The sequence below is a fragment of the Acidimicrobiia bacterium genome, from assembly GCA_029210695.1.
Classification (GTDB): Bacteria; Actinomycetota; Acidimicrobiia; order Spongiisociales; family JAHEDJ01; genus JAHEDJ01.
In genome coordinates this window covers 1-52,233 of the sequence record JARGFH010000024.1, presented here as the reverse complement: position 1 = coordinate 52,233, position 52,233 = coordinate 1, and the positions used below count along the sequence as shown (strand labels likewise).

50 protein-coding genes, 8 tRNA genes, 1 other RNA gene and 1 pseudogene are annotated in these 52,233 nt (G+C 63.1%); 34 read left to right on the top strand and 26 right to left on the bottom strand.

What is annotated here, in order from left to right; translation table 11 throughout:
- Positions 1–57 precede the first annotated feature (57 nt).
- Both P1T08_09540 and P1T08_09535 read right to left on the bottom strand, forming a co-directional pair.
- Entirely contained in the window at positions 58–357 is a 300-nt protein-coding gene (locus tag P1T08_09540) for a hypothetical protein (protein MDF1596318.1), read from the bottom strand.
- A 203-nt stretch (positions 358–560) separates the two neighbouring features.
- On the bottom strand, positions 561–1,007 hold the full coding sequence (locus P1T08_09535; protein MDF1596317.1) for an SEC-C metal-binding domain-containing protein: 447 nt from the start codon (positions 1,005–1,007) through the stop codon (positions 561–563).
- A 125-nt stretch (positions 1,008–1,132) separates the two neighbouring features.
- Between P1T08_09535 and P1T08_09530 the strand changes: the two genes are divergently transcribed.
- Together P1T08_09530 and P1T08_09525 are read left to right on the top strand one after the other, a co-directional pair.
- Entirely contained in the window at positions 1,133–1,528 is a 396-nt protein-coding gene (locus P1T08_09530) for a tyrosine-type recombinase/integrase (GenBank protein MDF1596316.1), read from the top strand.
- The gene (locus P1T08_09525) at positions 1,489–1,893 is read left to right on the top strand and encodes a tyrosine-type recombinase/integrase (GenBank protein ID MDF1596315.1); all 405 of its coding nucleotides are present in this window, start codon (positions 1,489–1,491) and stop codon (positions 1,891–1,893) included. The genes P1T08_09530 and P1T08_09525 overlap by 40 nt, the downstream gene beginning before the upstream one ends.
- Positions 1,894–1,923: 30 nt before the next feature.
- Here the strand turns inward: P1T08_09525 and P1T08_09520 are convergent.
- Both P1T08_09520 and P1T08_09515 read right to left on the bottom strand, forming a co-directional pair.
- Positions 1,924–2,001, bottom strand: a tRNA-Ile gene (locus P1T08_09520).
- A 61-nt stretch (positions 2,002–2,062) separates the two neighbouring features.
- Positions 2,063–2,135: transfer RNA gene (locus P1T08_09515), tRNA-Ala, on the bottom strand.
- A gap of 111 nt (positions 2,136–2,246) precedes the next feature.
- Here P1T08_09515 and P1T08_09510 point away from each other — a divergent pair.
- Together P1T08_09510 and P1T08_09505 are read left to right on the top strand one after the other, a co-directional pair.
- On the top strand, positions 2,247–3,407 hold the full coding sequence (locus P1T08_09510) for a thiolase family protein (GenBank protein MDF1596314.1): 1,161 nt from the start codon (positions 2,247–2,249) through the stop codon (positions 3,405–3,407).
- A 58-nt stretch (positions 3,408–3,465) separates the two neighbouring features.
- The gene (locus tag P1T08_09505; GenBank protein ID MDF1596313.1) at positions 3,466–3,705 is read left to right on the top strand and encodes a hypothetical protein; all 240 of its coding nucleotides are present in this window, start codon (positions 3,466–3,468) and stop codon (positions 3,703–3,705) included.
- An 83-nt stretch (positions 3,706–3,788) separates the two neighbouring features.
- On the opposite strand, the gene P1T08_09500 is transcribed toward P1T08_09505, so the two are convergent.
- The gene (locus P1T08_09500; protein ID MDF1596312.1) at positions 3,789–4,025 is read right to left on the bottom strand and encodes a cell division protein CrgA; all 237 of its coding nucleotides are present in this window, start codon (positions 4,023–4,025) and stop codon (positions 3,789–3,791) included.
- Between the two features lie 57 nt (positions 4,026–4,082).
- On the opposite strand from P1T08_09500, the gene P1T08_09495 reads away from it, so the two are divergent.
- Positions 4,083–4,646, top strand: coding sequence for an aminodeoxychorismate/anthranilate synthase component II (locus tag P1T08_09495; GenBank protein ID MDF1596311.1), 564 nt, complete (start codon positions 4,083–4,085; stop codon positions 4,644–4,646).
- A gap of 90 nt (positions 4,647–4,736) precedes the next feature.
- On the opposite strand, the gene pknB is transcribed toward P1T08_09495, so the two are convergent.
- From pknB to P1T08_09465, 6 genes are read right to left on the bottom strand one after another with little or no spacing between them, the layout of a single operon-like run.
- Positions 4,737–6,662 carry a Stk1 family PASTA domain-containing Ser/Thr kinase gene (gene pknB, locus P1T08_09490; protein MDF1596310.1) on the bottom strand — a complete coding sequence of 642 codons (1,926 nt, stop codon included), beginning with the start codon at positions 6,660–6,662 and terminating at the stop codon, positions 4,737–4,739.
- 18 nt (positions 6,663–6,680) lie between these two features.
- A complete protein-coding gene (locus tag P1T08_09485; GenBank protein MDF1596309.1) occupies positions 6,681–8,144 on the bottom strand; it encodes a penicillin-binding transpeptidase domain-containing protein in 1,464 nt (487 codons plus the stop codon).
- Entirely contained in the window at positions 8,141–9,436 is a 1,296-nt protein-coding gene (locus P1T08_09480; GenBank protein ID MDF1596308.1) for an FtsW/RodA/SpoVE family cell cycle protein, read from the bottom strand. The genes P1T08_09485 and P1T08_09480 overlap by 4 nt, the downstream gene beginning before the upstream one ends.
- A complete protein-coding gene (locus P1T08_09475; GenBank protein MDF1596307.1) occupies positions 9,433–10,143 on the bottom strand; it encodes a protein phosphatase 2C domain-containing protein in 711 nt (236 codons plus the stop codon). Before P1T08_09475 ends, P1T08_09480 begins: the two co-directional genes overlap by 4 nt.
- Entirely contained in the window at positions 10,140–10,553 is a 414-nt protein-coding gene (locus tag P1T08_09470) for an FHA domain-containing protein (protein ID MDF1596306.1), read from the bottom strand. Before P1T08_09470 ends, P1T08_09475 begins: the two co-directional genes overlap by 4 nt.
- 7 nt (positions 10,554–10,560) lie before the next feature.
- Positions 10,561–11,208 (bottom strand): DUF3662 and FHA domain-containing protein, encoded by a 648-nt coding sequence (locus P1T08_09465; protein MDF1596305.1) that lies wholly within the window; start codon positions 11,206–11,208, stop codon positions 10,561–10,563.
- A gap of 77 nt (positions 11,209–11,285) precedes the next feature.
- Here P1T08_09465 and P1T08_09460 point away from each other — a divergent pair.
- The 4 genes from P1T08_09460 (at position 11,286) to P1T08_09445 (ending at position 14,530) form a co-directional block, all read left to right on the top strand.
- A tRNA-Leu gene (locus P1T08_09460) sits at positions 11,286–11,369 on the top strand.
- Between the two features lie 81 nt (positions 11,370–11,450).
- Positions 11,451–12,494, top strand: a complete 1,044-nt coding sequence (locus P1T08_09455) for a hypothetical protein (GenBank protein MDF1596304.1) — start codon at positions 11,451–11,453, stop codon at positions 12,492–12,494.
- Between the two features lie 45 nt (positions 12,495–12,539).
- A complete protein-coding gene (gene serS, locus P1T08_09450) occupies positions 12,540–13,796 on the top strand; it encodes a serine--tRNA ligase (protein MDF1596303.1) in 1,257 nt (418 codons plus the stop codon).
- Positions 13,793–14,530 (top strand): class I SAM-dependent methyltransferase, encoded by a 738-nt coding sequence (locus P1T08_09445; GenBank protein MDF1596302.1) that lies wholly within the window; start codon positions 13,793–13,795, stop codon positions 14,528–14,530. The genes serS and P1T08_09445 overlap by 4 nt, the downstream gene beginning before the upstream one ends.
- A gap of 25 nt (positions 14,531–14,555) precedes the next feature.
- Here P1T08_09445 and ffs read toward each other — a convergent pair.
- Both ffs and P1T08_09435 read right to left on the bottom strand, forming a co-directional pair.
- An RNA gene (gene ffs, locus P1T08_09440) (signal recognition particle sRNA large type) lies at positions 14,556–14,823 on the bottom strand.
- 175 nt (positions 14,824–14,998) lie between these two features.
- Positions 14,999–15,092: transfer RNA gene (locus P1T08_09435), tRNA-Ser, on the bottom strand.
- 25 nt (positions 15,093–15,117) lie between these two features.
- Between P1T08_09435 and P1T08_09430 the strand changes: the two genes are divergently transcribed.
- Positions 15,118–15,573 carry a nucleoside deaminase gene (locus P1T08_09430; GenBank protein ID MDF1596301.1) on the top strand — a complete coding sequence of 152 codons (456 nt, stop codon included), beginning with the start codon at positions 15,118–15,120 and terminating at the stop codon, positions 15,571–15,573.
- Positions 15,574–15,634: 61 nt separating this feature from the next.
- Here the strand turns inward: P1T08_09430 and P1T08_09425 are convergent, their stop codons facing one another.
- On the bottom strand, positions 15,635–16,846 hold the full coding sequence (locus tag P1T08_09425; protein ID MDF1596300.1) for an arginine deiminase: 1,212 nt from the start codon (positions 16,844–16,846) through the stop codon (positions 15,635–15,637).
- Between the two features lie 57 nt (positions 16,847–16,903).
- On the opposite strand from P1T08_09425, the gene P1T08_09420 reads away from it, so the two are divergent.
- The 3 genes from P1T08_09420 (at position 16,904) to P1T08_09410 (ending at position 18,617) form a co-directional block, all read left to right on the top strand.
- Positions 16,904–16,994 (top strand) — tRNA-Ser (locus P1T08_09420).
- A 78-nt stretch (positions 16,995–17,072) separates the two neighbouring features.
- Positions 17,073–17,162: transfer RNA gene (locus P1T08_09415), tRNA-Ser, on the top strand.
- Between the two features lie 471 nt (positions 17,163–17,633).
- Positions 17,634–18,617 (top strand): NAD(P)-dependent alcohol dehydrogenase, encoded by a 984-nt coding sequence (locus P1T08_09410; protein ID MDF1596299.1) that lies wholly within the window; start codon positions 17,634–17,636, stop codon positions 18,615–18,617.
- Positions 18,618–18,818: 201 nt separating this feature from the next.
- Here P1T08_09410 and P1T08_09405 read toward each other — a convergent pair whose 3' ends face one another.
- The 4 genes from P1T08_09405 to P1T08_09390 form a co-directional block, all read right to left on the bottom strand.
- Complete coding sequence (locus P1T08_09405) at positions 18,819–19,100, bottom strand: hypothetical protein (GenBank protein MDF1596298.1); 282 nt, start codon at positions 19,098–19,100, stop codon at positions 18,819–18,821.
- 6 nt (positions 19,101–19,106) lie between these two features.
- Positions 19,107–19,265, bottom strand: a complete 159-nt coding sequence (locus tag P1T08_09400; protein MDF1596297.1) for a hypothetical protein — start codon at positions 19,263–19,265, stop codon at positions 19,107–19,109.
- 177 nt (positions 19,266–19,442) lie between these two features.
- Positions 19,443–20,117 carry a DUF4386 domain-containing protein gene (locus P1T08_09395; GenBank protein ID MDF1596296.1) on the bottom strand — a complete coding sequence of 225 codons (675 nt, stop codon included), beginning with the start codon at positions 20,115–20,117 and terminating at the stop codon, positions 19,443–19,445.
- Between the two features lie 394 nt (positions 20,118–20,511).
- The gene (locus P1T08_09390; protein ID MDF1596295.1) at positions 20,512–21,369 is read right to left on the bottom strand and encodes an alpha/beta hydrolase; all 858 of its coding nucleotides are present in this window, start codon (positions 21,367–21,369) and stop codon (positions 20,512–20,514) included.
- Between the two features lie 213 nt (positions 21,370–21,582).
- On the opposite strand from P1T08_09390, the gene P1T08_09385 reads away from it, so the two are divergent.
- Positions 21,583–21,675: transfer RNA gene (locus P1T08_09385), tRNA-Ser, on the top strand.
- Between the two features lie 82 nt (positions 21,676–21,757).
- On the opposite strand, the gene P1T08_09380 is transcribed toward P1T08_09385, so the two are convergent.
- Both P1T08_09380 and P1T08_09375 read right to left on the bottom strand, forming a co-directional pair.
- A complete protein-coding gene (locus tag P1T08_09380; protein ID MDF1596294.1) occupies positions 21,758–23,419 on the bottom strand; it encodes a DUF885 domain-containing protein in 1,662 nt (553 codons plus the stop codon).
- Between the two features lie 16 nt (positions 23,420–23,435).
- Complete coding sequence (locus tag P1T08_09375; GenBank protein ID MDF1596293.1) at positions 23,436–25,106, bottom strand: DUF885 domain-containing protein; 1,671 nt, start codon at positions 25,104–25,106, stop codon at positions 23,436–23,438.
- 83 nt (positions 25,107–25,189) lie between these two features.
- Between P1T08_09375 and P1T08_09370 the strand changes: the two genes are divergently transcribed.
- Positions 25,190–25,267: transfer RNA gene (locus P1T08_09370), tRNA-Arg, on the top strand.
- 109 nt (positions 25,268–25,376) lie between these two features.
- Entirely contained in the window at positions 25,377–26,525 is a 1,149-nt protein-coding gene (locus tag P1T08_09365; GenBank protein MDF1596292.1) for a site-specific integrase, read from the top strand.
- A gap of 10 nt (positions 26,526–26,535) precedes the next feature.
- On the opposite strand, the gene P1T08_09360 is transcribed toward P1T08_09365, so the two are convergent.
- Together P1T08_09360 and P1T08_09355 are read right to left on the bottom strand one after the other, a co-directional pair.
- Entirely contained in the window at positions 26,536–26,820 is a 285-nt protein-coding gene (locus tag P1T08_09360) for a hypothetical protein (protein MDF1596291.1), read from the bottom strand.
- Positions 26,817–27,542 (bottom strand): helix-turn-helix transcriptional regulator, encoded by a 726-nt coding sequence (locus tag P1T08_09355; GenBank protein ID MDF1596290.1) that lies wholly within the window; start codon positions 27,540–27,542, stop codon positions 26,817–26,819. The genes P1T08_09360 and P1T08_09355 overlap by 4 nt, the downstream gene beginning before the upstream one ends.
- Before the next feature lie 128 nt (positions 27,543–27,670).
- On the opposite strand from P1T08_09355, the gene P1T08_09350 reads away from it, so the two are divergent.
- The 13 genes from P1T08_09350 to P1T08_09290 all read left to right on the top strand — a co-directional run bounded on the left by P1T08_09350 (position 27,671) and on the right by P1T08_09290 (position 44,261).
- Positions 27,671–28,009 (top strand): hypothetical protein, encoded by a 339-nt coding sequence (locus tag P1T08_09350; protein ID MDF1596289.1) that lies wholly within the window; start codon positions 27,671–27,673, stop codon positions 28,007–28,009.
- Positions 28,010–28,102: 93 nt separating this feature from the next.
- The gene (gene mobF, locus P1T08_09345) at positions 28,103–30,796 is read left to right on the top strand and encodes a MobF family relaxase (GenBank protein MDF1596288.1); all 2,694 of its coding nucleotides are present in this window, start codon (positions 28,103–28,105) and stop codon (positions 30,794–30,796) included.
- Between the two features lie 98 nt (positions 30,797–30,894).
- On the top strand, positions 30,895–32,673 hold the full coding sequence (locus tag P1T08_09340; GenBank protein ID MDF1596287.1) for a class I SAM-dependent DNA methyltransferase: 1,779 nt from the start codon (positions 30,895–30,897) through the stop codon (positions 32,671–32,673).
- Entirely contained in the window at positions 32,670–33,908 is a 1,239-nt protein-coding gene (locus P1T08_09335) for a restriction endonuclease subunit S (GenBank protein MDF1596286.1), read from the top strand. The genes P1T08_09340 and P1T08_09335 overlap by 4 nt, the downstream gene beginning before the upstream one ends.
- Positions 33,905–34,468 (top strand): plasmid pRiA4b ORF-3 family protein, encoded by a 564-nt coding sequence (locus tag P1T08_09330; GenBank protein ID MDF1596285.1) that lies wholly within the window; start codon positions 33,905–33,907, stop codon positions 34,466–34,468. Before P1T08_09335 ends, P1T08_09330 begins: the two co-directional genes overlap by 4 nt.
- Before the next feature lie 109 nt (positions 34,469–34,577).
- Positions 34,578–35,729 (top strand): Fic family protein, encoded by a 1,152-nt coding sequence (locus P1T08_09325; protein MDF1596284.1) that lies wholly within the window; start codon positions 34,578–34,580, stop codon positions 35,727–35,729.
- Entirely contained in the window at positions 35,726–39,250 is a 3,525-nt protein-coding gene (locus P1T08_09320) for a type I restriction endonuclease (protein MDF1596283.1), read from the top strand. The genes P1T08_09325 and P1T08_09320 overlap by 4 nt, the downstream gene beginning before the upstream one ends.
- A gap of 72 nt (positions 39,251–39,322) precedes the next feature.
- A complete protein-coding gene (locus tag P1T08_09315; protein ID MDF1596282.1) occupies positions 39,323–39,955 on the top strand; it encodes a DUF433 domain-containing protein in 633 nt (210 codons plus the stop codon).
- Positions 39,933–40,481, top strand: a complete 549-nt coding sequence (locus P1T08_09310) for a DUF5615 family PIN-like protein (GenBank protein MDF1596281.1) — start codon at positions 39,933–39,935, stop codon at positions 40,479–40,481. Before P1T08_09315 ends, P1T08_09310 begins: the two co-directional genes overlap by 23 nt.
- Positions 40,482–40,563: 82 nt before the next feature.
- The gene (locus tag P1T08_09305) at positions 40,564–41,181 is read left to right on the top strand and encodes a DUF488 domain-containing protein (protein ID MDF1596280.1); all 618 of its coding nucleotides are present in this window, start codon (positions 40,564–40,566) and stop codon (positions 41,179–41,181) included.
- Positions 41,178–41,672, top strand: a complete 495-nt coding sequence (locus P1T08_09300) for a DUF488 domain-containing protein (protein ID MDF1596279.1) — start codon at positions 41,178–41,180, stop codon at positions 41,670–41,672. The genes P1T08_09305 and P1T08_09300 overlap by 4 nt, the downstream gene beginning before the upstream one ends.
- Positions 41,669–42,265 (top strand): hypothetical protein, encoded by a 597-nt coding sequence (locus P1T08_09295; protein MDF1596278.1) that lies wholly within the window; start codon positions 41,669–41,671, stop codon positions 42,263–42,265. Before P1T08_09300 ends, P1T08_09295 begins: the two co-directional genes overlap by 4 nt.
- A gap of 721 nt (positions 42,266–42,986) precedes the next feature.
- A complete protein-coding gene (locus tag P1T08_09290) occupies positions 42,987–44,261 on the top strand; it encodes an MFS transporter (protein ID MDF1596277.1) in 1,275 nt (424 codons plus the stop codon).
- A gap of 45 nt (positions 44,262–44,306) precedes the next feature.
- Here the strand turns inward: P1T08_09290 and P1T08_09285 are convergent, their stop codons facing one another.
- From P1T08_09285 to P1T08_09270, 4 genes and pseudogenes are all read right to left on the bottom strand, one after another.
- A complete protein-coding gene (locus P1T08_09285) occupies positions 44,307–45,944 on the bottom strand; it encodes a ribonuclease J (protein ID MDF1596276.1) in 1,638 nt (545 codons plus the stop codon).
- Positions 45,941–47,248: pseudogene (locus P1T08_09280) on the bottom strand (DUF3524 domain-containing protein). Before P1T08_09280 ends, P1T08_09285 begins: the two are co-directional and overlap by 4 nt.
- A 170-nt stretch (positions 47,249–47,418) precedes the next feature.
- Positions 47,419–48,351, bottom strand: coding sequence for an ADP-ribosylglycohydrolase family protein (locus P1T08_09275; protein ID MDF1596275.1), 933 nt, complete (start codon positions 48,349–48,351; stop codon positions 47,419–47,421).
- Positions 48,348–48,560: a hypothetical protein gene (locus tag P1T08_09270; protein MDF1596274.1), complete on the bottom strand. Its 213-nt coding sequence runs from the start codon at positions 48,558–48,560 to the stop codon at positions 48,348–48,350. Before P1T08_09270 ends, P1T08_09275 begins: the two co-directional genes overlap by 4 nt.
- Before the next feature lie 114 nt (positions 48,561–48,674).
- Here P1T08_09270 and P1T08_09265 point away from each other — a divergent pair, with 114 nt between their 5' ends.
- From P1T08_09265 to P1T08_09245, 5 genes are all read left to right on the top strand, one after another.
- Positions 48,675–49,067, top strand: a complete 393-nt coding sequence (locus P1T08_09265) for a MerR family transcriptional regulator (protein ID MDF1596273.1) — start codon at positions 48,675–48,677, stop codon at positions 49,065–49,067.
- Positions 49,064–50,635: a peptide chain release factor 3 gene (locus tag P1T08_09260; GenBank protein MDF1596272.1), complete on the top strand. Its 1,572-nt coding sequence runs from the start codon at positions 49,064–49,066 to the stop codon at positions 50,633–50,635. Before P1T08_09265 ends, P1T08_09260 begins: the two co-directional genes overlap by 4 nt.
- A 222-nt stretch (positions 50,636–50,857) precedes the next feature.
- Positions 50,858–51,355, top strand: a complete 498-nt coding sequence (locus tag P1T08_09255; GenBank protein ID MDF1596271.1) for an SRPBCC family protein — start codon at positions 50,858–50,860, stop codon at positions 51,353–51,355.
- Entirely contained in the window at positions 51,355–51,546 is a 192-nt protein-coding gene (locus P1T08_09250) for a hypothetical protein (GenBank protein ID MDF1596270.1), read from the top strand. Before P1T08_09255 ends, P1T08_09250 begins: the two co-directional genes overlap by 1 nt.
- A gap of 7 nt (positions 51,547–51,553) precedes the next feature.
- Positions 51,554–51,892 carry a hypothetical protein gene (locus P1T08_09245; GenBank protein ID MDF1596269.1) on the top strand — a complete coding sequence of 113 codons (339 nt, stop codon included), beginning with the start codon at positions 51,554–51,556 and terminating at the stop codon, positions 51,890–51,892.
- Positions 51,893–52,233 lie beyond the last annotated feature (341 nt).

The window sequence follows — 52,233 nt, the reverse complement described above, 5'->3', positions numbered from 1 at the left end:
ACTACGCTCAACTAGCCACCACAGGGTAAGCAAGGAAACCAAACAAAACGGTCTCCATCAAACCCAGGGCGACTCAACCCCCAGCTCGCCGCCGTCTATTACGACCAGATGGTCAACAAGGGCGCCGCTCACACCAAAGCCTGCTGTGTGGTCGCGGCCAAACTCGCCGAACGTGGCTGGAGGGTGCTCCACCGTGGCACCGCCTACCAGCTCCGCGACATCGACGACACCCCGGTCACCCCTGAGCAGGCCAAGACCATCATCGCCGAGCGCTACACCGTTCCCGAGGACATCCGCCGCCGGCGCCGCTCCAAAAAGACCAAAGGGAGGGCCCCTCAACAAGCCCTCGACGGGCATGCATCACAACGCTCACAGCGCCAACCGAGGCGACCCTCCCTACCATCAAGCATCCCCGCCGCCCCATCGCACGTCAAACCCGACTTGACACCAATATCGACTTAGGGAATCAGATCACCTACCACCCAGCGCGTTATCGCGCACCCACCGGCGTCCGGGATCCGGCAATCCCGGACACATCCGTAACTCACTTTCGGTAGCCATCAGTTGCCGTGGCACCGCTTGTACTTGGAGCCCGATCCGCACGGGCAGGGGTCGTTCCGACCAACCTTCGAATGATCTGCCCGGTCCAGTGGGATGGTTCTGGCCCGTAGCAGTCGCTGTGATGCCCTCAGCGACCGCTCACGCTCGTCGAGACTGCGTTCCCGGGCGTCGAGGGCCTCCGACCTGGCCATGAGCTGGCGCTGCAGCTCTGGAGCGAAGACCGTCCCCTGATGCTGGTCGTTGTTCACGAGTTGGCCGAGTTCGTAGGTGATCAGGCCGGCGATGCCCTGTCCCATGGCAAGACCGAGCGCTTGGCAGTAGCGTCGCCAGGTCGACCAGACCGCCTCCGACAGCGGAACCTTCACCAACTGGACACCCCGACCATGATCCAACTCGGAGAGGACCCGACGATCAATCTTGGCCAGTACTCCCCGTTCCAGTGCCATCACTTCACCTCCCGAGTAGACGGGTATACCGGAGGCAACTTGTCAGTGGTTTACCTTCGGGTGGGATTGACAGGGTCTTGTACGCGAATGGGCATGTCCGCTGTCGATTCGTGTCTGGGGCAACGGTGCGCAAGTCATATCAACTGCTGGCCGCGGCGCTCGATGCTGCTGTGGAGTCCGGGCTCATCGGACGCTCGCCGTGTCGAGGTGTGAAGCTGCCAAAGCTCGAGACCACAGCTGAGATCCGATTCCTGGACGCTGCTGAGATCAACCTCCTGGCCGACGCTATCGACTCCCGGTACTCGGCCATGGTCCTCGCAGCTGCCTACACCGGGCTCCGCTTCAGCGAATTACGAGCGCTCCGGGTGGATCGAATCAATGCCCTCCGGCGCACCATCCGGGTGGCTGCCTCTCTCGTGGAAGCAGAGGCCAGTTCTACTTCGAGGAACCGAAATCGGAGGCCTCGCGCCGCACCGTCCGCGTGCCACCCTTCCTCGTCGACGTTCTGGCTGCGCATCTGACGATGTACGGCGACGGCTCGGACCTCGTTTTCTCGGCCCCAAGCGGCGGGCCGATTCGCCGGAACAACTTCCGCAGGCGGATCTGGCTGCCTGCGGTGGAGAAATCCGTCGGTCGTCCGTGCACATTCCACGATCTGCGGCATTCGCATGCTGCGCTCCTGATTGCCCAGGGCGAACATCCGAAAGACATCCAGGAGCGGCTCGGACACGCCTCGATCAAAACCACACTCGACACCTACGGTCATCTCTTCGAGGGCCTCGACGAGGCCGCTGCGGACCGTCTCGAAGCGACCTTTGCTGCCGCTGATGTGCACGCGATGTGCACGCGAGAGGATGCCCCGGTCATTGCCCTGTCGTCCGAATGAAGAGAAACCCCCTCTGACGAGGGGGTTTGTTGGTGGGCCCACCTGGACTTGAACCAGGGGCCTCATCCTTATCAGGGATGCGCTCTAACCAGGCTGAGCTATGGGCCCATGAGGGATTGGATGTTACCAGCTGCCATATACGGCACACCCGGGCTATCCGCCCTCGTCGTGGAGATGATCGGACTTGAACCGACGACCCCCTGCTTGCAAAGCAGGTGCTCTGCCAACTGAGCTACATCCCCAATGGCACCACCATGATACGTCGCACCGGCAATGATGCCAGACGGGTCCTGCGCTTCGCCCGCCTCGTACCCCGGCGTACGATGGGGAACACGTCGGAGCGAAGGAGTCTCATGAGGAACGCGGTGATCGTCGATGCGGTGCGTACCCCGGTAGGGAAACGCGGGGGGTTCTTGAAGGACTGGCATGCAGTCGACCTTGCCTCAGAGACCCTGAAGGCCGTCGTTGCGCGGAGTGACCTCGATCCCGGACGTGTCGACGATGTAATTATGGGTTGCGTCACACAAACGGGCGAGCAAGGCATCAACATCGCTCGAAACGCCACCCTGGCGGCCGGGTATCCGGAAGAGGTTCCGGGCGTAACTATCGACCGGCAGTGCGGGTCGTCACAACAGGCGGTCCACTTCGCTGCGCAAGGAGTGATGGCCGGCGCCTACGACGTCGTGGTAGCGGCAGGTATCGAATCGATGACCAGGGTCCCGATGGGATCGAACGCACAAGGTCCTGGTGTCCCATTCGGCCCGCGGATGAGCGACCGGTACGACCACCGTCTGGTGCCGCAGGGTCTGTCTGCCGAGATGATCGCCGACCGGTGGGGGATCAAACGCGAGGAAGTCGATCAGATCTCACTCGACTCTCACCAGCGGGCGGCTGTAGCAACTCAGGAAGGTCGCTTCGCCCGGCAGATCGTTCCGATCGAGACATCCGAAGGGGCCGTCAGTCGGGACGGGGGGATCCGGTGGGATACGTCGCTCGAGAAACTGGGAACGCTCAAACCGGCCTTCAAAGAGGACGGGGTGGTCACGGCGGGCAACTCATCTCAGATCTCGGACGGCGCAGCCGCCCTTCTCATCATGGGTGAGGACACAGCCGAAGACCTGGGTCTGGAGCCGATGGCGAGATTCGTTTCATTCGCGGTGGTGGCGGCCGACCCGGTCATCATGTTGTCCGCCCCGATCCCTGCCACAAGCAAGGTGCTCGAGAGAGCGGGCATGACCATCGATGAGATCGGGCTCTTCGAGGTCAACGAGGCCTTCGCAACGGTTATTGCCGCCTGGCGTCACGAGCACGGCCACGGTGACTCCGAGTCTCTATGGAACCGCACGAACGTCAACGGCGGTGCCGTGGCGCTGGGACACCCGTTGGGTGCGTCGGGAGCCCGGCTCATGACGACCCTTGTGCATGAGATGGAGCGCATAGGTAGTCGATACGGCTTGCAGGTGATGTGCGAGGGTGGAGGCATGGCCAACGCCACAATCCTGGAGTTGATCTGAAGCCCGATCGCCGCGCCCCGACGGCCATAACCTGCAACACAGAACCTGGAGCCCGCCGGTGCTGAAGTACTTCGTTGCCGTTGTGATCGGTGTGACCATCTGGATGGTGGCGATGTGGGTGATACGTATGCTTGCTCAGGCACCGCCGGAGGTCGACCCGGACGATATCGTGGCGACCGATGTCAAATACCGGTGCTCACTGTGCGGAACGGAGGTCACGATGACGGCGGTTTCCACCAGCGAAGCGGCGCCGCCGAAACACTGCCGTGAGGAGATGGACGAGGTCCCTGCTCAGTAACCCACAGGCTGTGGACAATTCTGGTGATAACAACACCGATGTAGTTCCGGGCTCCGGGTCTGACCGACCTCCATCGCCCGCTGCTATCGATAACTCGTCGTCATCAGGAACCCACCGGCGATGAAGCCAAGGCCGACTATCAGCACGATGTTGTCCCAACTGAGGAAATACCGGAGCAGCACGAGCGCCACCCCCAGCGCCATCATGGCGAACATCAGCACGACGTACCACGTGGGAGACGGCGCCCGGTTGACTTCCTTCGGTTTCTTGGACTGAGTCGGCCCGTCGTATTTCGGTTTCCGTCGCTTTGATTCCGGCATGGCGGTATAGCGTAGTCGGCTCCATCTGCGCGACCACTCAACGGTATGCTCGCATCGATGCGGATTCTCGTCGTCGACAACTATGACTCCTTCACCTACAACCTGGTGCAGTATCTGGGGGAACTCGGCGCGGAGCCCGTGGTTGTGCGCAACGATGAAGTGAGTCCGGCGGAGGCCAGCGCCTTGAAGCCGGATCGTCTCGTGGTCTCGCCCGGCCCCGGCCGCCCGGAGAACGCCGGCGCGTCGATCGAATTCCTGCAGACACTCGGCACCGAGATGCCGAGCCTTGGAGTGTGCCTCGGCCACCAGGCCATCGTCGCCGCGTTCGGAGGACGGGTTGATCTCGCTCCCGAGCCGAAACACGGCAAAACGTCGCAGATCCGTCATGATGGGAAAGGCGTGTTCACCGGCCTCCAGATGCCGTTCACCGCTACCCGCTATCACTCACTGGCCGCAGTCGAGTTGCCGGATGAGCTGGAAGCCTGCGCCTGGAGCGAGGACGATGTGATCCAGGGCATTCGCCACCGCCTGCTCCCGATGAGCGGGGTGCAGTTCCACCCCGAAAGCGTGCTGACCACCGAGGGCAAGAAACTGCTTCAGAACTTCCTAGAGGCGCCTTGACCAACGCCGTCAAAGCCAGTCACGAACCGCAATCCCGACCTCAGCAGCCGGCCGGCGACCTGATCCATCGATAGATCCGCCGATCAAGGGCTACGGAGTCGGTGCCGGCGGGACGGTGGTCGTTGTATCGGGAACGGTCGTGGTGGTCGTGGTCGGAGGGGGCGCCTTTCCGAGCGTCACGGTAACGGTCCTGCCCGGGTCGACTTCGGTGCCTGCTCCGATCGACTGCTGAGCAACAAGCCCGTCGAAGGCCGCCTCCACCTCAACGGTGGTGGCCGCCTCGCGGTATACGAGGTTCACAGCCTCGAGGGCGGCCCGGGCAGCCTCAGCCGTCATCCCGACCACATTCGGTACTTGCACCGGCTCCGGCCCGAGTGAAATCCACAGCGTGACGGTCGAGCCGGCAGCTACGAGCGTTCCGGCCTCCGGTGTGGTCCTGGCGACCCGACCCTTGTCGACGGCATCGTCGAACTCTTCGTCCCGGGCGACAACCAGTTGGGCGCTTTCGAGGACGAAGGCCGCGTCGATCTCTGCACGGCCTGTGAGGTCTTCGAGCAACACCGAATCGGGGCCTGTCGACACCCACAGGTCGATGGCCGTTCCGGGTTCCTGTTTATGGCCGGCGGCCGGGCTCTGATCGATGACGATGCCGGGCGGCTGTACGTCGTTGGGTGCTTCGTTGATGACACCTACCGTCAAACCGTTGAGATTGATGAGCCGCATCGCCTCGGTGAGGGTCTCTCCGACCACCGGAGGTACGTTGGCCGCCCCGACTCCCGTTGACACCAGGACGTTGACATAGCCTCCGACCTCGATCTCCTCCCCGGCGCCGGGTTCGGTTCCGATGACGAATCCGGCGAGCACATCGGGATCGGCTTGATTGACCGGCCGAACCTTCAGCCCGGCATCCTGCAACAACGCCAGGGCAGCTTCTTGCTCCATGTTCGTGACAGCGGGGACCGTCACCATCGAGGCAGCGTCGGTGGCGGTGGTGTTCATCAGCCGGAAGATCAGGAACAGACCGACTCCAAGCGCCACCAGCAGAGCAAACGCGGTGAGAATGAACGGGACCTGGCTGGGTGGTCGCTCATCGGCCAGGCGCCGGTAGGTCTCGTCGGGCGGAACCGTCGGCGGAGTCATGGCCGTCATCATCTGAGTCGGTGCGTCGGCGGCGGGCACGGTGGCTGGAGCTTCTCCTCTCAGAAAACGCAACAGGTCTGCGCGGATGTCGTCTGAGGTTTGGTAGCGCCCGACCGGGTCCTTGTCTAGGGCACGACCGATGATCGACTCCAGAGCAGGGGGGATGTCGGGGTTGAGTGTCGATGGCTGTGTCACTGGCGTCGAAACGTGCTGATAGGCGACCGCCACCGGGCTGTCTCCCGTGAAGGGAGGCGCGCCGGTGGCCATCTCATACATCACGACTCCGAGCGAGTAGATGTCGGAGCGTTCATCGGCCGTCAGGCCTTGGGCTTGTTCAGGGCTGAAGTACGTTGCGGTGCCGATCACCGCTCCGGTCCTGGTTAGTTCTTGCGAGTCGTCCCACGCTCGGGCGATGCCAAAATCGGTGACGCGGACCGTGCCGTCGGGAGCCAGCAGGATGTTGCCCGGTTTGATGTCGCGGTGAATGAGTCCAGCCCGGTGAGCGACGGCGAGGGCGGCGGCAACCTCCGCGCCGATCTCGCAGGCACGGCGGGGGAGCAACTGTCGCTCGCTCTTGAGAACGTCGCGCAGTGTGCGCCCCTCGATCAACTCCATCACGATGAAGTATGTGGACCCGTCCTCACCCCAGTCGTAGATCGAGACGATGTTCGGGTGGCTCAGGTTGGCGGCCGCTTGCGCTTCCCTCCGGAACCGTTTGACGAAGGCCTCGTCAGAACTGAATTGTGAGTGGAGTACCTTGACCGCGACGCGGCGTCCGAGAAGCGTGTCACGCGCCTCATAGACGTCGGCCATCCCCCCGCGGGCGATGTGGGAGACGAGCTCGTACCGGTCGGCGAGCGTGCGTTCAATCTGCATTCGTGGTGATTGTAGGGGTCATGATCCTCGATTCAGCAGCCAGTACTCGAAGATTTGCTGGGCGACCGGCGCGGCGACCGATCCTCCGGTCGCATTCTCGCCGGCGGCCCCGCCCTCCTCCACTAAGACTGCCAGTGCAATCGTTGGATTTTCGACCGGGGCAAACCCGATGAACCAGGCGTGGGGTGGGCCATTCTGAGTTTCGGCCGTTCCGGTCTTGCCGGCAACACGCACCCCTGAAACTGCCGCCCGGGTGCCGGTACCACTTGCGACGACTTGTTCCATCATGCTTGCCATGACGTCCGCAGTGGCGGGGGAGATAGGCGTCGCCCATACCGACGGCACCCGCTCGTCGACGACAGCCCCCGCCGCGTCGTAGATTCGGGCGACCATATAGGGCTCCATCTCGTTGCCCCCGTTGGCAATGGCGGCCGCCACCAGGGCCATGAGGAGCGGCGTCGCCTGTACGTCACGCTGACCCAACCCGCTTTGCGCCAGGGCGGCGAGGTCTCCCCCAAAGCTGGCGGCATCGGGAAAGACACCTGCAAGGGCTTCCCACTCGAAGGGAATGTCTCTGTTGAAACCGAATAGGTTCGCCTGTTCTTCGACTCTGGCGGCTCCCAGATCCATGGCCAGCTGGCCGAACACGGTGTTACAGGAGCGACGGAATGCCTCCCTGAGGGTCACCTCCGCGCCGTCACCGCACAGAGATCCGGCGAAGTTGCGGATCACCGCCGTCGATCCTGGCAACGGGAGTTCCACCGGGTTGGCGAACAAACTGTCCGGCCCGGCAACCCCGGCCTCGATGGCGGCCGCCGCGGTGATGACCTTGAACGTGGAGCCGGGCGGGTAGCTCTGACGGCTGGCTCTGTCTCTCAGCGGCTCGGCCGGATCGTTGGACAGCGCCTCCCAGTTGGCGGCTCCCGTGCTGTCCAGGATCGTGTTGGGGTCGAAAGTCGGCGACGAGACGAATGCCAGGATCGCGCCGGTTGACGGTTCGATGGCGACCACCGCCCCGCGCTGGTTACCGAGTGCTTCGGTGGCCAGGCGTTGGAGTTCGGCGACGAGAGTGAGTTCGAGGTTCCGCGCTTGCAGGTCCCGTCCGAGTAGCGCGTCGATCAAGTCCGAGATGGTCAAGTCACGTTTTGAGCGGAGTTCGGTTGCGTAGTTCGACTCGAGGCCCCAGTCACCGAAAAGCGTTGACGTGAATCCGACGCTGTGCGCAAACAGGCTGCCTTCCGGATACACCCGTACGAACGTTCGCGGGTCGACCGCCTGTGATTCCGACCTGGCCAATCGGACACCATCGGCATCGACGATGAGCCCGCGCTCCCTGCCGGAGATCCCGATCTGGACGCGCGGGTTACGCGCATCGTCGCGGTACCCGGGGCCGGCGATCGCCTGAATGTAGGTGACGTCGGCCAGGAGCACGGCAAACGCAACGAGAACGGCAATGGCCACTTTGCGTATCGGACCGTTCATGCCGGTTCCTCGTGTGACAGGCGAGCGAGCAGGGCGATGAGCACCAGGTTGGAGACGAGGGACGATCCGCCGTAGGACATGAACGGCAGAGTGATGCCGGTGAGCGGAAGGATCCGCACGACACCACCGATGATCAGGAAGGTCTGGAGGCCGAGCGCGAAGGTCAACCCGGCTGCCAGGAGCTTTCGGAACAGGTCGCGAGAACGGAGGGCAATGCCGAAGCCGACGGCGGTGAGTAGGGCATAGGCGCACAGCACGACCACCGAGCCGGCCAGGCCCAACTCCTCGCCGACGGCGGCGAAAACGAAGTCCGTCTGCGCGAACGGGATCAGGTCGGGGCGTCCCAGCCCGATGCCGGATCCCGACAGGCTCCCGGAACCCATCGCGAAGAGGCCCTGGGCGATCTGGTAGCCCGCTCCTTCGAAGTCGCTGAATGGATCCAGCCAGGCGACCAGTCGTCTGTCGACATGGGCGAAGGCTCCCCGGGCAAAGAGGGCGCCGACCACAAACATCACCGAACCGATGGCCGGATAGGCCGCCCGGCCGGTCGCCATGAACAAGAGAGTCAGGAAGACGGCGAAGAGGAGGAGCGAGGCTCCAAGGTCGCGCTGGTACACCAGCACACCAAAGCTGGCGGTCCATGCCACCAGTACCGGTACCAACTGGCGCGGCTCGATGAGTCGCAGGCGCCCGATTGTTCGCGTCCCCGACGCCAGCACCGTATTTCGTTCGGCCAGGTATGAGGCCAGGAATATGACCAACAACAGCTTGGCGAACTCGCCCGGTTGGAACTGAATACCGATCGGACCGCCGGCGAACTCGACCCAGAGGCGTGACCCGTTGACGGTCTTGCCGCGTAACGGTACCGGCCAATCGGCGGGAAGCAGCGGGAGGATCAGAAGCACCAGAGCTCCCAGGAGCAGCAGGTAGCGATAGCGACGAAGCGGCTCGAGCCCGGTTGATCTGACTGCGAACAGGAACCCGACGGCGAGTCCGGCGGCGATCAGGAGCCACCACCGTTGGAGCCCCGCCCTTTCTGGGTCCAGCCGGTAGACCATCGTGAAGCCGACCGCGGTGATAATGGCCACGAGCGGGAGGAGGTAGGCCGTTGCACGCGGTGCCCATTGCCGCAGGGAGAGGTGGAGTCCGCCAAAGGCAATCAAGAAGACGAGGAACGTGAGCGCTACCTGTGCGTCGATCCCGCCTCCTCCGGCGAGGTTCGCCATGGCGATCCCGAACGCGGCCAGAGCAGACGCTCCGATCAGGAACGCCGCCTCAGCCGACCTGTTCACAACTGGACGTCGATGGCGGCCACGGTGATGTTGTCGTGTCCGCCGGCCCGGTTGGCGGCCTCCACGAGCGCCCACACCGATTCCTCAGCGGTGCCCCTCGACAGCAATTCGGTGATGAGTTCGTCGTTGATCATTCCAGACAATCCATCGGAACAGATCATCAAACGATCTCCGCTCAGCAAAGGTTCCTCGATGACGTCCACGTCGAGCGGACGTCCGTGGCCAACAGCTCGCATCAGCATGCTGCGCTGCGGGTGGACGGCAGCCTCTTCCGGGGTGAGCCGACCGTCGGCGACCCATTGGGCAACGAGGGTGTGGTCCCGGGTGAGCTGCCGGAGGGCGCCCGCCCGCAGGAGGTACACGCGGCTGTCCCCGACATGCCCGATGGTCGCACTCCCGTCTTCCTCGATCTTGGCAACTGAAACCGTCGTTCCCATGCCGGTGAGCGACGGATCGGCCCGGCTCTCGGAGGCGATCTTCTCGTTGGCGTCGATGATCCGTTCGGCGATGGTGAGTTCGGTGTTGGCGATGATTGTCTCGATGGCGATCCGGCTGGCGACCTCGCCACCGGCATGTCCTCCCATCCCGTCGGCGACGGCGACCAGCAGGGGTCCGGAACCGGTCCCGCCCGTGGTTGGGTGGACGGAATCCTGGTTCGAGTCTCGTACGAGGCCACGATGGGTTGCGATAGCCCAGATGAACTTCATCGCACCTCCATCACGGTTTTTCCAACTTGCACGGCGTCCCCTTTGACGAGGAGTTGGGGCGATGAAACCCTGCGTCCGTTGACATACGTTCCGTTTGTACTTCCGAGATCATGAAGGACTATGCCTTCCTCTCCACTCACGAAGCGCATGTGGAACTCAGATGCGTACGGATCATCGACAACGATATCCGCCTGCGGGCTTCGACCCAACACCGCCACGTCGTCGACCTTGAACGTTTCGCCAGCTCCGTCGTCGCCCCGGATCAACACGAGCTCCCTGGAGCGCCTCGTGGAGGTACGCGTGGTACCGATGGCGAGGTGCCCGGTTATCGCGCGCGAGATCTGCCACACGAACAAAAAGAGAAGCGCAATGAAGATCAGCTTGAGGAGGGTGAGGATGAGGGCCGGCATGTGGCGTTCACGCCCCTCGGAATGTGAAAGCAACCGAACCGAAGGTGATGACCGACCCTTGCCCGATCGAGGTCGGTGCATCGATAACTAATCCGTCGACGGCGGTTCCGTTGGCAGATCCAGCGTCGGCGACCCAGGCCGACCCCGATTCACGCCAGAGATGGGCGTGAGTCCTACTCACTTTTGGGTTGTCGATCACGATGTCGTTTTCGAGTCCACGACCGATGGTCAATCGATTGGAGCGCAAGGCGAACTCCTGAGAGGATCCGGCCAGGTATCCCCACACCGGAACCGGTCCGGTTGTGAAATCTGTGCGGCACCGGACGGCACCAACCGGGCTTGCCTCATCTATCTCGAAGTGCACGATGACCGGTCCCTCGAGGCGCCATCCTCGCTCTGCAGCGGTGGCTTCGAGATAGCCGGCGAGTTCCCCGGATAATCCGGCGGGGACGAGCCCATCACCAATGTCCGATGGATGAATGTGAATGACGTAGACATTTGGTGCCACCGGACCGGCAGCGCTGGAGCGCAACGCCAGGTCACCCTCCCGGACTAACCGGGCCGCCAGTTCGACAGGATGAAGAGGCCCGCGGAATACCTTTCCGGCCAGGTCTTCGACCAGCCGTTCGAGGCGTCGTTCGAGGTTGCGTACCATGTCCACCCGGCGGAGTTTATCGAGAGGTACGGACGAATATTCTTCAGGGGCTCGTGGTACCATCTCGCCCCGTCCACGGGCGAGTGGCGGAAATGGCAGACGCGCAGGCTTCAGGTGCCTGTGAGCAATAGCTCGTGGGGGTTCAAGTCCCCCCTCGCCCACGGTGTCGATGTGTCGGCACCTGCGTTTGTGCGAAACCGAAATCCATCGGGACATCCCCGGATGTTCCGTCAACCGTCAGGATGGATCAGGAACCATCCAGTGAGGCCGACCTAGTGTTTCCGGAACCATCGCGGCGCCGGAAGCGTCGCGGCGGGCTGTATGCCCTGATCGCCGTCACGCTTCTACTCGCTTTTTCGTTCGGGTTTTCGAATCTCCGGAGCGATCGCGCCGATCTCCGGGAGTTCGTGGACCTCACCAAGGTGACCTCCCTCGAGCACGAAGCGCTGGCCGCCCAGTTCCGTGACTTTCTGAATTTCGAGCTGGCGAGCGCCGATCGAGACAGGATCAGCGCCCTGTTCGGCAGAATCGAGACCTCGATCAGACAGTCGCTGGATGAGCTGGATGCTCTGTCAGTCCCCGCCAGCGGCGCCGGATCGGCAGCCCTCTTCGAGGAGTCTCTGAGGGCCTGGCTGGGCGGGTCGGTGGCACTCGAGAACAGTTTGCTGGTGGCGGCCGATGAGCCGACCAGCCCGATTCCGATCATTGCCATCGACGATGCCCTCATCGACGTACAGGTGGGTGATCGCCTCTATGAGCGGTTCTTGCTCTCGCTTGGGGAACTCAGGACTGAACTCGAGACGGATATCGGGGTTCTGCCCCTGGTTGCGTACGCTCCGGCCGGCGGATTGCCGGTGACCGGTGAGTTGCTGGCGGCGGCCGTTCGTGGATCGAACCAGGTGGCGGCCTTCCACGACGTGCGAGTCGGCCAAATCGGGCTCGATCCGGATTTCACCGGGGGACAACACGACGGCGTGGGTGTTCTGGCGTTCACAGAGACGGTGAATGCCACCGCGGTCGTCTCGAACGCAGGCAACCTCCCGGAGAGCGACTTGACGGTGGCACTGCGGGTGATCACGGTTGCGGACGGCACGGTCGTTTTCAGCGAGCAAACCATCATCACCTCGCTCGAGCCGGGCGCTTCACGAACCGTCGAGTTTCTGGATGTCCCGGTCGTGGAGGGCATTACCCACGAGGTGTTGGCGATCGTCATGGCCGTCACCGGCGACGTCGACGGCGACAACAACACAGCGTCGTTGTCGTTCTTCGTGCAAGCCCCCTCATAGAACACCGAACACGGCTCTCGTTGCCCGCGGTACCATCATCTCGCCATGATCGATGTCACCTTCCTCCGAGAGAACCCCAACTTGCTCCGCTTGGCCCTGGGCCGGCGGGGAGTAGAACTCAGCGTCGACGAGTTGTCCGAACTCGATCGCCGTCGGCGCGACGTGCGCCATGCTGCGGAAGAAATCCGGTCTGAGCAGAAGCAGGCCGGCACGGCCATTGCCGCCCTCCAGGGCGAGGAGAAGCAGGCGGCGATCACACATGCGGCATCGCTTTCGGAGTCCTACAAGCGACTGACCGTCGAAGCCGACGGCCTCGACGCAGAGTTCGATGCGTTGTGGGTGCAGATACCGAATATCGCCCACGACTCCGCGCCCGACGGGATGACCGAGGCCGACGCCGTCGAGATCAAGCGCTGGGGGGTGATCCCGGATTTCGAGTTCGAGGTAAAGGATCACCAGGATCTGGGAGAGGCACTCGACATCATCGACATTGAACGCGGCGTCAAAGTGTCCGGAAGCCGTTTTGCCTATCTCAAAGGAAAGGCCGTCTTGTTGGAGCTGGGCTTGGTCCGTTTTGCGATGGACCGCCTCACCTCCGAAGGCTTCACGCCGGTCGCTCCACCGGTCCTGGTTCGCGAGGAGGCCCTGTTCGGAACCGGATTCTTCCCGGCCGACCGCGACCAGGTCTATGCCGTGGAACGCGATGACCTGTTCTTGGTGGGCACATCTGAAGTATCCCTCGCTGCGCTGCACCTGGACGAGATCCTGGACGGAGCCGACCTCCCCGTCCGGTATGCCGGTGTTTCCACCTGCTTCCGACGCGAGGCAGGGACCTACGGCAAAGACACTCGAGGCATTTTCCGAATGCACCAGTTCGACAAGGTCGAGATGTTCTCGTTCTGTCATCCCGATCGGTCGTGGGAAGAGCACGAGTATCTGGTTTCGATCGAGGAACGGGTCCTCCAGGAATTGGAGTTGCCCTATCGGATGGTCAACGTTGCGGTGGGAGACCTCGGAGATTCGGCTGCCAAGAAATACGACATCGAAGTGTGGTTGCCGTCTCAGGGCGCCTATCGAGAGATCACTTCATGCTCCAACACGACCGACTATCAGGCTCGTCGCCTCAAGACGCGGTTCAAGTCCGAGCAGGGCAATCGTCTCGTGCATACGCTCAACGGGACGGTGGTGACGAGTTCGCGGACGGTGCTGGCGATACTGGAGAACCATCAGCGCGCCGATGGTTCGATTGGGATTCCGGCCGCGCTGCAACCCTACGTTGGGTTTGAGTCGATCGAACGATGAGTTCGGCACGTCCGCGGGAGATATTCTCGCGTATAGCCAGACGATATGACCTCCTCAATAGTGTCTTGTCGTTCGGGCAGGAGCAGGAGTGGCGAAGACGCGGCGCCGCATACCTCCCGGAAGGTCGAGTACTCGATCTGGGAAGCGGGACGGGGGCCGCGCTTCCGGTGTTTGAGGGTCGTGAGGTCGTGGCGCTTGATCCGGTCCCTGAGATGCTGGCCCTCAGCCCGATTCGGGCACGGGTGGTCGGGTACGGCGAGCAACTGCCTTTCGCAGACGGGTCGTTTGACGGCGTGTTCTCGGCCTACGTATTCCGCAATTTGGCCTCGATTCCGGCAACTCTGGCCGAGGTCCGGCGCGTCCTCCGACCAGGGGGAGCGATGGTGGTGATCGGTCTGGGACGGCCGCGCAACGTGTTCGCTCGCTCGCTGCACCGGATCGGGTCGGCGATCTTCTTGCCGCTGGCCGGATTGACGATTGGCTCACCGGGCGATTACTGGTATCTGCACCGGTCGCTGGACAAGCTGCCTCCTCCGGAGGAGATGTTCGCTCGCGGTCCGCTGCACCTGCAACGGGTGTGGCGAATGGGCCCTTTGGGCTTCGTATACGGAGCAGTCCTGAGAAAACCAACAGAGGGGCTCGATTCCCTCTTCGATTCTGATTCTCCCGCTTTGTGGACACGGTCTCGGCGAATCAGGAAGGTTCGAGGGCGGAGAAACCGGACCCGCGACTAGGAACCCGCGACTCGCGACTCTTCTTCCGTGCACCCTGCCGTCGCATGAGCAGTGACCGGTGCCTCCCGGGTCGCCGGCTCAGACCAGGCGCTCCTGCGGCACCCGAGGTGTTTCGCTTAGGGCTGCTTCCTTCCGGACCTGACCCGATTCACGAGACCCCGCCGCGCAGGACCCAGCCGTCAACACCACGTGCCCGGTGCAAACCCGACCGCTGTCACGCTCGGGCAGGGAATTCAGTCCCGCATAGAGAGGATTTCGGGTTCAGGGCACCCCTAGCGCCCCACTTAGCACGGAGAGGCATTGTAGCTCGCTTGCGTTTCTCCCCCGGCGCTAGTGCTAGAGGGGAAAGATGCCGGGTCTTTGCGGCAGAGGGGGCCAGCGGAGGGCGGACGGCCGCCGGCAACAGGACCCCGGCGGATCTACCGACACCTGATATCTGATACGGCTGCCTGCCTCGGGCAGGCAGGTTGGCGGAGGGAGCGGGATTTGAACCCGCGAGGGAGCTCACACCCCCTACACGCTTTCCAGGCGTGCGCACTAGGCCAGACTATGCGATCCCTCCAGGGCGCCATAGTGTAGAGGGCGTTATGGAACTCGACTTCATCGAAGCGATGGGACTTGCCCTCGTCGAGGCGCGAGCTGCCGTCGAGCATGGGGACGTCCCGGTGGGTGCGGTCCTGCTCGACGAGGTGGGAACGGTGGTCGGATCGGATCACAACCGTCGCGAACAGGCGCAGGATCCGACGGCTCATGCGGAGATGCTGGTGATATCACACAGGGCCCGAGCTTCGGGCGATTGGCGCCTGGCCGGCCACACGCTGGTGGTGACGCTGGAGCCGTGCCCGATGTGCGCCGGCGCTGCCATGTGGGCTCGCCTGGACCGGATCGTGTACGGCGCCGCCGACCTCAAGGCAGGCGGCGTATGGAGTCTCTTCAACATCCCCCAGGATCGTCGCCTCAACCACCGTTGCGAAGTGATCGCCGGCGTGCGAGAGGGTGAGTGTTCGGCGCAGCTGCGAGAATTCTTCGAGTCCAGACGCTGAATCTCCTTTTCTCCGCAATGCTGTGGTCGGTTTTTGCATCATTGCATTGCGGAGAAACTCACTACAAGGGGGCGCGAGCCACCGGACACGTCATACAGCGGGGGCCACCGCGTCCGCGTGGGAGTTCATAGGACGGCATGCGATGCACGACGACGCCGGCTTCCTCGAGGATTTCGTTCGTGGCCACGTTGCGTTCGTAGGCGATCACCTCGCCGGGCGCCACCGCAAAAGTGTTGTTGGCGTCGTTCCACTGTTCACGATCGGCCTGGATGCTGGTCATCGCCGGTTCGATCACGTCGGCCGAGTCGAGGCCGGCCGCCCAGGCCAGCCCTTCAATGAGATCGATCTCGCCTTCGACGTGGAGGCCGAGTTCCGGACCGGGTGTCACCTGAAGTGCCCGAACGTGAGAACGAATGCGCGGATACAGCACAAACCGGTTACGGTCCACCATTGTGACGACGGTGTCGAGGTGCATCGTCGACCGCCCCTTCGGAAGTTCGACCGCCAGCACGCGATCAACGACACCCTCCTCGAAGAGGCGAGCCGTCAACGCGGCGGCTCCGGTCGGCGAGGTCCGTTCGGAAACGCCGATCGCGATCCCACGTTCACCGACCACCAGCACATCGCCGCCTTCTACCGAGGCCGGGAAGTGCTCTCCAGGCTCGTTCCCGAACCAGATCCGGGTGGCGGCAAAGCGGGGGTGGTGCGAGTAGACCATTCGGAGGAGATCGGTCTCCCGTCGACGGACGAGACGATTCATCGGAGAGAGGACCACACCATCCCCGATCCAGATCGACGAGTCCCGCATGAATACCGCGTTTGGGAGTGGGGGCAGCAGGAAGTCATTAGGCCCGTGGAGTGCGGCGACTAGCCCCTCGGTCGCGCCGACCTCGTCGAGCGTCACGCCGCCGATCAGGTGCTTGACGAGACGTTCCGGTGGCAGCTCGGTGAGAAATGACCGGACCCGGTCGGCAAGTCGGACGCCGCACAGGTCGTTGGTGACGTGTTCCACGATGACGGCGTCGGCAAGGCTGCGATCGGCCATTACCTCGGTGAGTAAGTCGTCGATGTAGAGAACCTCTGCACCGGTGGCTCGCATCAGGTCGGCAAATGCGTCGTGTTCCACCTGCGCCCGTTCGAGCCAGATCAGCTCATCGAAGAGCAACTCGTCCTTGTTGCTCGGTGTGATGCGAGATAGTTCGAGATCGGGACGGTGAATGATGACCGTTTGCAGTGCTCCAACCTCGGAGCGAATAGCGGCGCCGTGTTCCATCGTCGCATTCTCACACAGGTTCCGCCTCGACGCTGCCGTGTACAATCCCAGATCCTCGGAGGGATCGCATAGTCCGGCCTAGTGCGCGGCACTCGAAATGCCGTAGGGCGTTTACCCGCCCTCGTGGGTTCGAATCCCACTCCCTCCGCTCTAAGCGACCCGGCAGTCGGGCCGCACACTTCGTGCCCGGTACCCGGTACCAGGTACTACCGGCCCCGGCCGGCGAGGAGGGATGGCCGAGCGGACGAAGGCGACAGTCTTGAAAACTGTTGAACCGTGTTAAGCGGTTCCGTGGGTTCGAATCCCACTCCCTCCGCTGCCAGAAGGCGATGCCAGGTCTCAATCGCGGGATCGAGCATGACAGTGATCCGCCCGAGTTGAGAGCCGCACCATCCAGGAAGACGACTCGCACACAGGCTGTGCTGCGACCTGAAGCGGGAAGGCGGGTAGCGCACATCGCCGGTTGTGCGCTACCGGAATTGCGATCGTTGCGATCCGGCATGGCGGCGAAACGGACGGAGACCCTCGGGAACAGGCGAACCGTTGAATCCGGCGGGCCCGACACCATTGCCAGTATTCAGCGCACCCATTGACGGTCGTTGGCGGCACGGGGGATGTGTGCTGGTTTCGCCGGACTTCGTGGTTGGTCGCATCGCTGCGGTACCGTTGAAGCGGATCGGCACCACGAACGGCAGTCCGATGAGTGTTCGCGCTGGTGCCATATTGCTGGCCTCGAACTCCACCACCATGACAGTATCGAAATGAACTACGGCGGAGGTAGCAGACCATGAAAGCAATTGTCCAGGGCAAGTTCGGCCCACCCCAAGATGTATTGGAGATCAAGGAGATCGACAAGCCGATAGTCGGGGAAGGCGAGGCACTGGTACGGGTGCACGCCGCCTCCATCCACATAGGCGATTACTACACGATCGGCGGGCTGCCCTACGTCATGCGCCCGATGTTCTCGGCCATGCGGGCCAAGAACCGAGTGCCCGGAACCGATATCGCAGGAGTCGTCGAAGAGGTCGGAACGAACGTCTCGCACCTCCAACCGGGCGATGAGGTCTTCGGCTCCTACAAGGGCGCATTCGCCGAGTACGTGTCATTCCCCGAAGGGTCCTTGGCGATGAAGCCGACCAACTTGACGTTTGAAGAAGCATCGGCGGTCGGGGTGTCCGCATTGGCCGCCCTGCAGGCTCTGCGTGATCATGGGAAGGTCCAGCCAGGACAGAAGGTTCTGATCACAGGCGCATCTGGCGGCGTGGGAACGTTCGCAGTGCAGATTGCCAAAGCTCTTGGGGCCGAGGTGACCGGTGTATGCAGCACGAGGAACGCGGAGATGGTCCGATCGATCGGTGCAGACCATGTCATTGACTACACCCAGGAAGACTTCACAGAGGGCGAGGACCGATACGATCTCATCTTCGACAATGTCGGAAACCATTCGTTGTCAGACACGAGAAAAGCGCTCACCCCAACCGGAAAGCTGTTGGCCAATGGTGCACCAGTCGGTGGCTGGTTCGGGGGTCTCAAGAGTCCCATAGCGGCGTTCGTGTCGTCACTATTCGTCCGCCAACAAGGGCGTCCCTTCCTGTCGATGTCGAACCCTCAGGACCTTGTCACACTCAGAGAACTCGCGGAAGCAGAGAAGATCAGGCCGATAATCGACAAGACCTATTCGCTGAGCGAGACACAGGACGCCGTGGCCACCGTCGGAGAAGGGCACTCCCAGGGAAAGACCATCATCACGGTGGACCACACCTCCAAATAAAGACGACAGAACTCGTCCGGGTCTGTCGGAGGCTCGTTCATGAAGAGCGGGGTCAGCGTTGCCCCGAGAGTTGGTTGGGGTTGGCTGCAACCTCCTAGTGGTCCGTCGCGGATTTGGTGACTTGGTCTCCTGCCGGACGATCCCCGCTGTGGCAGGGTTCGTGGCACTGCCTACCCCGGTCATCAAATAGCAGACAGACCACTAGGGAATCCTCAGCGGAAACACCTCCGCCTGCTCGAACGTCATGAAGTTGTTCCGATACAGGTTGGCTGTCGCTCGGACGCCAATGAGGATGACTAGGCCGATGACCCCGCCCCGGTAGCTCATCAGCGGCGTCCACGGCAGGACCATCGGGATCCAGTAGACGGCGTTGTAGATGATGAGGATCCAGGTGTACGGGTGGCCGATACTGAGCTTCTGCGGGTCACCGCCCACCGTCTTCTCGCGTTCCCAGGCGAACCGCCGGGTGGAGTGGTACTCCACGACCGGTCAATAGACCGCGGCGAACACCACCATGCCGATGAACTCTGTCAGATCCGAGAAGACCGAGGTGGTTAGCGCGACGACGGCCCAGGCCAGGGTCGGCAGGCCCAGCAGCAGCGTCAATTGGTTGTTCCAGGTGCGGGTCAGGAACTTGTCGCTTGTCACGTTTCCCCCGGTTCTCTCGTCGACCGCGGTTGCGCTCGCGTGATCCGACCGTCGGCAACCAACTGGACTGTTGGACAGTGGGGGCCCAGCCTCGCCGACAGCGTGATTTCCCTCAGGTCTGGTCTGGTTCGGCGCCTGCCAAACCGACCGGACCAGTACCTCCTCCTACTCGACGGATCACGCTTCTGCCGCAGGGGAGCTTGAATGGGGAATGCGATCCGACCTGCGTATACCGAAGATGAGGAGGTACCCGATCATCCAGAACTCGCCGACGGTGGCCACCCCCACGAGCAATGATTCGACCGCTGTCGGAGCGTCGGGGACGAGTTGGGTGACGTAGGTGCTGATCACGTATGCGACTCCTCCGGCCATCAACACCCACCCGAGAGCGACTGGCATCACTCTGGATTTGACCACCACGTAACCCATCGGTATCAGCCACAGACCGAAGAAGAGACCACCGATACTCCAGGCGCTTCCATTGAGCTCGTAGAGCAACTGTACGGTTGCAGCCTGGTCCCCGCCCGGAGCGAGGGCGGCGTCGCCCGCCACCATAAGGGCCGTCGCTGAGAAGGTCGTTGCTACCACGATCGCAGCGGCGTTGACCAACCCGAAGGCGGCGATCGATCCTGCGGCGAAGCTGTTCTCGCTGCGGAAGAGCTTGAAGAACCAGATGGCCGCCAGGGCCTGGGTGAGAACGATCGTCATGTCGGCAGCGATGCCAAGTCGGGCGAGCGTGACCTGATCGATCAAGTTGGCCAGTGTGGCTGCGGGGTCCTCGGCCACGAATAACTCGCCACGAACGAAGAGAAACCCGACGAGTCCCGCCACAGCGAGCCCGAGGTAGAACACCCCCGTCCACCGGGCGGTTCTAATGAGCTTCGAAATGGCTATGTCCTCCGTTGTGGGCTGATTCGAGTATGGCAGACACCCGCATCGGCGCACCACATCCGCATATAGCGGCAGATACTGAGCGGTAGGTCGAGGCGTGCCCCGGAGGAGGCCCTAGTTGGTTGCATACGCCGTCCCGGTGCTGTACCCGGTGCCATGGTGTGCGTCAGCCAACGGAACTAGACGGGTCTAGACGGTGTTTCCCTCGACTACACCCGGTCACCAAAAACTACGGGGTTGTTGCGGAGCATCGAGCCACGCATATCACTCAGTCTCGGACCAGAACGAGTACACCCGTCAACCGCCCAAATCGGACTTGTGGGCGGTTGTGCTGTCGCAGAGGGGTGTTGCGCCTTTAGAGCGAGCCGAGGATGTAAGAGGCTGCTGCTTCAGGGTGGTGGAATAGGAGGTGGCCGACTCCCTCAAGGCGGTCTGGGATTTGTGAGCGGCTCGCAGCGAGTTCGGCTGTTATGCCGTGAAAGACAGGGTGCGATGCGCTGCCGTAGGCGAATCGAAGGTTTGTCTGGCAGCCTGCTACTGCCTCTAGATCGAAGTGCTCTCGGGTGATGGGCAGGTCACCTCGGATAAACGCTTCAGCGTTCTCATCGGCTCGTTGGGCGAACCACTCCCGTCCAATGGGTGGGGTGAACAAGCTTGAAACGTCGGTGAGGGAACTGGCTGCTGCTCGTCCTAAGGCATCGACTGCGCCGATCCAGTCGCCTGGATGTGAGTCAAGATGTTGCTCGACTGATGATGCGCCTTGGTCCTCGAGCTTCCTTCCGTCGTCGGTCATCTGAAAGATGCCAGGTTCGAAGCAGAGGACATTCCTCACCAGGTCAGGGTGGCGGAGCGCCAGCCTGAGGGCGACGATCCCACCGGCGCTGGCTCCCAGAACCGTCACCTCCTCCAGTCCAAGGCTGGTGATCAGGTCAGCAGCGTCGTCGGCATGGCGAGCCGAGTCGGATGGCCACCCCTCCCGTCCGCTACGCCGGGTGCCGCGACGGTCGTAGGTAACAACCCTGCAGTCTGATGAAAGACGATCGGCGATGCCCCGATATATCTCGGCGTCCTCGTCGGCAGCACCGATCAACAACACCGCCGGACCTGAACCCTGCTCCTCGACGTACAGGACGGTGGCCCCGACTGAAACCTGGCGACGAGCCGGCTCCCGGCCATCCAGCAGGGCGTCGGGATTCGGATCAGAAGTATCCACCCCATCCACACTACGTCACCCCGCACACAACGGCTGCGATCGGGCGGTCGGTTCGGGCGTGTCCCGGAAGAGCCCTCAGTGGTTGAACACGGCGTCCACGTGTGCATCTTGTGTCGAATCGTTCACGGAATCGCCTGGCTCGTAGAATGCCCGAGGTACGTAGTACGTTGTACGAGGTATCAGTACCGCCGGGCTACCAATGCCCGACGAGTTGGAGAGGTGGCCGAGCGGTCGAAGGCGCTCGCCTGCTAAGCGAGTAGGGGGTTTTAAGCCTCCTCGAGGGTTCAAATCCCTCCCTCTCCGCCATGAGGGCCCGCCGAATGGGGGGCCCTCATTTTTCTCGGCAATGCTATGTATCGAAAACACACCATTGCATTGCGCAGAAACCTCAGGAGTTGGCCCACTCCGCCACGAGGTCTCCCAACACTGATAGCGGCACCGGGCCCGAACCGAGCACGACGTCGTGGAAATCCCTGATATCGAAGCGGTCACCCATCGCTAGGCGTGCATCGTCTCGCAGGCGGATGATCTCGCGCTGGCCGATCTTGTAGGCGAGAGCCTGGCCAGGCCAGGCTATGTAGCGGTCGACCTCGTTGGTGATGTTGTTCGGTGCCTGCGGCGAGTTCTCTATCAGGTAGTCGATTGCTTCCCGTCTGCTCCAGCCGAGGGCGTGGAGCCCCGTGTCGACGACCAACCGGCAGGCCCGCCACGAGTCGAACGACAGGATCCCGAGCCGGGCGATGTCGCCCGAGTACAACCCCATCTCGTCAGAGAGTCGCTCCGTGTAGAGGCCCCATCCCTCTCCGTAGGCCGTGATCCAGGCATGCCGCCTGAACTCCGGGATACCCTCGAGTTCCTGGGCGATGGCGACCTGCAGATGGTGGCCGGGGATGCTCTCATGGAACGCCAGCACCTCAGACTCGAACGTAGTTCTCGTGGTCGGCTCCGACACGTTGATGTAGTAGGTCCCCGGCCTGCTTCCATCCGCGGCCGGCTGCAGGTAGTAGGCGATCGTGGCGTCCTGTGCGGCAACGTCCGGGATATCGACCACGATGCAGTCCGCCGCCGGGAGGCGCCCGAACCAATCGGGAATGGCCTCCTTCGCTCTGGCCAGTGCCCGCGCTGCCCCATTGCGCACCTCGCCGGCGTCTTTGAATCGCAGGTCAGGATCGCTGCGCAGGCGCCCGAAGATCTCTTGGAGGTCGGTTGTTCCCAGAACCCGGCCGCCCAAGCCCCGGTATTCGTCGGCGAGCGACTCGACGGTCTCGAGTCCGATCCGGTGAACCTCCATCGGAGTCAGGTCCAGCGTGGTGTGGCGGGCGATCGCTCGCCTGTATACCTCCTCACCGTCGGGAAGCCAGGCCACACCAACCTTCTCCTGCGGTCGAGCCTTCTCGAGCACCTCATCTGCGAGGGCGTCCCGGTATCGCCGGTAGGCGGGGCGGATCTCTTGCTCGACCACCCCTGCTAGTTCCGATCGCCACGACCGTTCGGCCGACTCGTCGAATGCCGCAGGAGAGCACACACCCATGAACAGGTCCGTTTCGATCGGAGTGGCCAGGTAGCCGTCGATCTGTTCGATGGTCCGCTCTACGGCAACTGCAGGCGGTGTCCGGTCTCTCGCAATTCCCTGTCGCAGCCGTTTGATCGTGTCGTCGAACATCCCACCGATCTTCTGATACTTCCCGACCAGTGCCCGGGCGTGTTCCGGATCCAAGATCGGGAATTGCGGCGCGACGCTCTGGAGGTTGACGTGGAAACCCATCACCGAACTGACGGTCGTTTCCGCATATCGTGAACGGAGTTCAGCAGCCTGAGCAGCCGCCTCTTGAATGAGCACAGCCCGCGAAACGCGCTCATCCTCTGTCAGAGAAGTTGGATCGAGGCGTTCGGCCTCGGCGGCGAAGCCCTCCAGGGCGCCGATGGAGGTGTCCTCCGCTGCCCGGGTGACGTCCTCCATCTGGTCGTCGAATCGGTGATCTCCGTTGAGCAGAGCCGTGGTGGGGTTGGTGGCGCTGACGTGATCCCAGTAACGCCGGGCGAGATCCACGAGGACCTCCGACCGGCTAGGCACTTCCTGCCGCCCACCCGTTGACGAGGTCCGACAGCGCCGGCAGTGGCAGCGCACCGGAACCCAACACCGTGTCGTGGAATCCCTTTATGTCGAATCGGGCGCCCATGGTGACTTCGGCTTGCTCCCTGATCTTGACGATCTCTTTGCGACCGATCATGTAGGCGAGGGCCTGGCCGGGTACGCCGATGTAGCGGTCGACCTCGTTGGTGATCGAGGTGATGCTGGTGGGGATGTTGGCGGCCATGTAGTCGATCGCCTGGCGCCGACTCCATCCAAGGGCATGCATCCCGGTGTCCACAACCAGGCGTGAGGCTCGCAATGAATCGGCGGACAGCATGCCGATCCTTTGGAGCGGACCTCCGTACATCCCCATCTCGTCCGAAAGACGCTCCGTATAGAGGCCCCATCCTTCGGCGTACGCCGTCACGATGCTGTGCTTGCGGAACTCGGGTATGTCGTCGAGTTCCTGGGCGATGGCCAATTGCAGGTGATGTCCGGGGATGCCTTCGTGAAAGACGGTGGCCTCCAGTTCGTATTTCGTCCATGAGGTCGGATCCGCGACGTTCATGAAGAAGATCCCGGGACGGCTCCCGTCCTGTGCGGGCGGGAAGTAGAACGCCTCGGGACCCTGCGTCACCGTCGAGACGAGGCAGTCGGCCTTGGGGAGCCGTCCGAACCAGTCGCCCATGGTCGATTTCGCCTTGGCAAACGCCTCCTGCGACGCCGTCAGCACCTCGTCGGCGGTCTGGTAGCGGAGTTCCGGATCGTCTTTGAGCTTCGAATAGATCGTCTGGAGGTCATCTGTCCCGAATACGATCGCGCCGAGTTCCCGGTACTCGTCTTCGAGCGAAGCGATTGTGTCGAGCCCAATCTGGTGGATCTCTTCCGGGCTCAGATCGACCGAGGTGTAGCTACGGATGGCTGCCCGGTAGGTTGCATCCCCGCCCGCCAGCCATGTGATCCCGACCTTGTCTTCCGATCGGGCGCTCGGGAGGACTTCCTCGGCCAGCACTCGCCGCAACTCGGCGAAGCCCGGTCGAATCTGTGTCGCAACCTGCTCGGCGAGCCGTTGCCGCCAGACGGCAGTTGCGGCGGAATCAAAGGCTTCGGGGGCGCGGACGGCCGCGACCAGCGGATCAAATTCGATCGGGCTTGCCAGGTGGTCGTCCAATTGGGCGATGACCTTCTCCGCCATCAACGCCGGCGGGGAGTGATGGGCGGCGACTCCCTGCTGAAGGCGCTCCGCCCATTGGCGCATAGCCCGACCCATCTTCTCGTACTTGGCCACCAGTGCCTCGGCATGCCCAGGTTCGACGATCGGGAACTGGGCGGCCGCGACGGGGACCATCACATGAGCGCTCATCGCCGGATTGGCGTCGAGTTCCGCCTGGCGGGTTGCCATCAAGTCTGCGGTGGTGCGAGCCTCAAATATCAACACCTTGCGGCTGAGGCCTTCCTGTGGCGACAGGCTGGTGGGATCGATTGCCTCCGCCCGGTCGGCGAACGACCTGAGTTCGGCAATGATCGCATCCTCGGCTTCGAGCGAGAGGTCTTCCATCTGATCGTCGTAACGATGATCCCCGAGCATCAGCGCCGTGGTAGGGGAGCGTCGCAGGTATGCCTCGAAGTACTCTTCTCCGAGTTGGTGGAGTTCCTCGTGCATGGCCTGCCCTTCGTCATTGGTGTCGTGGAGCCTATACGGGCTTTCCGAACCTTCTGCCGGCGACTACCTTTGGGTCGATACCAGCGCCCGTAGCTCAATTTGGATAGAGCGTCTGACTACGGATCAGAAGGTTGGGGGTTCGAGTCCCTCCGGGCGTGCCAGGCAAATCTGGCTTCTACCAGGGGAAATGCCATAAGATGGCCCCGCTTCGAGCGGGGCTATCTTGCCTTCGCACTAGCGATGTATGTCGAATGTATGTAAAGTCGGCTGATGCATTGGAAACAGACGGGCCACCCAACCGTCCAAAAGCAGCGCGAACGATGGGTTGTGCGCGTTCCTGGCATCGACACTGAGACCGGACGACGTCAACCACGACAGCTCGGCACCTTCAGGTCCCGCCGCGCAGCGCAATCGGCAGCCACATCTTTCGCAGCGTCAGGCGACATCGCGTCTGATCGGGGGACCGTTGCTCGCCTCGTAGATCGGTGGGTAGCCGGCAAGATCGACGTGTCGAACAAGACACGGCAGCAGTACCAATGGGCGGCTGGCCACATCAAGACCGGCCTGGGTGGGATCCGTGCCGACAACCTTGAAAGAGACGACATCGCGCGATGGCTTGAGGGTCTCGCGGCAGAAGGTCGGTTTTCGCGTCGCAGCATCCAGATCATCCGAATGGTGTTGCGAGCTGCCCTCGACGACGCGGTGGCCATGGGAGAGCTTCGTCGCAATCCAGCTGCTCGTGTGGCAATGCCACGACAAGTGTCCAAACCTGCTCCCGAACGAGACACTGAGGTGTGGACTGAATCCCAGATTCAGCGTTTCCTCCAGACAATCAGGGGACACCGCTGGGAAGGGCCTCTCCGGTTGGCAGTGCTTTACGGCCTTCGACGAAGCGAGCTTCTCGGCCTGCGATGGGCTGCGGTAAGCCTGAGAAAGGGAGCAGTCCGCATTGAACGTGGAGTGGTCGACGTGGCTGGTCGGCCGGAGTGGAGCGACGGCAAGAATGAGCGGTCTCGCCGAACGATCCCGATCGACGACGAGACAGCCGCCGCCCTGACTGGTCATCGAAGGCTCCAGGCGATGGAACGGCTGGCCGCCGGGCCTCAGTGGGAAGACAACGACCTGGTCTTAGCGACAAGGGCTGGCCGTGTCGTGTCGCCCCGCAACTTCGACACGACCTTTGCTCGACTGGTTGCTAAGGCGGATGTCCCGCGGCTGTCATCGCATGGACTTCGGCACACCGCCGCAACACACATGGTCCGCCACGCCTCAGACATCGGAGAGATCAGAGCAGCAGCCGACATTCTCGGGCATAGTCCCGACATGCTGATGAAGACCTACGCACATGTCCTCCCCGAATCCGCGCGGACCGTCACCGAGAAGATCGCCAAACGAGGTTCCACCCGACCTTCCGGCTAGCCCGGCCTGCTCATGCTGTCGAAGGTCTGGGAGAAGTAGTCCGGGTGGAGGCCGCAACTGGCTGCTTCTGGGTGGGCAGCCAGCGCTCCAGGTACTCGCCGAGGGTGATCTTCTCCGGTGGCCGGTATTCGCCGTCGTGGTGGCGCTTGACCAGGTCGGCCAGTAGGCGCTCGGCTTCCTTGCGGGTCGAGCCGGCGGCGTGCCAGCGGTGCTTTCCTTTGCCGGTCCCCGGGTCGATCCCTTCGTAGATGACCGCGTAGTAGCGGTTGCCCTTCTTTGCGACGTGTCCTCTCATCCTGTTTCTCCCGCTGACGTACGGTCTTGGTTCGTCTTGCCTGATGTCGTTTCGTCCGCTTCGGGCTCCACGGCCGGGTTGTGTCCTTTGATGTAGGTGAAGTCTTCGTCGCCGGTGTGTTCGGCGATGAACCCTCGGATGCCGACCTGGCGGAGGTGGTCGACGATCCGGCCGAGTTCGTCGATGTTCTTGTCGAAGCTGTCGCTGTGTTCGTCGAGGATGGCGAGGAGTAGCTCTTTGCGGCGTTCCCGGTAGCTCCACTGTTTCGCTGGGCTAGTGATGCCGGTGATCTTCTCCACGGTCTTTTCGGCTGCGGTGGGGTCGGCGATGCCGAGCTGGCGGAGCCGCTCGTAGACCGGCCCGAGCTGTTGGGGTTGTCCGAGGAGCCAGGTGTACAGCTCGTCGACGGGTCGGGTCGTGGATTTCATGGCCCGGTGGTCGCCGGGTGGGGGGAGGAGGAACCAGACCATGGGCAGGTCGAAAACCATGGCGAAGATCAGCAGCTCGTGGGCATCGAACTCTCGGCGCCGTTCCCCGTCCCAGGCCCGCTCAATGGAGGAGACCCCGGCTTGGGTGAGCCGCTGGCCGAGGTAGCGCTCGAGTCGGTCGGCGAGTTCTTCTTGGGTCCACCCGCGGAGTTGGCGGGCTTCGCGGATGTTGTAGGCGACCACCTGGTTGAGGTCGATGTCATCGGGTGCCGGCGGGTTGGGCTGTGGGGTCATCACCGAAGGATACACAACTTGTGACTTGTGGTGGTAGTGCGTCAACATTCTGATATGATACTACCTGTGAGCAGTGTGAGCAAAGGGTATAACTTGTGTCTGGTGAAGGGGTTCCAGTTCTTCTGACGGTGGAGGAAGCCGCCGTGCTGCTGCGGATCGGGCGGACCAAAGCGTATGCGATGGCGAGAGAGTGGCGGGAGACCGATGGCCGTTCGGGTCTGCCGGTAGTTGACCTCGGTCATGTGTTGCGGGTGCCACGGCGGGCGCTCGAGGAGCTCATTGGGGCCGAACTGACCGACGTCGAACGTCCCACCCGAGCCGAGGAAACCAAGGACGCCGCACTGCCGGCCGAACCACTGAAGCCACCGGCCACCAAACCCGCCGAGGCGACCCCACGAAACAGTCGTCGCCAGAACCGCACCGCCAGCCAGCTCGACTTTTTCGACTCGCAGCCCAGGTCCACCTGAGGACGGAGATCCCATGTCCACCCAGCCACGATCCCAAGCTTTTCAGGACAGACGGGTGCACACCTGCGGTGACACGGTAAGTGGAGGCCTGTCGTGACGGTGCGGGTGACCACGTTGAAGGGCGCGGGGGCGGGCCGGTACTACACCGAGCACCTGCCCTCCTACTACCTCAGTGATGAGGAGCCTCCGGGCCGCTGGTGGGGCCAGGGCGCGGATCGCCTAGGCCTCCAGGGCGTGGTCGACTCGGATGCCTTCCTGGCGGTGATGGCCGGACACGATCCGACGACCGAACGGGATCTGGGGCGCCGGTTCGGGGACGGGTCGGTGCGGGGGTACGACGCCACGTTTTCGGCGCCCAAGTCGGTGTCGGTCCTGTTCGGGCTCGGCGATCCGGACGTGCGCGAGCAGGTGGTCGAAGCCCACGAGTGTGCGGTGCAGGCGGTGCTGGGCTGGATCGAGGCCCACGCCCACACCCGGATGCGCGTCCAGGGCCACATCATGTGCGTGGATGCCGAGGGGGTTGTGGTCGGGGTGTTTCGACAGCACACCAGCCGCAAGCTCGACCCCCAGCTGCACACCCACGCGGTGATCGCCAACCGGGTTATGGCAGCCGACGGCCGCTGGCTGGCCCTGGACGCCCGCACCATCAAGCTCGACCAACGCACCCTTTCGGCGCTGTATCACGCCAACCTGCGAGCAGAGCTGACCCGCCGCCTCGGCGTCCGCTGGCAGCCACCCGAGCACGGCATCGCCGAGATCTCCGACTTCGATGCCGACGTGCTGGCCGAGTTGTCCCAACGCACCAACGATGTGCAACGCCGCTTGGATGAGAAGCTCGGCCGGTTTCGCACGGATTTGGGGAGAGACCCGACCGCCTGCGAGCGCTGGAAGTTGGAGCGGGAGGCAGCCGTGGACAGCCGGCCCGCCAAACCTCATGGCCCCACCCCGGCCGAGTTGCGCCGAGAATGGCAGGAGCGGGTCCGGGGGTTGGGTCACGACCCGGAGAGGCTGGTCGAGGGCGTGGTCGGCCACCAGCACCGTCTCGAGGGTATCGACTCCGAAGCGGCCGTCCTGCTGGCCGAAAACGCGTTGGTCTCGCTGGCTGAGCGCCAGTCGACGTGGCGGCCAGCCGAACTGGTCCGAGAACTGGCCGGGGCCGTGCCCACCACCGTCGCCGTCGACTCCGAGCAGCTGACTGAGTTCCTGCAGCGACTCGCCGACCAGGCGGCCCCGGCCCGCTGTGTGGACATCTCTCGACCCGTGCCGACCGGAATGGCGCTTCGACGCGACGGCAGACCTATCACCGAATCCGCGGCAGATCGGGCGCTCACCACCAGGGCCATCCTCGACGAGGAAGAACAGCTGATCGCCTGGGCTCAACTCCGGAAAAACCAAGGTGCGACCAGGACGCGACCGCGCCCTGCCCGCTTCGTCGGGGACCTCACACCAGCACAGGAGACAGCCGTAGCCGCCGTCGCCGGCGATGCCGGTTTGGAGCTCATCGTCGGCCCTGCCGGCACCGGCAAAACCACCATGCTCGCCGCCGCAGTGCTCAACCTCGCCGCCCAGGGCCGTCTGGCTTTCGGGGTGGCACCGACCGCAGCCGCGGCCGAAGTGTTGGCCACCGAGACCGCGATGTCATCCGACACGATCGACAAGCTGCTCATCGAGCATCGTGATCCGACCCGGCCACCCCAACCTGGCTACGACCTCCCGGCCGGAAGCACGGTGATCGTCGACGAAGCCGGAACCGCAGCCACTCCCAAGCTGGCCGAGCTCGCCCGGCTCGCCGACCAACAGGGCTGGCGGGTCGTGTTGGTTGGGGACCCTCGCCAGTTCTCAGCGGTGGGACGAGGTGGCATGTTCGGCCACCTCGTCGACAGCCTGGGGGCAGTGGAACTCGACCGGGTCCACCGCTTCCGTCACCATTGGGAGAGACAAGCCAGCTTGCGTCTCCGTGCCGGAGACCCGGGCGTGCTCGCCGAATACGAGGCGCGGGGGCGCCTCCACGGCGGCACCCTCAAACAGGTGGAGACCGACATCATCGCCGCGTGGGAACAGGCCCGCCACCGGGGCGAGACCGTTGCGCTGATGGCCAACAGCACCGACACCGTCGCCCGGCTCAATGGGCTCGCCCAACACACCCGCATCATGACCAGGGAGCTCGACACCGGCGCACCCTCGATGCGAGTCGGCGACGAGTGGATACTGGTCGGCGATGAGGTGGTCACCCGCCGCAACGACCGAACACTGCGCACCGATCAAGGGCTCATGGTCAAGAATCGCGATCACTGGACCGTCACTGAAGTCCATCGTGATCACAGCGTCACCCTCACCGGCCGCACAGGCACAATCCAGCTCCCAGCCGAGTACGTGGCCGGGGATCTCGAACTCGGCTACGCCCAGACCAGCCACGCCACCCAAGGACGAACCGTTGACACCGCCCTCCTCCTGGTGGACACCCCAACCGACATCCGCGGTGTCTACACGCCCATGACCCGAGGACGAGACAGCAATCATGCCTACGTCGTCGTCGAAGACAACCAGACCGCCCACGATGTGCTCACCCAGGCCCTCACCCGCGACTGGATCGACCAACCGGCGGTCGCTCGGAGAGCGAAGCTTGGCCCACGCCCCTCTCGGCAGCTGAACCACCTCGAACCGGGTGAAGAAGATGAACTCGACCGACTCGAGCGCCATGTCTGGAGGCTCATCGACGAACGCCGAGCACGGACCCGAGAGGCGGGACGCACCGCTGCACGTGGCCTCGGTCTGGTCATCGACTGATGCCCCGCCATCGCCTCCGGCCGAGTGCATTACCTGTCCGAAGTCAGTGAGGTTGCACCATCCTCTATCGTGATGGTCGCGAAAACAATAGGGGTTCCATGGCCGAGGCGAGCGAACAGATCAATAACCACGCCGGTTTCATCTGGTCGGTGGCCGACCTACTGCGCGGCGACTACAAGCAATCCGAGTACGGCCGGGTGATCCTTCCGCTCACGGTGCTGCGCCGGCTCGACTGCGTGCTCGATCCCGTGAAGGCGGCGATGCTCGCAAAGCATGAGCAGGTGAAGGGCAAGGTAGGCAACTTCGGTCCGCTCCTCGACAAGCTCACCGACATCAGGGATCTGTGGAACATCTCCCCGTTCGACTTCCCCAGGCTGTTGGACGACCCCGACCACATTGCCGACAACCTTCGCGCATACATCCACGGATTCTCGCCCGAGATCCGCGACATCATCGACAAGTTCGATCTCGCCGCCCAGATCACCCGACTCGATAAGGCCAACCTCCTCTACCTGGTCGTCTCCAAGTTCGCCGAGATCGACCTCCACCCTGACAAGGTCTCCAACATCGAGATGGGCTACCTCTACGAGGAGCTGATCCGCCGATTCTCCGAGCTCTCCAACGAGACCGCCGGTGAGCACTTCACCCCCCGCGAAGTGATCCGCCTCATGGTGAGCCTGCTGTTCATCGAAGACGACAAGCTCCTGTCGAAGCCCGGTGTGGTCAAGACCATCTTCGACCCCGCCTGCGGCACCGGCGGGATGCTCTCGGTTGCCGAGGACTACCTGCGCCGCCACAATCCGCAGGCAACGCTGAAGGTGTTCGGCCAGGAACTCAACGCCGAGACCTACGCCGTCTGCCGATCCGACATGATGCTGAAAGGCCAGGACGCCTCCAACATCGTCTACGGAAACTCCTTCTCGGAGGACGGTCACCAGGGGCGCCACTTCGACTACCTACTAGCTAACCCGCCCTTCGGCGTCGAGTGGAAGAAGGTGCAGAAGGAGATCAAGGGCGAACACCAGACCAGAGGCTTCGCGGGACGGTTCGGAGCGGGGCTGCCGCCGATCAACGACGGCAGCCTGCTCTTCATCCAGCACATGATCTCCAAGATGAAGCCGGCGTCGGAAGGTGGGTCCCGGCTGGCGATCGTCTTCAACGGCTCACCCCTGTTCACCGGCGCCGCCCAATCCGGCCCCTCGGAGATCCGGCGGTGGATCATCGAAAACGACTGGTTGGAAGCGGTGGTCGCCCTGCCCGACCAGTTGTTCTACAACACCGGGATCTCCACCTACTTCTGGATCGTCACCAACCGCAAGGCCCCAGAACGGCGGGGCAAGGTCCAACTCGTCGACGCTCGGGAGCTGTGGACCAAGATGCGCAAGAGCCTCGGCGAGAAGCGCAAGCAGCTCTCCGACGAACAGATCGCCGAGATCGTGCGCCTCTACGGCGACTTCGAGGAGAGCGACCAGGTCAAGATCCTCCCCAACGAAGCGTTCGGGTTCCTCCGCATAGCCGTCGAACGTCCGCTCGACGGCGAGGTCGACTCGAAGGGACAGCCGAAGTCCGACCCAAGCCTGAGGGACAACGAGAACGTTCCTCTCCCCAACGGCAAGGTCTCGTACGAGCCCGACCCCACCGAACGCATGGCCACGCCGGAGTATCGGAAGGCGATCGCCGCGTACATGGAAGCCGAGGTGCTGCCATTCGTCCCCGACGCCTGGGTCGATCACGCCAAGACCAAGATCGGCTACGAGATCCCCCTCACCCGCCACTTCTACCGGTACCAGCCACCAAGACCACTGGAGGAGATCGACGCAGAGATCAAAGCGCTGGAGAAGGAGATCCAGGAGTTGTTGGCCGAGGTGACGGAGTGACCTGGCAGCGAAGGCGCCTCAAGCACCTCGCAGCCATTCGCGTCAGCAACGTGGACAAGAAGGCAGCGAACGACGAGATCCCGGTTCGGCTTGTCAACTACACGGATGTCTACTACCACGATCGGCTGTCGCCGGACATGGGACTCATGAGCGCATCGGCCTCAGCGGGCCAGGCGGCAGCGTTTCGTCTGTACGAGGGCGACGTGGTGATCACCAAGGACTCGGAGACACCGGACGACATCGGCGTAGCGTCCTTCGTGGATCAAGCTGCTGATGACATGGTGTGTGGCTATCATCTCGCTGTTCTGAGACCGTTAGCTGACGCGATTGACGGGCACTACCTGTTCTGGGCCATGTCCTCCGATGTTGCCCGCAAGCAGCTTTCCGCCGGAGCAACGGGTGTGACCCGGTTCGGACTCAGACTCGATGTGATCGGGTCCGTTGAGCTTCCTGCACCACCGCTGCATGCCCAACGGGCGATCGCCGACTTCCTCGACGCCGAGACAGCCCGAATCGACGCCCTCATCGCCAAAAAGCGTCGGATGATCGAACTGCTCGAAGAGCGCTGGGAGCGTCTTGTCCTTGATACAGTCTCAGGCAGGTGGCTCGGTTCTTCCGTTCGGTGGACCCTTGACGTTCCGCCAGGGTTTGGTGAGCTTCCAGACCATTGGCCAGTCCGGACCGTGTGGACCCTTTTCCGCAGCGGACGTGGCCGCGTCCTTAGCCACGAGGAAATTGCCGCGAACCCTGGTCCCTACCCGGTCTACAGCTCGCAGACCGCTAACGACGGTCGTATGGGTTCGATCGATAGTTTCGACTTTGACGGTGAATACCTGACATGGACGACGGACGGAGCGAATGCTGGCACAGTCTTTCACCGCACGGGAAAGTTCAATTGCACGAACGTGTGCGGCACTCTCCAAGCTAGCGAGGATCTGGACTATCGTTTTATGCGCCACGCTCTATCAGTGGCGACCCGATGGTTTGTCCGACAGGACATCAACCCCAAACTGATGAATGACGTGATGCTGAGTATTCGCGTTCCTGCTCCCAGGGTGGAGGTCCAACGACAAGCCGCCGACCGGATCGAATCAGAGGCAACGGCTCGAGCCGCGGTTTGGGGTCTCCTTGAAAATCAACTCGGCCTCCTGGCCGAGCGCCGGCAGGCGCTCATCACCGCCGCCGTGACCGGCGAACTCGATGTTGCCGAAAGTATCGCGGAGGAGGCGTCGTGACGAGGACCGTCCATCAGTTGAAGGTGACGCTCCGTCAGGTGAAGCCGCCGGTGTGGCGGCGGATCATCGTGGAGTCGGATCTGACCCTGGGGGAGTTGGCTCCGGTGTTGGAGGCGGCGATGGGGTGGCTGGGCGGCCACCTTCACGTCTTCGACGTCGGTGGCACCCGGTACGGGACGCCGGACCCTGATTGGGGGATGGACGATCTCGACGAGAACCGGTTCCGGCTCGGCGAGGTGCTTCCCAAGGTCGGGATGAAGATGCGGTGGGAATACGACTTCGGGGATGGATGGGAGCACGACGTGCTGGTCGAAGCGATCAGCATTCCCGAGCGTGGAGTCGAGTACCCGCTGTGCCTGGCCGGTCGGCGAGCATGTCCACCCGAGGACTGTGGTGGTCCGTGGGGATATGCAGATCTGCTGGATGCGCTGGTCAACCCCGACCATGCCGAGCACGAGGAGCTGCGCGAGTGGGCGCCGCTCGACTTCGACCCTGCCTTCTTCGATATCGAGGAGACGACCGAGGACATGCGTTCGCCCCGGCCCGTCGAAGGCTGGTGACGTCGAGAGCCTGATTGGGTGCGCGACGGGACCTTTACAGATCTCGGCGAGTCAACGCACGACCATAACGATAACGCCATTCTGTGTAATGGTCAGCTACTGTGTCCCTGTGAACACCGAGCGGTATGTTCAGACCATGTACGGACGAGTACGTCGGGTTCCCGGCAAGGGCTACTTCGCGTACTACCCGAACCAGCTTCCCGAATCCGTTGACCTGTCTCCAAGCACAGTCGGGTTGCTCGCCGACGCCGAGGCAGCCCTGGGGCGACTGGCCGGAGCAGGGCGTCTGCTGCCCAATCCACATCTTCTCATCCGACCGTACCTGCTTCGGGAGGCGTTGGCGTCGACTCGCATCGAGGGGACACGAGCCTCCCTGGTCGGTGTCCTTGAAGCCGAGGCGGGCGGTGCGGCTTATGGGCCGGATGTCGAGGAGGTGGTCAATTACGTCCGAGCGATGGAACAGGGTCTCTCTCGCCTCGCAGAACTGCCGTTCAGTCTTCGCCTGGTGCGCGAGATGCACGCGATCCTCCTGGATGGAGTGCGCGGAAGGGACCGTCGGCCGGGCGAGCTTCGAACTAGCCAGAACTGGATTGGGCCGGCCGGTGCCACGATTGAGACGGCGTCGTTCGTGCCGCCACCACCGGAAGAGCTCAGTCCTCTTCTTTCCAACTGGGAACGGTTCGTCCACGAGAACCGCACCATCCCCGTGCTTGTGCAGAGCGGACTGGTGCACTACCAGTTCGAGACCATTCATCCGTTCCTCGATGGCAACGGACGACTTGGGAGGCTGGTGATCGTTTTCCATCTCGTACTTCGAGGGCGGCTACCGAGCCCATTGCTGTATCTGTCTCCGTATTTCGAGCGCAACCGGACCGAGTACTACGACATGCTTCAGGCGGTGCGAGAACGTGGTGACCTTGATGCATGGATCCGCTTCTACCTTCAGGGCGTCGAAACGCAGGCAAACGACGCGGTGGCGCGAGCCGAACTGCTCGCTGATCTCCGAGAGACCTACCGCGCTCGCGTGATGGAGTCGACCCGGAGCCAAGCTGTGGCCTTGGTTGACGTGTTGTTCGCTCACCCGATCCTCACCGCCCGACTTGTCGAGTCGAATGTCGACGTACGCCGGCCGACTGCCCTCAGGATGCTTGACCAACTCGTCGATATAGGGATCCTCAGTGAGATGGAGGCGGGACCGAGACGCCAGCGTCGCTTCATCGCGTCGGAAGTGATGACCGCGCTGGACGAGGACACGATATGAAACCGGACGAGGCGGCGTTCGAGTCGCACATCGCCGAATGGCTCGCCGACCATGGCGGCTACACCAACTGGAAGCTCGGCACCCAGTCCGACGACTTCGACGCCGGCCGGGGTCTCGACGCCGTCGAGTTGTTCGCCTTCATCGAGGACACCCAGCCCGGCGAGTGGGCCAAGGTGCTGAAGACCCACGCCGGTGACCCGGCTGCCGCTCGGGCCGGATTCCTCGACCGGCTCACCAAAGAGCTCGACGCCCGGGGCACGGTGGACGTGCTCCGCCACGCTCTGGTGTACGCCGGCCATGAGAAGGCCGAGTTCGCCCTTGCCTTCTTCCGTCCCGCCTCCGGGCTCAACCCGGTGCTCGCCAAGCGGTACGCAGCCAATCGGCTGACCGTCACCCGCCAGCTGCCGTACGAGTCGGGAACCAACAAGACCGTCGATCTCGGCTTGTTCGTCAACGGGATCCCGGTCGCCACCGCCGAGGTGAAGAACCATCTCACCGGCCAGACGGTCGACAACGCCAAGGCCCAGTATCGGACCGACCGCGATCCGAAGAACCTGACGCTGAGGCGGGCGCTGGTTCATTTCGCCGTCGACACGGAGCAGGTGTTCATGACCACCCGCCTCGACGGGGAGCGGACCGTCTTTCTTCCTTTCAACCGGGGTGACGGTCTCGGCGCCGGGAACCCGCCCAACCCGGCGGGGCACCGGAGCGCCTATCTGTGGGAGTCGGTGTGGCAGAAGGATGCCTGGCTCGACATCCTTGCCCGGTTCCTCCACGTCGAGCCCGCCGCCAAGGGTTCGAAGAAGCCGGCCACGATGATCTTCCCCCGCTTCCACCAGTGGGACGCGGTGCGGCAGTTGGAGGAAGCGGCACGGACCGAGGGCGCCGGTCATTCCTATCTGGTGCAGCATTCGGCCGGGTCGGGCAAGTCGAACACGATCGCCTGGCTGGCTCACCGGCTGTCTAGCCTGCACGCCGGGGACGTCAAGGTGTTCAACAAGGTGGTGGTGATCACCGACCGGGTGGTGCTCGACCGTCAGCTCCAGGACACCATCTACCAGTTCGAGCACGCCCACGGAGTGGTGCAGAAGATCGACATTGACTCCACCCAGCTCGCCGAGGCCCTCACCGGGGAGCAGGCCCGCATCATCATCACCACCCTGCAGAAGTTCCCGTTCGTTCTCGACAAGGTGGGGGCGCTACCGTCGCGCCGCTATGCCGTGATCATCGACGAGGCCCATTCCAGTCAGACCGGCGAAGCGGCCAAAGACTTGAAGAAGGTGCTCGGCGGCGCCGGCTCCGATGCGGAGACCGAACTGGCGCAGGCGGAGGCCGTCGAGGCGTCACTGACGGTTGAGGTCGGGGACCCTGCCGAGGAGGCGCTGCTGGCCGAGGTTACCGCCCGTGGCCAGCAGCCCAACCTGAGCTTTTTCGCCTTTACCGCCACCCCCAAGGGCCGGACCCTTGAGATGTTCGGCAGGCTCAACCCCGATACCGGCAAGCACGAGCCGTCCCATCTGTACTCGATGCGCCAGGCCATCGAAGAGGGGTTCATCTGGGACGTACTCGCCAACTACACCACTTACAAGACGTATTGGCGGATCGAGAAGGCGGTGGAGGACGACCCCAAATACGAGACCGATAAGGCCAAGGCAGCGATCGCCCGGTTCGTCGCTTTCCACGAGCACAACCTCGCCCAGAAGGCAGAGGTCATCATCGAGCACTACCGCCAGCACGTCCGCCCCAGGATGCGAGGGAAGGCCAAGGCGATGGTCGTCACCTCGTCACGGCTCCACGCCGTCCGCTACTCGCAGGCGCTCAAGAGGTACTGCAATGAGAACGGTCACGGCGACATCGGCGTGCTCGTCGCCTTCTCAGACTCGCTCACCGTCGATGGGGAGAAGGTCACCGAATCCAACCTCAACGGCTTCCCCGAAACCCAGACCACCCGCCGCTTCGACGAGGACGACAACCACATCCTCGTGGTCGCCGAGAAGTACCAGACCGGGTTCGATCAGCCCAAGCTCTACTCCATGTACGTCGACAAGGTCCTCACCGGGTTGGCGGCGGTGCAGACGCTTTCCCGGCTCAACCGCACCCACCCCGACAAAACCGGGACGTTCGTGCTCGACTTCCGCAACGAAGCCGAGGACATCCGCACATCCTTCGCCCCCTGGTACGTCCAGACCGTGGCGCCGCCCACCGACCCCCACCTGCTGTACAACACCCACGGCGAACTGGGCGGGTATGGGATCCTTCATCCCGAAGAAGTTCATACCGTCGTGACTCTGCTGCTCACCGACGCCTCGGCCAACCACGCCCGCATCCACGGGGCGTTGGCGCCGGCCATCGACCGGTTCCATCACGATCTCGACACCGACGAGCAGGACGCCTTCCGTGACGCCCTGCACCGGTTCATCCGCATCTACTCGTTCCTGTCCCAGGTAGTGTCGTTCGGTGACACCAAGCTCGAACGTGACTACCTCTTCGCCAGGGCGTTGGCCCCGTTCATCCGCGCCGACGCCGAACCCGGGGTAGATCTGGGCAGCCAGGTCGAGCTCACCCACCTGGCGTTGGAGAAGACCTCCGAAGGGTCGGCGTCGCTCGACCCCGATGTGGAGGGCGAGGTCGTGACCATCTTCAGTGGAGCCGGGAAGATCTACGCCCCGGACGAGGCACCGCTGTCGGAGATCATCGCCCAGATGAACGAGCGGTTCGGCACCCGCTTCACCGATGCCCAGGCCGTGCACACCAGAACGATCGTGGATGCCCTGGTCGCCGACGAGGACGTGCAAGGGGTGGCCTGGGCGAACGACGAGAAGGCGTTTGGGGAGGTCTACAGCGACTTCTTCCAGAACGCCATGATCGACATGGCCAAAGCCCACGAAGACTTCACCTACAAGCTGCTCGACGATCCGGAGCTATTCAGCAAGCTGATCGGTGCCACCCTGCCCGGCGCCTACGCCGCCGCCAAGGTGGCCAGCCAGCAATGGATCCCAATCGGCGACCTGCTTGCCGCCGGAGAGACGGCGTCGATCGAGTACAAGTCGACGCTCCGCACCCACGCCGATGGCGGGGAGGTTTTCAAGCCGCTCGAGACCGCTTCACTGAAGACGATCGCCGCATTCCTCAACTCGCCGTCCGGAGGCACTCTGCTGATCGGGGTTGCCGACGACGGCACGGTTGCGGGTCTTGATTCCGACTACGCCGGCCTCGCCAAGGAAGGCAAGGACGATGCCGACCTGTTCCAGCTCCACCTCACGCAGATCGTCCAGGCGTCGATGGGTGACGCTGCCGTAGCCAACGTATCCACCCAGATTCACACGATCGATGGCAAGGACCTGTGCCGGGTCCACGTCAAGCCGTCGGGCTTTCCGGTTGACGCCGAGGTGACCGTGGTCATGAACGGCCAGCACCTGAAGAAGACCGCCTTCTACGTGCGTCTCAACAACAAGACCCACGAATTCACCGACGCGGACGAGAAACAGAAGTACATCGCCCAACGCTGGGGAAAGGCGTGATACGACCGAACCTCGTCACGGGTGGGGTGTAGTTTGCCAAGTGACGGCTGGCGACCGCGAGAGGAGCGGACCATGGGTACCAAGGAGCGGGCTGACATGGCTGATCGGTTGCTCGGCAGGGGTATCTACGACTTGGTCGAGACCGCCCGCCTCGTTCGGCGCGATCCCGACACGATCGCTCGATGGATACGAGGGAAGCAGCCGCTCTACCCGGTAGCCGACACCAGGTTCCTCTCCTTCCTCGATGTGGTCAGCCTCCTTGTGGTCTCCGAGTTGGTTGAGCGAAAGGTTCCCAAGCGGGAAATCAGGGCTGGGGCCGACTACCTCGCCACGAAGCTGAAGACGAGCTACCCATTCGCACATGAAAAGCTGGCAACGGCCGGAGCAGCCTTCTTTGGCAAGGTTGGCGATTGGGTCGACGTTGGAAAGGGCGGACAAGGAGCTTTTGAGCTTGTGGTCCGTGACCTGCTCAGGCCCATCGAATACGGATCCGATCAACTTGCTGCGGTTTGGCGGCCGAGATCTGGTGTTTGGGTGAACCCCGCCGTCCAAGCCGGAGCACCGTGCATCGACGGCACTCGGGTACCGACGCGGGTCATCGCGGAACTCGCTGAGGCGGAAGAGGATCTCGAAGACATCGCCGAAGACCTCCACCTCGGCGTATCCGAAGTGGAGGCCGCACTTGAGTACGAACGGGCTGCGTGAGGAGAGACCAACGGCTCGGCGAAGGTCTCCGCGAATTCGGCTTTTTTTCGACGAGCAGCTCCCGTGGAGAGTGCCCGCAGCGCTGCGAGTCCTCGGCTACAACGCCAGCTGGGTAGGGCACGACGACGATGGGTCTCCCGTCCGGGGTTCCTCCGACGAGGATGTTCTTAGCCACGCGAGAAATACGGGCCAGGTTGTGGTGACGTCGAATCACGACATGATCCTGCTTTGCGCGGAACAAGAGGAATCGGTCATTTGGCTCGACCCTCGAGGGCGCCAGTTCAAGAGAGACGAGATGGTGGTGCTCGTGTTCCGGACGGCCGCTGAATGGGAGTCCCTCCTGGTGGCGGCGACCGAACCCGTGTGCGTCCGGGCCCTTCGAACAAAGAACGAGATCCTGCCCCTCGAGCGTGCCGCATACCTCGTGCAACAACGCATGCGACGGATCGCTGCGAGGAAGCGAAGGGAGGCACCCCCAAAGCCCCTTGGTCCGCTCTTGAGCTCGACGCAGGACCGGATTCAATGACGAGAGCAATTCGTCTGTGGCAAGGCCAGGTGTCCGTTGCTTCGCCGCGGCCACCGGCGGCCGCTGGCCTAGGATCAACGAAGTGACACTGCATCCTGATAACGCACAGCTGAGGCGACCCCTGCAGCCTGGTGAGAGTCACTCGGTGCTCACCATCGGATACGGCGGAGACACACTCGAGGGGTTCATCAAGCGGCTTGGCTCCGGCGGCGTCACCCACGTGGCCGATGTGCGCTCTATGCCCTATTCCCGTCATCGCCCTGAGTTCAATGGCCCTGAGCTTCAGTACGCCTTGAAGGCAGTCGACGTCGAGTACGTCTTCCTGGGGGCGGAGCTCGGTGGCCGACCCGATGATGCAGAATGCTATACGCCTGATGGACGGGTCGACTACGCAAGCGTGCGTGCGCGGGACTACTTCAAGAGCGGCCTGGAACGCGTTAGGCGGGGGGTGGAACGCTGCTACAAGGTCTGCTTGCTCTGCAGCGAAGGGCGTCCCGAAACCTGCCACAGAACAAAGCTGATTGGCGAAGCGCTCGTAGACACCTTCGGTTTTAACGTGGTCCATATCGAAGTCGATGGGTGTCTGACACCGCACGCCGAAGTGATGGAGCGGGTGAAGGGTGGCCAACAGACGTTCGAGTTCGATGACCGCGTCCACCATTCGGTTCAGCAATACTCAGGAGATGGAAGCCGTCGATGACCCAAGTCGACGCCATCTATACGATCGGTGTCTACGGCCACACCGAGCAGTCGTTCCTCGATCTCCTCGAGCGAAACTGCGTGGACATCGTGGTAGACGTCCGGCAACGGCGTGCTGTACGGGGATCGAGGTACGCCTTCGCCAATGCCTCTCGACTCGATGCGGCCCTATCTCGCGCTGGTGTGGCGGTCGTGTCGTGGAAGGATCTGGCCCCGTCTACCCGACTGCGTGACAAACAGAAGGAAGCAGACAAATCCACATCTCACACCAAAACAACCCGCGGCGAATTGGCCCCCGATTTCGTAGCTGGATACGAGAGAGAGGTACTTGCGCTCCAGGACCCGGGGGAACTGCTGGATCGTCTGGCGGACTATCGGCGGCCCGCCATCCTTTGCGTCGAGGGCTCTGCGCCCGCTTGCCATAGATCGTTGGCAGCGAGATGGTTGGCCGAGGGTGCAGGAGTGAAGGTGGTTGATCTGGAGGTTGAGTGAAGACGGTCATCGTCGGACGGACGCATATGGGCGTAGCGAGCGCGTGCGCAGGGGCGCTCTCACTGGACGATGGCCGCGGCCTCAGGCTTTTCAATGTCGCCGGCGAATACCCCATCCGCGACCACTACAGAGTCGGACAGGCTTGGGACATGGACGTCGAACCAAAGGAGCAGGTTCGGCCACCTCATGTCGAAGACGTTGTCGTCCACCGAGAGCGATACATTGGCGACATTGCTGATCTTCGTGGGTTAGTACTCGGGCTGGTGACACCATGGCAGGGGGAGCTGGACCATGTGTTCGAGAACACCCTCACGGTGGCGAACTCGAAGCTGTATGTGGGGCCTGGCGGCAGCCTCCCATCCCAGAGCACCCACTTCTGGTTGGCGGACCGGGAGCTTCGGTTCGACGCCGACGAAACGCGGTATGAGGCGGTGCTTGGGCAGCGTCGGACGATCAAGTATGTGGGGCTGGATGAACCCACACCAACGATTGTGCCGGGGGAATTAGTCCGACTCTCACTGGCGAGCTGGTACCAGGGCCGGTACCTACCCGAGGAACGGTGCTACCTGCAAGTATCGGGCTCGTTGGGCTGACAGGATTGAGCGCGGTGTCTTCTCCCGGTTCTCCGTGACGTTGCTTCGCTCGACCGATTCTTCTAACGGATCTTCTAACGGACAGGCCGTCACGAGGGGTTATCCACAGGCACGAGGCATCACACGGATTCCGCGAAAGCCCTGGTAGTGGGCACTATTGAGCACCAATGAAAACCAACCAGTACCCCCCGGAAGGAACTCATAACCCGAAGGTCGCGGGTTCAAATCCTGCCCCCGCTACCACATGCCTTGGCCAGCGGCTCGCCGGCCAGGGTTTCTACCGTGTCATGCGGGTCATGCGGTTCTTCCACCGGTGGTTCCGGGCCGAGCTTCGGCGGTGAGCCTCTCGAAGATGCGGGTTGCTTCGGCCTGAAGGCCGGGAAGCACGTGCTGTAGGTGTCAATCGTGAAGGCCAGGTTCCCGTGTCCGAGACGTTCTGACACCACTTTGATCGGCACTCCGGCTTTCGTGAGCAGGGTGCCGTGAGTAAGGCGAACATCGTGGGGTCGGTTTCTAGGAACGCCGGCCTTGGCGGCGATCCGTTCGAAGGTCTGGGAGATCGAATGGGATGGCCGGGCTTGCCGTCGCTGTGGTGAACACCCAGAGCTCGGATTCGATCCTGCCGCCTCCCGTTAGCCCCGACCCACCGGTAATGTTGTACCTTCCAGCTTTGTTCCCTCGCACCCTCCTGAGTCGTGTGTTCTGACCCGACTCGTCGCCTATGAATACCACTCCCGAACAACCGCCTTTGCTGACGAGCAGGCTCGTAGACAAGAGCCCGATCCACTACGCGTGGGTCGTGCTCGGCGCGTCCACCGTGGGCATGGCCCTGACCATCCCCGGCCAGACCGTTGGGGTATCGGTGTTCTTAGATTCGATCATCGCCGATCTGGGGCTGGGAAGGGCTGCAGTCTCGGGCGCCTATACCGCTGGGACTTTGATCGGCTCACTCGCATTGCCGTTCGTGGGCCGTCAGATCGACCGGGTCGGTCCTCGCCGCGCGGTGACAGTGATCGCCACCCTATTCGCACTGGCTTGCGCCTTTATGGGGTTGACGGTTGGTTTCATCACTCTGCTGGTCGGATTCACGCTCATTCGCGGGCTAGGCCAGGGTGCATTGGGGCTGGTCAGCATCCATTCGATCAACATCTGGTTTGTCCAACGTCGCGGCCTTGCCATCGGTCTCGCCGGACTCGGCTTTGCTGCTGCCACCGCGGTGGTCCCTTTGGGTCTCGACTCCCTGGTCTCGACGGTTGGATGGCGGTGGGCGTATGGGATCCTGGGACTGTTGGTGGCTGCCGTGATGCTTCCCGTCGGCGGCGGGCTTTTCCGCCACAGACCCGAGCGATACGGGCTGACCCCCGATCGTCATACTGGCCAAGCTGATGGCGTCAACAGCGCAGAGAACCATTTTCGGCTCGATGAGGCTCGGCGTACCATCACATTCTGGCTCTACGCGGTCGGTGGTTTCCTGACCGCAGGACTTGGGACCGGTCTGGTCTTTCACCACTTCTCGATCATGTCTCAAAACGGCGTTGCTCGGCCTACCGCCGCCCTCATGTTCATTGCATACGGGCTGATGCTGGCGGTAGCGAACCTGCTCACCGGCTATCTCATCGATCGGATGCCTCCAGCACGTTTTCTCAGCGTCACATTGGGGTTGATGGGTGTGGCGATGCTCGGCGCCGGAAGCGTTTCAACAGCGGGCGCTGTCGTGGTGTACGGAGTGGTTTTAGGTTCGATGCAGGGGACGAGCCAGGCAGTGCAGTCGACCGTTTATGGGCACTATTTCGGGCGGCTCCATTTCGGGTCGATCAAAGGGTTCGCCTCCATGATCACGGTGGGAGGGTCCGCCGCCGGACCGTTGCTGGTCGCCGTAGGCTACGATCTCGCCGGCAGCTACGAGCCCGTCCTCGCCCTCACTGCCATCCTTCCGATCGGGTTGGCCGCTCTTGCGCCGTTTCTCCGTCTGACGCGAGACGGCCGGGTCCGGTGAGCCTGCGTCCGGGCGGGAAGATCCCACCAGATCCGGGTCGGGCTTCTACAGCTCGAGGATGATGGGGATGATCACCGGTTTGCGGGAGGTTTCGGCTCGGAACACCCTGGAAGCCGCCTGCCTCACCGTGGCCTGTAGGTCTTTTCTATCAGGCGTCCTTGATGGTGACTTGTCGCTCAACGCGATCCGGATAGCGTCGGCTGCTTTGTCGAGTACAGAGGTGGGGTCGTCCATGAGGCCATGGCTGTCGAGGTCGGGCCCGTGGACCAGTTCCCCGGTCTCGTGGCTGATGGCGACAGTAACCACCACGACTCCTTCGTCGGCGAGATGTCCGCGGTCTCTGAGCACACCGCGTTGGACCTCTCCGAAGCCTGAGCCGTCGAGGTATACGTATCCGGCTTCGAAGGCCCGGCGTTGGACCGTGGTCTTACGGCCGTCGAGTGTGATCCGGTCGCCGTCTTCGAGGACTTCGACGAAGGGGATACCGACTCGTCGGGCGAGCTGGGCGTGTGCATGGAGGTGCCGATACTCGCCGTGGACCGGGACCATCGCTTTGGGTCGGATCACGTTGAGCATGGTCAACAGCTCGTCGCGGGCGGCGTGGCCGGAGACGTGGACGGGGGCGTTACGTCCGTGGAACACTTCAGCTCCGAGGCGGAGGAGCCGGCTGACAACATGGGACACCGCGGTCTCGTTGCCGGGGATGGGAGTGGCCGAGATGATCACCGTGTCCTCGTGGTCGATGTCGAGGAAGCGGTGCCGACCCTGGGCCATCAGGGAGAGGGCGGCGAAAGGCTCTCCCTGGCTGCCGGTCGTGATGAGCAGCTGTTCTTTCTCGGGCAGCTTGAGTAGGTCTTCGATGTCGACCATTCGTTTCTCGGGGATGCGGAGGATGCCGAGGTCCCGGGCGACGCCTGCGTTTCGTTGCATCGACCGGCCGAACAGGGCGATGCTGCGTCCGGTGTCGAGGCCGGCATCGGCGATCTGTTGCACTCGGTGGACATGGGAGCTGAAGCAGGCGGCTACGACCCGTCCCGGTGCGGCCCGGATTATGTCGGTGATGGGTTGGGCCAGGGAGCTTTCCGACGGGGTGAAGCCGGGGGATTCGGCGTTGGTCGAATCCGAAAGCAGCAGTCTGACTCCGCGGGTGCCGAGGGCGGCGAACATGGCCAGATCGGTGGGACGGCCGTCGATGGGGGTGGGGTCGAGTTTGAAGTCTCCGGAGTGGATGACGATTCCTTCTGGCGTGTCGAAGGCGATGCCTCTGGCGTCAGGGATTGAGTGGGTGACTGGTATCAGTTGGAACCGGAACGGCCCGTGCTGTTGCCACTTGAAACCGTCGACCGGACGCCAATCGGCTTTGACTCCGAGCTCTTCGACCCGCCCTGCTGCGATCTGGAGGGCGAGACTGGTCCCATAGACCGGGACGTTGATGTCGCCGAGGAAGTAGGCGAGGGCTCCCATATGGTCTTCGTGGCCGTGGGTGAGGATCACGCATTCGACGTCTTGGCGTCGTTTCACCAGCCACGACCAGTCCGGGAATACCAGGTCGACGCCGAGCATGTCCTCTTCGGGGAACATGAGTCCGACATCGATGAGACAGAGGTGGCCTTCGACCTCGACCGCGGCGCAGTTGCGGCCGATCTCGCCCAATCCACCAAGAAACGAGACACTGACGGTCACGGCAGGACTCCCGCGTCGGTGGCGATCTGTTGGAGCCGCCCGTCGTAGACCGGTGCCAGTTCGTTCCACGAGTAACGGGCCATCGCGGATTGCAGTCCTGGCGGTGGGAGGGGCTCGTTTAAGGCGATGGTCAACGTTTCGACCAGCCCACCGTCGGGGTAGAGCACGGTTTCGTGGTAGCCGGCGGCAATCAGCCCTGGATAGGAGAGACGATTGGGGAGTACCGGCCGGCAGCCGGCGGCGACGGCTTCGATCATCGAGATCCCGAAGAATTCCTGGAGAGCGGTGGACACGACCACGTCACAGCTGGCCACCAGCTTACGGTACAGGTCGAGGGTTGCCTCACCGTCGTGGACGATCCGATTACCGGCAACAGCGCGGATGCGGGTCAGGGCCGGCGGGGGTTGCGGCGGGCGAGGCCTGAGGAGGACGAACTCGAAATCGGCACCGGAGTCCAGGAGCTGTTCGACGGCGTCGGCGAAGGCGTCAGGGTACTTGTCATGGTCCCAGCGATGGTTCCAGAGGATGCGCGGCAGGCCGCTCCGATCGGCCCGGTCCTCGACCCAGGACAGGTCGATCCCAACCGGGAGCACCTCGCTACGGGCGGCGACTTGATCGATGAGATGCTCATGGGTCAGATCCGGGAAATCGTGGAGTAGGCGGGGTAGCCGGTCGAAGAAGACGTTGCGGTGGTATTCGGAGTTGAACAGGATCCGGTCGGCGGCGTACGCGGACAGCCAGTTGGTCAACGCATAGGAGAGGTCAGGCTCGGTACCGGCGGGTGTGGGGTAGGTGAGCCGGGACTCGTGGAAGTAGGGGACGGCGGGCGGGTGGCCGATGTGGGGGTGGGCGAAGTTGCGGAACTGGGCCAGGTCGATCATGTCCGAGACCAGGGCCAGGTCCGGGTCCCATCCCTCCAGCTCGGCAAGGGATCGGGCCAGGGTGAGAGCTGATCCTCGCATCCGCCACTTTCACCATCTTCCAGGATGGGTGACCACCCGAACCTCGTGACCGGAGTGGGCGGCATACCCCTCCGCCCACGCCTCATGCGATCCGTCGAAATAGGGGTTGACCAGGACGATCCTCACCGGTGTGTCGCCCACGCCGGCGGGGAGTCTGTCATGGCCAGGTTCATGAAGATGCCGACCGTATCGAGTAGGAACGGTTCCACCGGGCGGCCTTCCCACCTCGACATTCACGTCGGCCCGGGCGGTGCGGATCAGGATCGGAGTTCCGGCATGGCGGGCACTCTCGATCTCGTACTCCTGTTTCGGGTCAGGGGCGAGGCTGATCAGCACCAGCATCCCGTCACAGGCGGCCACGTGATGGCCGACCATCCTTCTCCAGCCGTCGGCGTCCTGGCCCGGTCTGGTTGGTACCGGTCCGATCGGAGGATCAGAGCCGACCACCTCATCGGCCGCCGCTTCGACTTCGAGGCGGTGGGGATGGGGGGTGGAAAGATAGAGATAGCGGCTCATCGGGCCCGATATCGGGAGTGGAGCCGATCAGCGAGGACACAGAGGTCGGCCGACCCTTCTACTGACTGCCAGGCCGGCGGGATGGCGTTGTGACCGAGGTGGGCGCCGGCCAACGCTCCGGTCATGGCGGCGATGGTGTCGGTGTCGCCGCCGAGGCCGACCGCGCTCTTGACCGCTTCGGAGAAGGAGTCGGGCGAGCTGAGGAAGCAGCCGAGTGCGGTCACCACCGAGGCGTGGGCGGCGATACCAGTGCCGAGGACTTCGGCCAGCTCGCCGGCGTCTCGACTCCCGGCATGTTTGGCGAGAAAGGAGAGCTTGTCTCGGAACACCGGTGTTTTCACATGGGAGCGTACGGTTCGGATCAGGGCTTGCGGATTGAGCGTCTCGGTGTTGAGGAGTAAGGCGATGGCCACGGTCTGGGCGACAGCGCCGTCGATCCCTTCGGGATGGCTGTGGGTGATCAGTGCCGTCTGGGCGGCACACTCAGCGGCCGAGTCGAGGTCGGGGAAGGTGTGGAGAGCGACGGGCGCCACCCGCATCGAGGCGCCGTTGCCGTAGGAGCCGGTCCCGTTGAACAGGCTTCTCGATGCTTGATCCCAGCTCACACCGTTCTCGAGACGGAAGAAGACGATGGGTGGGCCAGACCCGTAACCTCGAAACGGCTCGGCGGCGAATTGCGCGGCCAGGGTGGCGGCCATGTGAGGTCCTTCGAATCCGCCTTGGTCGACCAGTGACCTGGCTACTGCCAGGGTCATTGCAGTGTCGTCGGTGTATGAGAGGTTGGGGTGTGTGTCCAGCGTCTCGAGATAGGCGGGGGGAACCCTCGCCTGGCCTTCAGTGGGTGCGCCCAGGGCGTCACCGACTGCTGTGCCGACCATTGCGCCGCGATATCGGTCGGCGAGGTTGATCGTGCTCGTTGTCCCGGTCAAACTCCGACCGGGATTTCGGCCAGCTCATGCCAAATCTCGTTGAGTCGGGAGTAGCGACGGACAGTAAGTCCGGTCAGCACCTCGGCCACCTCCGGTCTGCTACCGCTCCCGGCTGCGGCTGCGAGGATCTCATCGCGGCTGGCTCCACCACCCTCGAACGCGGTTCTGACCGCGTCGGCGATCTCCAATCTGGTCGCTGGTTGACTCATCGAAAACTCCTGATTTCAACTCTTCTCTTACGTTAGGGTAGAGTACACGGGTAGGCCTGCCTTGCCCAAACCGGGCGGTGCCAGGCCTTCATCACCCCACCAGGGAAAGAACCGATGATCGACAACCATTTCCAGATTGGTGAGGTCGCCGAGAGAGTCGGCTTGTCGCTGCGCACCATCCGCTACTACGAGGAGATCGGGCTGGTGACTCCGTCGGGGAGGACCGAGGGTGGATTCCGTCTCTACACCGAAACCGATGTGGATCGGTTGCGACTGGTCAAGGCTCTGAAGCCGGTGGGCATGTCGTTGGAGACGTTGGGTGAACTCCTCGAATGCGTGGACCTGCTCTGTGAAGGTGCCGCCGCTGTCGCCGGTGAGGCGGAGAGACGTTTGGAGGGTGTGATCGGCCAAGCCTTGGAGAGATGCGATCAGTTGGAGGATCGGCTGACGGCGGCCCGGGATGCATTACGAAGTCTTTCGGTCGGCTCGGTGCGAGGGACGAGATGATCGACGTCATTACCCCTGAGGTCGATCGTCGCCGCACTTTCGCCGTCATCTCCCACCCTGACGCCGGGAAGACGACCCTCACCGAGAAGCTTCTGCTCTATTCGGGTGCGATAGCCGAGGCTGGTTCGGTGCGTGCCCGGGCCGGTCGTCAGCGCGATGTGACCTCGGATTGGATGGACCTGGAGCGACAGCGGGGCATTTCGATCAGCTCGACGGTCCTTCAGTTTCCCCATGACGGTCTGGTTTTCAACCTGTTGGACACACCGGGACACCGTGACTTCTCCGAGGACACCTATCGGGTGCTGTCCGCGGTGGACGCCGCGGTGATCGTCATCGACGCGGCCCGTGGTATCGAGTCCCAGACGCTCAAGCTGTTCCAGGTGGCCCAGGCCCGTGGTCTGCCCCTGATCACATTCGTCAACAAGATGGACCGCCCCGGGCTCGGCCCGCTGGCGCTGATCGACGACCTCGAGGCTCGGCTCGGGATCAAGGCAACTCCGGTCACCTGGCCGGTTGGCAGTGGCCCCGAATTCGAAGGAGTGGTCGATCGGCGGGACGGTTCGTTGTGGAGGTTCGAACGTACCCCCAGAGGAGGGAAGATCGGAGGGGAGGATCGTGCCCGGCTCGACTTGGTCGAGACCAGTCCGATCCGGGCTCAGGCAGTCCAGGAGCTGGGACTGTTGGACGCGGTGGAGGCCGACCACGACCAGAAACGGTTCCTTGCCGGGGAGTCGACTCCGGTCTTCTTCGGCTCCGCGCTGTGGAATTTCGGGGTGCGTCTCCTCCTCGACGCCATCGCCGAGATCGCACCTGCCCCTCAGCCCTGGTCCGGGCTTGGAGGCGAGCCGAAGTCTCTCGACCAAGGGCTGTCGGGTTTCGTGTTCAAGATCCAGGCCAACCTCGACGCCCGCCACCGCGACCGGATCGCCTTCATGCGGGTCTGCTCGGGGCGATTTGAACGGGGCATGACCCTGGTCAACAATCGGACGGGTCGCGGCTTTTCCACCAAACACGCCCATCAGGTGTTCGGCAGGGACCGGGAGACGGTCGACGTGGCCTACCCGGGAGACGTGGTCGGGCTGGTCAACGCGGCCGATCTCAAGATCGGGGACAGTCTCAGTGTCGACGGCAGAGCGCAGTTCCCGCCGATCCCGACATTTGCCCCCGAGCATTTCCGGATCGCCCGAAACCTCGACACCGCCCGGTACAAGCAGTTCCGCAAGGGGATCACCCAGCTCGACGAGGAGGGTGTGATCCAAGCCCTGAACACCTTCGAAGGCGGGGAACGGGAGCCGATCCTCGCCGCAGTCGGTGAGCTTCAGTTCGAGGTGGCCCTGCACCGGCTCCGCAACGAGTTCGGCGCCCACCCCCAATGCGACCCTGCTCCCTATTCGGTGGCACGACGCACCGACGGACAGGGGAGGGCAACCCTGGCCGGGCGTAGGGGAGTGGAGATAGCCACCCGCTCCGACGGGACCATCCTCGCCCTGTTCACCGGGCAGGGTTGGCTGGACGGGATCCGCCGCGATCACCCCGAGTTGACCCTCGACCCAATCGTCGGTGTATGAATCGGCGCAGACCTTCCCAGCTCACTCCGGACTCCAACCTGGTCGTGATCTATTTCGGCACCGACCCCCACAGAGACACCCCGACCAGCCCAACAAGCCGATCTGCACACCGATCAGACCCCCGGGCGTGCTGACCAGCCGCACCAACCCCAGTAGGAGCGGGCTGATCGCATGCAGCCAATGCTGGCCAGACCAGCCATATGAGACAAGAACAGAGACACTTTGAAACACGAACCAATCCCAAATAGATCAGACCCGAGCAGTCGAAGTTCGATCCGAGTCGATCTGGTCATCGAGATACCCGCATCGCTAGAAGACGTCTTCTCGTACCTGTCCGACCTGGAGAACAACCCGTCTTGGAATTGGGCGGTGTCATCAACCACACCTCTCGATGGGCCACCCCGTCAGGGCGCACGTTTCATCCAACGCCGGATTTGGCCTCGACCGGGCAGCGACAGGTTCGGGATCAGCATCTATCAGCCTCCCCGCCTTCTCGAAGTCCGCGGGAACCTCGAAGAAGGTGACGTGCGCTACCGCTATGAGCTGGCTGCATCCTCCCAGCTCCGGACACGACTGGTCGCCACCGTGGTCCTGGAATCGGCAGCTCCAATAAGGGCAGCCAATTTCTACGTCGCTCGGCTCAGCGCTGCCATCTCAACCAACCTCGAGGAACTCGGCGTTGTGTTCTCGGGACGAATGACGACCGCCCCATCCGGCTGATGAGCGATAACCACCCCACCGATTCGCTGGTCATCTCCTACATGAGTGAGAGCCACTATCACCGCAGCCATCCAGACGACGACCTCCGGCCGGCCTGCCAGCCGGACCGGATCCGAGGCGTCCTGGCGATCAGAGTCCAGGCCGAGCGATCGGGGCAGACCCCCTGCCCCCAGTGCTGGCCCGAGGACTGACTGGCACGTGGCCCTCGACATCACCTGCCCGATCTGTGGCGAGACAGAAGAACTCCTCGGTCGTCGCGTCGAGGATCAGATCGAGATCACCTGCGGCCACTGCGGTCAGACTTGGCAACGTCCGACCACACCAATCTGTGCCCATTGTGGCGGCGCGGACCTCCGGGCGGTCCCCCTGGCCATCGTGGAGAAGTCCCGGGGTACTCAACTCTCCGTGGTCGGGATCCGCATCATCCACCTCTGCACTAACTGTGATGCGGAGGCCATCGAGCGATGGCAGAGGAATCGTCCCAATCCGCTTCTTCCCGACGAGCTACCCACGACCACCGGAGACACGCCCGGTTGACCGTCGTCCCGTTTGGCTACCCGATTCTCTCGTCGTGGGTTGCGGTCTCCCCGTACGCCTCGGGGTTGAGCACATCGAGGGGGCGGAGCCCATCTGGGAATCTTTCGATGTTCTCGACAGATAACGCAACTCGTCGAGGCAGGGAACTGGCGCCTATTTGGCGCCTATTTGGCGCCTATCGATCCGAGAACCAAACGACACGCAGTGGAATCACCTACAACGCCCTGGCACCAAAACCTCGTCATGCCCGGTTTTCGCTGGCAGTGACGCCGCTCGCTGAAATTCCCCAGGGTTGCTCATCGAAATTCCTCACCTTGGGTTGGGTTTGGATGCTAGTTGTT

What these genes read in the sequence shown, in the direction of transcription:
- P1T08_09540 (MDF1596318.1), bottom strand. Translation starts at nt 357, where the DNA reads ATGCCCGTCGAGGGCTTGTTGAGGGGCCCTCCCTTTGGTCTTTTTGGA.
- P1T08_09535 (MDF1596317.1), bottom strand. Translation starts at nt 1,007, where the DNA reads ATGGCACTGGAACGGGGAGTACTGGCCAAGATTGATCGTCGGGTCCTC.
- P1T08_09510 (MDF1596314.1), top strand. Translation starts at nt 2,247, where the DNA reads ATGAGGAACGCGGTGATCGTCGATGCGGTGCGTACCCCGGTAGGGAAA.
- P1T08_09500 (MDF1596312.1), bottom strand. Translation starts at nt 4,025, where the DNA reads ATGCCGGAATCAAAGCGACGGAAACCGAAATACGACGGGCCGACTCAG.
- P1T08_09495 (MDF1596311.1), top strand. Translation starts at nt 4,083, where the DNA reads ATGCGGATTCTCGTCGTCGACAACTATGACTCCTTCACCTACAACCTG.
- pknB (MDF1596310.1), bottom strand. Translation starts at nt 6,662, where the DNA reads ATGCAGATTGAACGCACGCTCGCCGACCGGTACGAGCTCGTCTCCCAC.
- P1T08_09485 (MDF1596309.1), bottom strand. Translation starts at nt 8,144, where the DNA reads ATGAACGGTCCGATACGCAAAGTGGCCATTGCCGTTCTCGTTGCGTTT.
- P1T08_09475 (MDF1596307.1), bottom strand. Translation starts at nt 10,143, where the DNA reads ATGAAGTTCATCTGGGCTATCGCAACCCATCGTGGCCTCGTACGAGAC.
- P1T08_09470 (MDF1596306.1), bottom strand. Translation starts at nt 10,553, where the DNA reads ATGCCGGCCCTCATCCTCACCCTCCTCAAGCTGATCTTCATTGCGCTT.
- P1T08_09465 (MDF1596305.1), bottom strand. Translation starts at nt 11,208, where the DNA reads ATGGTACGCAACCTCGAACGACGCCTCGAACGGCTGGTCGAAGACCTG.
- P1T08_09455 (MDF1596304.1), top strand. Translation starts at nt 11,451, where the DNA reads ATGGATCAGGAACCATCCAGTGAGGCCGACCTAGTGTTTCCGGAACCA.
- serS (MDF1596303.1), top strand. Translation starts at nt 12,540, where the DNA reads ATGATCGATGTCACCTTCCTCCGAGAGAACCCCAACTTGCTCCGCTTG.
- P1T08_09445 (MDF1596302.1), top strand. Translation starts at nt 13,793, where the DNA reads ATGAGTTCGGCACGTCCGCGGGAGATATTCTCGCGTATAGCCAGACGA.
- P1T08_09430 (MDF1596301.1), top strand. Translation starts at nt 15,118, where the DNA reads ATGGAACTCGACTTCATCGAAGCGATGGGACTTGCCCTCGTCGAGGCG.
- P1T08_09425 (MDF1596300.1), bottom strand. Translation starts at nt 16,846, where the DNA reads ATGGAACACGGCGCCGCTATTCGCTCCGAGGTTGGAGCACTGCAAACG.
- P1T08_09410 (MDF1596299.1), top strand. Translation starts at nt 17,634, where the DNA reads ATGAAAGCAATTGTCCAGGGCAAGTTCGGCCCACCCCAAGATGTATTG.
- P1T08_09375 (MDF1596293.1), bottom strand. Translation starts at nt 25,106, where the DNA reads ATGCACGAGGAACTCCACCAACTCGGAGAAGAGTACTTCGAGGCATAC.
- P1T08_09365 (MDF1596292.1), top strand. Translation starts at nt 25,377, where the DNA reads ATGCATTGGAAACAGACGGGCCACCCAACCGTCCAAAAGCAGCGCGAA.
- P1T08_09360 (MDF1596291.1), bottom strand. Translation starts at nt 26,820, where the DNA reads ATGAGAGGACACGTCGCAAAGAAGGGCAACCGCTACTACGCGGTCATC.
- P1T08_09355 (MDF1596290.1), bottom strand. Translation starts at nt 27,542, where the DNA reads ATGACCCCACAGCCCAACCCGCCGGCACCCGATGACATCGACCTCAAC.
- P1T08_09340 (MDF1596287.1), top strand. Translation starts at nt 30,895, where the DNA reads ATGGCCGAGGCGAGCGAACAGATCAATAACCACGCCGGTTTCATCTGG.
- P1T08_09320 (MDF1596283.1), top strand. Translation starts at nt 35,726, where the DNA reads ATGAAACCGGACGAGGCGGCGTTCGAGTCGCACATCGCCGAATGGCTC.
- P1T08_09315 (MDF1596282.1), top strand. Translation starts at nt 39,323, where the DNA reads ATGGGTACCAAGGAGCGGGCTGACATGGCTGATCGGTTGCTCGGCAGG.
- P1T08_09300 (MDF1596279.1), top strand. Translation starts at nt 41,178, where the DNA reads ATGACCCAAGTCGACGCCATCTATACGATCGGTGTCTACGGCCACACC.
- P1T08_09290 (MDF1596277.1), top strand. Translation starts at nt 42,987, where the DNA reads ATGAATACCACTCCCGAACAACCGCCTTTGCTGACGAGCAGGCTCGTA.
- P1T08_09270 (MDF1596274.1), bottom strand. Translation starts at nt 48,560, where the DNA reads ATGAGTCAACCAGCGACCAGATTGGAGATCGCCGACGCGGTCAGAACC.
- P1T08_09265 (MDF1596273.1), top strand. Translation starts at nt 48,675, where the DNA reads ATGATCGACAACCATTTCCAGATTGGTGAGGTCGCCGAGAGAGTCGGC.
- P1T08_09260 (MDF1596272.1), top strand. Translation starts at nt 49,064, where the DNA reads ATGATCGACGTCATTACCCCTGAGGTCGATCGTCGCCGCACTTTCGCC.
- P1T08_09250 (MDF1596270.1), top strand. Translation starts at nt 51,355, where the DNA reads ATGAGCGATAACCACCCCACCGATTCGCTGGTCATCTCCTACATGAGT.